Raw genomic sequence first — 57671 nt, forward strand, 5'->3', positions numbered from 1 at the left:
CCGCTCATTATTCAGCCTTAGCTATATCTACAAGTTCTTTAAACCCTTGTGGATCGTTTATTGCCATTTCAGAAAGCATTTTTCTATTGATATTTACTCCAGCTTTCTTAAGACCTGAAATAAATTTAGAATAGCTCATTCCATGAAGTCTTGTAGCTGCATTGATTCTTGTAATCCATAGTTTTCTGAAATCTCTTTTTCTTTGTTTTCTACCAATATAAGCATAGCTTAAAGATTTCATTACAGCTTGGTTAGCTGGTCTAAATAATTTAGATTTAGCTCCGAAATAACCCTTAGCTTGTTTTAATATATTTTTATGTCTTTTTTTAGCATTTACTGCTCTTTTTACTCTAGCCATCTTTTAACCCCCTTATGGAATCATGTGATCAATTCTCTTTTGATCACCCTTGCTAACAAGAGAAGATTTTCTAAGTTTTCTTAATCTCTTTGCAGTTTTCTTTCCAGTTAAATGTCCTTTATAAGCAAAAAATCTCTTAATTTTGCCACTGCCAGTTCTTTTAAACCTTTTAGCAGAAGCTCTGTGAGTCTTCATCTTTCCCATAAAATCCTCCTTTTATTCATCCTTGGCAGACAAAAACATAATCATATTTTTGCCTTCCATTTTAGGTTTTTTGTCCACAACTCCATACTCAGAAACCAATTCCACGAATTTATCAAGAACTTCTCTACCGATATCAGTATGACCCATTTCTCTACCTCTAAACCTTACGGCAACCTTAACTCTGTCGCCAGATTTCAAGAAGTCAATAGCTCTGTTGGCTTTTGTGTTTAAATCATGAGTTTCAATATTTGGAGTAAGTCTTAACTCCTTAATATTTATGACTTTTTGTTTCTTCTTTGCCTCTTTTTCTTTTTTAATTAGCTCATACCTATATTTGCCATAGTCCATAATTTTACAAACTGGTGGCTTGGCATTAGGAGCAACATTTACAAGGTCAAGTTTACTTGCCTCTGCCATGTCTAAAGCACGATCAACATTAACCACTCCAACTTGATTTCCTTTTTCATCAACTAATCGCACTTCTTTATCTCTGATTTCTTCATTAATTTGAAGTTCTTTAATTTCTAAGCACCTCCATAAAAAAATGCGGACACGCAAAAGGTCCGCAAATAAATTACTAATTTACAAATAACCTTAAACCTTTGGCGTAAGGTGAGAAGCGGACTTCTTCTTAAATTCTTTTCTATTATAATATATACTTTTTAATCTGTCAAGTTATTTACTTACATGTTCTTCATATTTTACAAGTATAATATTTAATAAAATACCAACTAAGGCTGCAAGGGATAATCCACTTAAAGAAACTTGGTTTGTTATTTTTATCTGTAAATTTAAGCCAAGATGAGAGCCTAAACCTATAATCAAGATACTTGCAATAATTATAATATTTTTTAAATTCATTTGTGTGTGAGAATTTTTTAATGTCTTAAATCCAACAAGGGCTATCATTGAAAATAACACAACAGAAATTCCGCCCATAACCGCTTGAGGAATAGAAGATAAAAATCCTCCAATTTTCCCTACAAAGGAAAGTATTATGGCAAATATAGCTGCAAGCCTCAAAATTGATGGATCATAATTTTTTGTAATTGCTAAAACTCCTGTATTTTCTCCATAAGTGGTGTTAGCTGGTCCTCCTATAAATCCTGCAAACATTGTTGCAAGTCCATCTCCTAAAAGTGTTCTGTTAAGACCAGGGTCTTTAATAAAATTCTTTCCTACAACTTGAGAATTTGTTGTTATATCTCCTAAGTGTTCCATAAATACTGCCATGACAACAGGACAAATTGTTATTATAGCAGAAATAGAAAATGCTGGTAGTTGAAATTTAGGAACTGCTACTATTGAAGCTTGACTTATAAGGCTAGTATCAACAACATTTAAACACAAGGATAATATATAACCAATTATTACTGAAATTATAATGGAAAGTTGTTTAATAAATCCTTTGGCAAAGTTTGAAAGAATCAAGCAAGTTGAGAAAGTTACTGCTGATAAAATAATATTTGTTTTTGCCATATTTAAAGCTGTCGGCAAGAGATTTAATCCTATAACTATAACCATTGGACCAACAATTTGTGAAGGGAAAAATTTTAAAATCTTTCCTACACCAATTCTATTAATTATAAATGAAATAAAAACATATATAAGACCTGCACAAATTATGCCACCTTGAGCATACTCTAAACCCTCTGTTTTTCCTATCAACTGAATTACCGGTATAAAAGCAAAAGATGAGCCTAAAAAAACAGGTACCTTATTTTTTGTACAAAAGTGAAAAATAAGAGTACCTGCTCCTGCAGCAAATATTGCAGTTGAAACATCAAAACCGGTAAGAATTGGAACTAAAACTGTTGCCCCAAACATCGCTATTAAATGTTGAAGACCTAAAACAATTTTTTTCATTGCTTGTAAAACTTTTCTATCGTCTTTAACAATCACTTTATCCATAATTCCTCCTTAAAATTAATAAAATACATCAAGACATTTTTATTAATTTTACTCTTGTGTTTTTAAAATGTCAATCTTTATTTTATTAACTTAAGTTCAAGACCTATGGTAGTTTTATCTTTGTTAGAATCTTTTACAAAAACTTTACCATTGTGAAGGTTAATAATTTTATCAACTAAACATAAGCCCAGCCCTGAACCTGACACAGATGAAGATTTATTGACTCTAAAAAATGCTTTGAAAATTTTATCCCTAAATTCTTTGGGAATTTCTATGCCGTTATCACTTATTTCAATATTAATTTTATCTTTATCCCTCTTAAGTTTAATTTTTATATAACCATCTTCTCTATTATATTTTATTGCATTTTCTATAAGATTAAAAAATACCCTATAAATTAATATATCACTTCCTAAAATTATTCCCCCATCACCTTCAATTTCCATTGAAATATTTTTTTCATCTGCTAGATAAGATAAATCTTCCATTACTTCTTCAATTAAAGGATATAAATCAATTTTTTCATTTCTTTTTATTGTAGAAATTTCACTCATTTGTAATAAAACTTTAGTCAGCTTGCTAAGTCTATCTAACTGATTTTCAAAAGTTTTGGAATTTTTTTCAAATTCCATAAAAGTCATATCTTTATTTTTTTTAATTAGGTCTAGTTGTGTTTGCATTAATGCCAAAGGGGTCCTTAGTTCATGAGCCGCATTAGCTGTGAACTGCCCTTGCTCTTCAAAAGAATCTTCTAACCTTTTTAACATATTATTAAAAGAATGGCTTAGATTTCTAAACTCTAAAACCTCATCCTCGCTAACTAAGGAATCTGTTATATTTGACATTTCTATTTCCTCAATTTTTTTAGAAAATTCCTTCAAAGGCTTTAGGGATTTTCCTGAAACATAGTAGGCAACAAATCCTGATATACAGGTCACAATAAAGGTTGCAATCCATCCCCTATAAGAAAAAGATACTTTTCTTTTGTCTATTTCATGATTAATTTCATCGGAAAAATCATCAAGCTTATCAGATGGAATCGAAATATATAATTTTTCTTCATTATATTTAGAAAAATCACTCACAAAACCTCCTATAGAATCCATATATAAAATACCTTGAAAATAAGACATTAAATTTATACATATACATGAAAATGCTATTAATATAGAAGTCATAATGGTAATTCTCCATTGTAAAGATAATTTTTTCATTTATTATTCTTCCTCCAACTGATAACCCAAACCAACTCTATTTATTATGGGGTCATATTTAAGTGCTTTTTTTAATTTTTTTCTAAGCGCTGAAATATGAACCCTTATGGAATTAGAAAATAGATCAACGCTAGAATCCCAAACATGATCTATTAATTCCTCTTGACTGATAGGGCGTCCCCTGTTTAATAAAAGATATTCCAAAATTCCTAACTCTTTTCTTGTTAATGAAATTTCCTTATCATCAATTTTAACAATCCTTTTTTTGCTATCAAAACTTAGATTTTTATAGCTTAGCATCTGATTATTGGTGATAAAATTTCTCCTTGTAAGACTCCTAATTCTTGCCTCTAGCTCATCTAAATGAAAAGGTTTAGAAAGATAGTCATTAGCTCCCTTGTCAAGTCCTTCAACCTTATCTTTAATCTGACTTCTTGCCGACAAAATAATAATTTTTGTATCTTGGTTAAAAGTTCTAAATTCCTCAAGAATTTCCATTCCATCAATTTCCGGCAAATTAAGATCAAGCACAATTAAATCATAATTTTCTACATCTAAAAGCTCCATGGCTTCATTTCCATTGTTAGCAATATCCACTTCATATCCAGATTCTTTCAAGCTCTTTGCTATCATTTGACATAAATCTTTTTCATCTTCAACTATTAATATGCGCATATTCGCCTCCAATATATAAATAATTAAAAAAAATTAATTTCTTAACACAAATTTTATATAGGATATTGTAACATATACATATGATTTACAGAAAGGGTGATAAAAATAAAGAACAAATTAAAAAGTAAGCTACAGTTTATATTTCTAATAATTTCTGTACTTATGATTGCGACTGGTGTATATAGAAATGAAGTACAAACTGTTCTTTCAAAAGCAATAAGAATATGTTTGGAATGTGTGGGTATAGGTTAATGAAAGTTTCAAAAATTTTCTCAAAATTTAGAACATATTGGCAATTTCTTGCCAGCATCCTAACAAATATACATTTACCTAATTTTATTAAGGGAGATATTTATAAAGGTAAGGGAAAAATGGCATGTGTTCCAGGACTTAACTGCTATTCATGCCCAGGAGCTAGTGGATCATGTCCAATTGGTTCTTTTCAAGCTGTCATAGGCTCTTCAAAATTTAAATTTACCTATTATATAAGTGGATTTTTAATTTTAATGGGAGTTTTGTTTGGTAGATTTATTTGTGGTTTTATGTGTCCTTTTGGTTTTTTCCAAGACCTGCTATATAAAATTCCAAGCAAAAAATTTTCCACTAAAAAATTAAAACCCCTAAAATACTTGAAATATCTTATCTTTTTATTTATGGTATTTCTTCTACCTCTTTTAATAACAAATGAGATAGGTATGGGTAATCCATTTTTTTGCAAATATCTCTGCCCTCAAGGAGTTTTAGAAGGTGCGATTCCGCTTTCTATTGTAAATCCAAGTATAAGAGCAGCTCTTGGTAAATTATTTACATGGAAATTATTTGTATTATTAACCTTTACACTTTCAAGTATATTTGTTTACAGACCTTTTTGTAAATTTATATGCCCACTTGGTGCTTTTTATGGTCTATTTAATAAGCTTTCTTTCTTGCAAATGAAAGTAAACTTTGATAAATGTATAGGATGTAAAAAATGCTACAAAGCATGTAAAATGGATGTAGATGTATGTAAAGATCCAAACCATAACGAATGTATCAGATGTGGGGTATGTATAAATGTCTGTCCCGTAGAAGCTATTGAATTTAGATATGGTTTTGGCAATGGAAAAGAATATTTAAAAGACAAAAATAATAACAAAGGAGTACATTATGAAAATTAAAAAAATAGTTAGTCTTGCACTTTTATCCATGATGGTTTTTTTCATGGTAGCTTGTAACAAAGATAATTCAAATAATAATGAAGCAAATGTGCAAACTAAAGAAGAAACAAGACTTGATAAAGATCAAGAAAAAAATATGCAAGAAAAGAAAAAAGAGCTTGACGCTAAAATGGAAGAACAAAATAAAATTTTTGAAAAAGATAAAGAACTTTGGGACAAGTTATTCCTCAAAGCTGATAAGTCTAAAGTTGGCGAAAATAAAGATATGCCTTATGAGGACTTTTTAACTCAATTGTTAGAAGAAAATAAGAGTGATTTTACAGATGAAGAAGTAAAAACATTAGAAGAAGGAATAAGTAAAATCAAAGTATTAGCAAAAGATATTCAAAGATTAAATAATGAATATCAAAGCCTTCAATCAAAGAAAATGCCTGATAGAAATGCTGAAACTTTCCCAAGCTTTACTGGAAAAGATTTTGACGGAAATGATGTAGATTCTACACTTATAGAAAATTCTAAATTTACAGTAATGAACTTCTGGTTCAATGGATGTGCTCCATGCGTTGGAGAAATCGGCGATTTAAACAAATTAAATGAAAAGCTAAAAGAAAAAGGCGGTCAAGTTATAGGTGTAAACACTGAAGCCCTTGATGGCAATAAAACTACTATTGAGGAAGCAAAAAAAATATTAGAAACTAAAGGTGGAAAATATAAAAATATTTACTTTGACTCCTCATCAGAAGCTGGTAAATATGCACTTACAGTTACAGGCTTCCCTACAACAATTGTTCTTGACCCTTATGGAAAAATAATGGGAAATCCAATATTAGGACCAATAACTGCTAATGATAATGAAAAACTATTGATGGAACAAATAAATAAAGTATTAGATGCTGATTCCAGCACTCCTATATAATAATTAGGGAGCTATATAATATAGCTCCCACTTTTATTGTCTTATTTTAAAAAAAGTATTTTAATCTTACTTAATTATAGTAAGATCCTTATCATAAGAATTTAAAACCTTACAACCATCTTCAGTTACAATAACTAAATCTTCAATTCTAACTCCAATTTCTCCAGGAAGATATATGCCAGGTTCTACAGAAAAAATATTTCCCACTTCCATTAGCCTATCATTAGTAAAAGAAACATCACCTTTTTCATGAGTTTCAAGTCCTATAAAGTGTCCTGTTCTATGAGTGAAATATTTTCCATATCCAGCTTTTTCTATTACATCTCTTGCAGCCTTATCTACATCAGAAACAGGTCTTCCAGCTTTAACTGCAGCAATTCCTGCTAAATTTGCAGCTAAGACTGTATTATATACTTCTTTTGCCTTAGGGCTTACTGACTTATAAAAAAATGTTCTTGTCATATCTGAGCAATAATCATCTAAAATACATCCCATATCAACAACTATAGAATCACCATCTTTAGGTAAAGATTCATCAGTAGTGTGGTGAGGATCAGCTCCATTAGCCCCGTAAGCAACTATTGGGTCAAAAGAAAATTCAGATGAACCTAAAGCTTTATAAGATTCCTTTAAAAATAAAGCCATATCTTTTTCGCTTATTCCTTCTTTTAGCTTATCCTTCATCATTTTCATTGCCATATCATTTACTTGAGATGACTTAATCATCTTGTTGATTTCTTCTTCATCTTTAATTGCTCTTAAATCATCTATAAGATCAGATGCTAGAATAAATTTGCAATCACTTCTTTCCATTAGAGGTAACAAAAATTTTGCACATAAATTTTTATCCACTCCAACATTTCCCTTTATATCTTCTAAAACAAGAGAAAGTGGATCATCTGTATCTTGATACCATTTCAATATTGGTCCAAATTCTTCAGTTGGGAATAATTTATTTACATATAAAATCACCCTACCATCAGAAGATACGTTAAGCATTACAAGTCTTTCTTCTGGATGGTACCATTTTTTACAAAAATAATAAATTGCATAAGTATCCGTTATAAGGATATTATTGATATTATTTTCTTTAAGCTTATTAATTAATCTTTCAATTCTATTATTCATAATAACCTCCTTTTAATTTCTTTCATAGGGCTTGCCATCAGCAGATGGTGCTTTTGAACCTTTAACAAATAATACAAGAACCACAAGAGTTAAGATGTAGGGAATCATTGAAAGTAAATTAGTATCTATCTGAATTCCTATAGATCCTAAGAAAATTGAAAGTCCTTGTGCAGCTCCAAATAATAGACAAGCAAGTAGAGCCCCTTGTGGTCTCCAACCTCCAAAAATTACGGCTGCAAGAGCAATAAAACCTTGACCTGAAATTAAGGTTTCTCTGAAGTTTGATACAACAGCCAAAGACATTGCTCCTCCTCCAAGTCCAGCCAAAAATCCTGAAGTTAAAACAGCTATATATTTAATAAGATAGGCATTAACACCCAAAGTTTCTGCTGCTCTTGGATGTTCTCCAACAGCTCTTATCCTAAGCCCTAGTTTTGTTTTATATAAAACGAACCAACTTATAAAAACTAAGGCAAATGCAATATAAACTATAACGTATTGAGAAAAAATAATATCTAAATACTTTAATATTGGATAGCGCCCTATTCTTTCTGAAGTGAAAATACCTTTAAAAACCATAGGTAATTTATTTTGATAGGGTATAGCCTTACTCATGGCAGCTCCATCAAAAAATAATCTGCATAGATATAAAGCAAGTCCTGGTCCCAAAAGATTTATAGCTATACCTGAAACCACATGGTCGGCTGCTAAATTTACAGTAGCAACTGCATGAATTAAACTTAGTGCCATGCCTCCAAGTCCTGCGCACAAAAATGCAAGCCAGGGATTTCCACTATAAAAACCAACTGTAGCCCCAACAATAGCCCCAATAGACATCATACCTTCAAGGCCAATGTTTACTACCCCTCCATTTTCACTGATAACTCCACCTAAGGCTGTATAAATTAAAGGTGCAGAATATAAAAGTGTAATAGATAAAATATTTGCTAAATTAAGTAAAAAATCATTCATTTTTTTCTACCTCCTTTTGAGGTTTATTCATAACTTTGGAATTATTTTTAAATTTTTGTTTTAAAATATCAAAAAGTTTAGGCATTGAAATAAATATAATAATAATTCCTATGACAATCTTTACTACTTCTGAATAAGTTCCAATAGTTGTAAGCTTTGCTCCACCATAATTAAGTCCAGAAAAAAGTAGGGCTGCTGGAATTACCCCCAAGGGAGCATTACCGGCAATAAGTGCAACAGCCATTCCGTCAAAACCATAATTTTCCATAGAAGCAAGCTTTCCAATGTGATGATTAACACCTAATACCATAATAGCACCTGCAAGACCAGCTAAAGCTCCTGAAATTGCCATTGATTTTATAATAGATGATTTAATATTTATACCTGCATACTCAGCAGCATCAGCATTGAAACCAACACTTTTAAGCTCATAGCCCAGAGTAGTTTTCTTTAAAATATACCAAATAATTAAGGCACAAATTATAGCTATAATGATTCCCCAGTTAACAGGAGGATTTAATACATCCCTTAAAATTTTATTATGTGATAAAAATGCACGTCCAGCTTGAGATTTTTTCCATTCGCCCAAAAACCTAATACTAGCACTAGCTTTAATAGTATATGAATTATCAGATTCTATACTTCTTAAAGACGGAAAAGTTAAAGAATAATTCAAAAGATAAAATCCAATCCAGTTAAGCATAATAGATGAAATAACTTCATTTACATTGTGGTTAGATTTTAAATATCCAACAATTGCTCCCCACAAGCTTCCGCAAAGTGTTCCCACAATAAGGGCAACTATTGCATGAAGAACAGGTGGAAGATTTAACAAAAGTCCGCTAACTAAGGCTCCTATCGAACCAACAATAAATTGACCTTCAGCCCCAATATTAAATAGACCCGTTTGAAAAGCAAAGGCAACTGAAAGACCTGTTAAAATATAAGGTACAGACCTTACAATAACCCAAGAAACATATTTAGGTTTGCCAAAAGCTCCCAAAAAAATTACCTTATAAGCTTTTATAGGATTAATATTATTAATGATAAGAATTAAAGAACCTATAAGGACACCAAAAATTATTGCAATAATAGTATAAGTAAATCTTTTATTGATTTTCATTTTTACCCCCAGCCATATAAAGTCCTAATTCTTTCTCATCAGTATCTTCTCTATTGAAAGTTCCAACAATTTTTCCACCATAAATAACAGAAATCTTATCAGATAATGCCAAAATTTCATCAAGTTCAAAAGAAACAAGTAAAACAGCCTTACCCTTATCTCTTTGTTCCACCAAAAACTTTCTAATAAACTCTATAGCCCCAACATCAAGACCTCTGGTTGGTTGTGCTGCGATAAGTACACTCGGATCATTTGATATTTCACGGGCAAGAATAACTTTTTGTTGATTACCCCCTGATAGATCTCCAACTGCATAATTAATATCTCTAGGTCTTACATCAAACTTTTCCGACAAATTATTTGCATATTCTTTGATTTTTTTAAAATTCAAAATACCTTTATTTGAAAATTCATCCTTGTAATAATTTTCCAAAACATAATTTTCTGCTACAGAAAAATCAAGGACAAGCCCCCTTCTATGCCTATCTTCAGGAATATTATTTAAACCATGTTCTTGAATTTCTCTTGGCTTTTTATTAGTTATATCCTTATTATCTAAAATAATTTTTCCTTTTTCTACTTTTCTAAGTCCAGTTAAAGCTTCCAAAAATTCGCTCTGTCCATTTCCATCAACACCAGCAATTCCAAGAATCTCTCCATAGTGAAGGGATAAATTAAGACCATTAACCTTATAAACACCACGAGCATCTTTAACGTGCAAGTCTTCAATTTTTAAAACTTCTGAACCAGGCAATTGGGGTGATTTTTCAACATCTAAGACCACAGCCCTACCGACCATCATATCGGCAAGTTCTTCTTCACTGACATCACAAACATCAACGGTTTTAATTTTTTTGCCACGTCTAATGATTGTACATCTGTCAGCCATCTCCTTAATTTCCTTAAGTTTGTGAGTTATAAGTATAATAGATTTTCCAGAATTTTTAAGATTATTAATAATTCCAACAAGTTCTTCAATTTCCTGTGGAGTCAAAACTGCAGTAGGTTCGTCAAAAATTAATATGTCTGCTCCCCTGTAAAGAACCTTCAAAATTTCCACTCTCTGTTGAGTACCAACAGTTACATCCTGAATTTTTGCATCAGGATCAATGGAAAAACCATATTTTTCTGAAAGATTAACAACATCTTTGCGAGCCTTTTTCATATCCAAGCATATACCTTTAGAAGGCTCCATTCCCAAAACAATATTTTCCACAATATTGAAAGGCTGAATCAGCATAAAATGTTGGTGAACCATTCCAAGTCCTTTTTTTATTGCATCATTAGGGTCTTTAAATTTTACCTCTTCACCGTTAATAAAAATTTGTCCATCTGTGGGCTGAAAAAGACCATATAGCATATTCATAAGGGTGGACTTTCCGGCACCATTTTCGCCTAAAAGTGCGTGGACTTCTCCTTTTCTTATATCTAAATTAATCCCATCATTAGCAGTAAAATCACCAAATTTTTTTGTGATGTTACGCATCTCAACAACAAGATTTTGCCCTTTATTATCCAAAATAAATTCTCCTTTACTATAATACCTAAATTATATCAAAAAAAATTAAATAGTAAAACTTTAAAGCAAAAATTACTAAATTATAATAAAAACTCTTTTATTCAAAAACATAAAAAAAATCGTCAGGAAAAAATCCCAACGATTAATAATAATATTCAATTAAAATACCCTTGTTGCATTTACATATCTGCTAGAATAATAATCTTCAGACAGTGAACTTTCAATAACTTTTCCAGCACCTGAAGATGCGTGAATAAATCTTCCGCCACCAATGTATATACCAACATGGCTTACACCTGAACCGGTAGTGTTAAAGAAAATTAAATCTCCTTCAATCAAATCGCTTCTATCAACTTGCTTACCAAAGCCAGACTGCTCACTTGATGATCTTGGAAGTTTAATTCCTAACTCATCCTTATAAATAGCATATACTAAACCTGAACAATCAAATCCACCATCTCCAGTAGAACCGTAAACATAAGTTGAACCCATCTTATCATATGCAGAAGCTATGATCTTACTTGCAGTAGGTGAAATATTTTCTGAACTCTTGTATTTAAAGTCAGTAAAATCTTGACTGTTGTCTTTAGAGGCTTGTTTTGCAATCTTTTCAATTTCTTTAAAATCATTGTCCATAGCAAGCATAATATTTTTTGCTTCATCTTTTGCTTGGACATTGTTACTCTTCTTGCCACTTTCAAGTGAAAGTTTTTCAGCTTCTAAAGTATATTTCTTTCCATTATCATCTTTAATAATGAAATCTCCATCGTTATAGTCAACAACACTAACACTTTCGCCAGCTTTAAGTTTTAACTTACCATTATTACTCTTGGCAACAGCGTTACTTTTGACCTTAACTTCAGTTTTATTTTCTCTCTTATCCGCTACTTTTTCTACAACAGATTTAGAAACATCGCCTACAGTACCATCATTTAATTTTATTGTAACTGTATCTTTATTGTTTTTAACTTCTATAGCATATTCCCCAATAAATAAGTTTCTTACAACTTTACCATCTTTTTTGATTGGTGAGCTCTTAACAACTTTATATGTAGGAATATTAACTTCCTTTACTAAAATCTTATCTTCAGGGATAGTAACTTTAGCCTTTCCCTTCTTAACAATATAAGAATTCCCTGTCTTTTCTACTATATTAACTTGTTCACCTATAGCAAAAGAAATTTCATTTCCACTGTATGTTCTTTGAACATGTTCATTTATGAAAACTCCTGTATCTTTTAAACCTACTATAGATACTGCACAAAGAGCAACTAAGCCCATTGGCAACTTATTCTTAATAGACCACAAAATTAAACAACTCCTATACCTAAGATTAATATATTTAGAGTATAGCAAAGAAGTTACAAAAAAGCAACAAAAAGTTACAAAATTGTTAAGAAATTTTTAACATTTTTGTAACTTTATTACAAGCAAGTCTATAAGCTGCGTTCTGTTTTGTCAACTATCTATCTTATTCCACTGTTGCCAGAGGACTTTAGCGACCTACCTTACGGCAGATACGAGCAGCATCTGTTTTTCCTATTTGGTCTTGCTCCAGATGGGGTTTACATGGCATTATTATCACTAATAATCCGGTGAGCTCTTACCTCGCCTTTCCACCCTTACCAATAATGGCGGTATATTTCTGTTGCACTAGCCTTGGGGTCGCCCCCACTTGTCGTTAACAAGCATCTTTGCTCTGTGGAGCGCAGACTTTCCTCACATTTTGTGCAGTTGACCAACTTACTTACATCCATTTTAACAAAATTTTTTTATAAATTCAACATCAAAACATCTCATAGGAAGAATCATCTTTTATATAAATATTAAGTTCAGAAAATTTTTCTAAAAGCTTCTCTTTTATTCTTGGAAGAATTAATTTTTCACTGTGAAAATGTCCTATATCCATAGCTATAATATTATTTTCATAGGCAAATTGACCATCATGATATTTGATATCTCCTGAAATAAAAAGATGACTGCCGTTTTTTATTGCCTCATCCATATAGGAAGACCCAGCACCACCGCATAGAGAAACTCTTTTTATCTTTTTATCTTTACCATAAGTCCTGATATTTTTAATATTTAACTTATCCCTAAAGTCCTTTAAGATTTCTTCAAGACTTTTTTCCTCTTTTAGTTCGCCCACAATTCCAATAGGTAAACCATCGTCAATGGCTAAGCTTTCTTGGTTCTTTAAATCTAAAAATCTAGCCAAAGAAAAGTTTACCCCATCACTAACCACATCAAGGGTTGTATGACCACTGTAAACAGAAATTTTATTATTAATTAAAGATAAAATTAAATCTCCCCTGTAGCTTCCTTCGATTATATTTTTTTCACCACCAAAAAATAAGGGATGATGACTTATTATAGCTTGGCAATTATTATTTTTTGCCATTTCTAAACTCTTATCATCAACATCAAGGCACAAGAATATATTAGAAATATATGTATCAAAATATATTTGCATACCTGAATTATCCCAACTCATCATATACTCTTTCTTTGCCCACATATCCATAAAATCAAAAATCTCTTTACTTTTGTACTTCATCTAATATCTCCTTTAACTCAATATTTTCCTCTCTGAGTTTATCCTTTTTATAAATGCTTCTTGTGCTTGAACCTTCAATATTTTCAATAATAAAAATATTATAATTTATCAGATATTTTAAAAATTCAATAAGGTCCTTATCTTTTCTATTCCTCAAAAGCTTTGAAACCTTCAAATCAATATCTCTATATTCTTCTTTGATTGCCTTATAATTTGCCACTATTATATGGAAAAATTTATTATCTTCAAAAACAATTTTTTCATCAAGTATTTTAAAACCCTTATCATATAAAAACTTTCTGAGATAATCCACCTGTTGCATAGGTTGTAAAATCAGTTTTTCTGCTTGTCTTGCCTTTTCAAAATCCCTATCTAAAATTTTAGAGATTAAAATTCCTCCCATACCTGCAATGATTATCTGATCAACTGGTGGAATTTTTTCAAGACCGTTGCAAACAATATGTTCGATTTTCCCCTTATTTCCCCTAAGCTCTGAAAATTCTATGGCTTTATTTAATGAATTTAAGGAAATGTCAGTTGCTATTATTTTTCTATTAATATCTTCCTCATATAGAAAATTTGGCACAAATCCATGATCTGTGCCTATATCTGCAATTATTTTATTTTTATCACAAAAATTTACAATTGCTCTTAATCGCTTTGATAACTTAATCATTCTAAGAAGTCCTTTAATTTCTTGCTTCTTGATGGATGACGAAGCTTTCTAATAGCCTTAGCTTCAATTTGTCTTATTCTTTCACGAGTAACTGCAAACTCTTTACCAACTTCCTCTAAAGTTCTCGCTCTTCCGTCATCTAAACCGAATCTCAAAGTTAAAACTTTCTTTTCTCTATCAGTCAATGTTTCCAAAACCGTAGAAAGTTGTTCCCTTAGTAGGGTAAAAGTTGCCGCATCTTGTGGAGATAAAATTTCTTCATCAGGTATAAAATCGCCTAAGTGAGAATCTTCTTCTTCTCCTATTGGTGTTTCTAAAGAAACGGGTTCCTGAGCAATTTTTTGAATTTCTCTAACCTTTTCAACATCAATACTCATTTCTTTGGCAATTTCTTCAGGAAGTGGATCTCTTCCTAATTCTTGAACCAATTGTCTCTGAACTCTTACAAGTTTATTAATTGTTTCAACCATATGAACAGGAATTCTTATTGTTCTAGCTTGGTCAGCTATAGCTCTTGTTATAGCTTGTCTTATCCACCATGTTGCATAAGTTGAAAATTTAAATCCCTTAGTGTAGTCAAACTTATCGACAGCTTTCATTAGGCCTAGATTTCCTTCTTGAATTAAATCAAGAAAACTCATTCCCCTGCCCACATATCTTTTGGCAATAGAAACTACTAAACGAAGATTAGCTTCTGCAAGTTCTTTCTTTGCAGAGTTATCACCATTTTCCATTCTCTTGGCAATTTCCACTTCCTCATCTCCAGTTAAAAGAGGAATTTTTCCAATTTCTTTCAGATACATTCTGACAGGATCATCAACACTTATTCCCTTGGGAACAGATAAGTCTTCTTTTTCTACGTCAATTTCTTCCTTAAAATCCTTATCTCTTTCATCATTTAGTAATTCAATTCCATCATTTTCAAAATCCTTATAGATAGAGTCAATTTCTTGTGAATCCATAGGAATATCTTCTAAGGCAAAGGATATTTCGTCATAAGTGAGATGTCCCTTTTCCTTACCTTCTTTTTTTAAGTTATTAATAGTGGTATCTTTATTACCTGTTTGTTTTTTCTCACTCATCTTTTACACCCTCATTTATATCATTTAATTCTAAATTTATTGTTCGCAAATCATTTATCACTTTTTCAAAAATCTCCTTATCTTTTGAATTTGACTTAGCTATTGAATCAAGTTGATTCAAAAGATTTTCTTTTTCTTGCAAAAGCCAAGACCTTTTTAAAGTTAATAAATAATCAGAAATTATTTTATTCCCTTCCGGTTCATCAACAATCAAAGATATTATTTCCTTATATGTTTCAGAACTTACAAGACCCTTATTTATTAAATCTTTAAAAAAATCATCTTTTTCTATTTTTTTGTCATAATAATTTTCCAATTCTTCAAAAATTATTCTAATTTCTACTGAAGAAAATAAAGTAAGTTCAACTTTTGATTTAATATAATCGTAAAAATCATGACCAGCTAAACAATAGGCTATAAGACCCTTTTGAGCCTTTATGTTACCCGATTGAAGCTTTCCTTTAGGCTTTATTATTTTTTTGGGTTTATCAAATTTCTTTTTAGGCCTGTTTTTATTTATAAGGCTTATATAAGAATTTAAAGATATGGTAGAAATACCATAAGTCTTACAAAAATTCTTCATATACACATCTCTTTCAATTGGATTTTTGATTGAAGATAAAATTTTTCCTGCCTCCATAGTAAATTTAGATAAACCATCTGAGCTTGACAGATTAAATTTTCCCTTTAAATTATCAATCTTAAAATCCAAAAAAGATTTACCATTAGCCACTTGACCTTCAAAGCTAATTTTGCCATATTTTTTTATATATTCATCAGGATCAAGACCCTCAGCAAGAGAAATAATCTTTGGGCTTATCCCCTCAGAAAGCATAATATCAATGGCACGAACTGTTGCGTTTATTCCTGCACTGTCACCATCATAGCAGATATAAATATCCTTGGCATACCTTTTTATAAGCCCTGCCTGAGCTTGAGTTAGAGATGTCCCAAGACTTGCTACGCTATAATTTATACCACTATTATATAGTGAAATAACATCCATGTATCCTTCAACTAAAATAATTTTATCTCGAGAAGCTTCCTTAGAAATAAGGTTTAAGTTAAATAAATTGCTCCCCTTATGAAAAATTAAATTCTCGGAAGAATTTAGGTATTTTGGTTTCTCATCTCCTAAAACTCTTCCACCAAAAGCAATAACACGACCCTTGGTATCTATAATTGGAAACATTATTCTATTTCTAAATCTGTCATAAGTTTTACCCTTGGAAGATGAAAGTAAATTAATCTCTACAAGTTCTTCCTCCTTGTATCCCAAAGATAAAAGATGATTTTTTAAATTATCCCAACTATCATTTGCAAAGCCTAGACCATATTTATTGATAACAGCAGGTGAAATTTCTCTCTTTCTCAGGTAATTCATACCCAATTTTGATTTTTTTAAATTATTATAAAAAAATAAGGCAGCTTGTCTATTGATTTCGTAAAATCTCTGAGCTTTGTCCTTTAATTCCTTATCTTTTTTAGAATAATGCGCCTGCCTAAGTTCAATATTATATTTGTCTGCTAAAAACTTAATAGCCTCACGAAAGCCAAACCCTTCCCTTTTCATAACAAAACTTATTACATCTCCGCCTTCACCACAACCGAAACACTTAAAAATTCCCTTTGATGGTGAAAGGCTAAAAGATGGAGTTTTCTCATTATGAAAAGGACAAAGTCCAATATAATTGGCTCCGCTTCTTTTCAAATTAACATATTGAGATATAAGTTCATAAATATCAACCTTATCCCTAATTTCTTCCAATAAGTTATCATCAATTATAAAACTCATTTCTACTCCAATTTTTAGGTAAAAATAAATTTTTCCATTCCCTCACTGCAAAAGTATCAGTCATTCCAGCAATATAATCTGTAATAATATCTTCCTTACTATGGTCAATGCCCTCATATAATGCCAAATGTTTTTTATCTAGTATATCAAAATTATTCATATAATAATCAAATAAATCCGTCAGAAGTCTTGTAATCTTCTTATCTTCACTTTTTACAGTTGGGTTAAAATATACCTTATCAAACATGAATTTTCTCAAATCCATGGTAGCTCTATAAATTTCTTCTTCCATTTCTACAATTGGTTTGCCAAAAGACTTTTTAATAATTGAAGAAATCATTGTATTTATTCTCTTTGAGTGGCTGTATCCCAAAACATCAAGTATATCCTTGGGTAAATCTTCTTTTTTAATTATTCCAGCCCTAATAGCATCATCAATATCGTGATTAATATAGGCAATTCTGTCAGCAAATTTAATAATAGTGCCTTCAAGAGTCGAAGCCTTGTTATCGCCTTGATGATTTAAAATACCATCACGAACTTCAAAGGTCAAATTAAGACCTATCCTTTTTTCAGAAGATTCTAAAAAATCAACAACTCTTAGAGATTGCTTGTAATGTTTAAAACCCTTTGGATTTAATTTGTCTAAAATTTCTTCGCCGAAATGTCCAAAAGGCGTATGTCCAAGGTCATGACCAAGACCAATAGCCTCAACTAAATCTTCATTCAATCCCAAAGCCCTTGCAATAGTCCTACCTATCTGAGCAACTTCAAGAGTATGGGTTAACCTTGTTCTGTAATGATCACCTTCAGGAGCTATGAATACTTGAGTTTTGTGTTTTAATCTTCTAAAAGATTTTGAATGAATAATTCTATCTCTATCCCTTTGAAAATCTGTCCTTATATTACATTTTTCTTCAAAAACTTGCCTACCCTTAGAGTCCTTAGCCAAAGTAGCGTAAGGTTTTAAAATTTTTTCTTCAAGTTCTTCATATACTTCTCTAGTGTTCATTTTTACCTCAATTCAAGTTTTTTAAGCCTTTCAATAATAATTTCTGCTGTTTCTTCTATAGCCTTATGGGAAACATCAATCACAAAACATCCCAATTCGTCCATAACCTGTTTAGAATAATCAATTTCATCTTTAATTCTATCAATATTTGCATACTTTGCACCACTAGCAAGACCTAAACTTTTTAATCTTTCTTCTCTTATAGAAATTAGTTTGTTTGGATTAGCAATAAGACCTATAACTCTGTTTACATCTTTTTCATAAACTTCCTTAGGAACAGGAACTTCAGGCACCAAAGGCACATTTGCAACCTTATATAATTTGTTAGCAAGATACATAGAAAGTGGTGTCTTAGAAGTTCTAGAAATTCCAACAAGACAAATATCAGCTTTTCTTACTCCTCTTGGGTCTTTGCCATCATCATATTTAACAGCAAACTCAATAGCCTCAACTTTTTTAAAATAATTTTGGTCAAGTCTTCTTATAAGACCAGGTTCACGAAGTGGAGGATAACCTAAAATATTTTCTAACTGATTCATAGGTTGACCCATAACATCAACAGTATAAAGACCAAGTTCCTTAGATTTTTCCTCAATAAAATTACGAGTTTCTAAAACCACGTTGGTATATACAATCAGTGAATTTTTTATTTTTGCAGCTTCCTCTAAAAGAGGTTTTATTTGCTCGATGGAGTTGTGGTATGGATATCTCCTAATTTGATAATTTTCAGATTCAAATTGACGTACACTTGATGTGGCAATAAGTTCACCTGTTTCACCAATAGAATCTGAAATAACATATATGACTAAAGTATTCTCTAAATCTTTCATAAATCTCCTTAAATTATTTCGCCCTTACACATTTCCACAAACATTCTGTTAACATTAGTTTTTGTGAATCTTCCAACAACTGTTAAAATTCCATTTTCCTCTTCGACAACAGGAAGGGAATCGACTCCTCTCTCATCAATAAGTCTTGCTCCCTCAAAAGCAGTATCCAAAGGACCTATGGTAACCAAATTAGGCATCCTTGTCATAACAAGACTTATAGGAGTATTATGAATATCCATACCGCCTATAGTAGTTCTTATCAAATCTTTTCTTGAAACGACACCTGTTAAATTTCTATTGTTTGTGATAAAAACTGAAGAAACATCTTCTAAGAAAAGTCCAACAATAACATCATAAACACTCGCCGTTTCTTCCATAACAAAGGGAACAGACATATAATCTTCTATTTTAAGTTCCTTAATATGGTCTACCACAAGAGATAACTCAGAGCGACCCGTATAAAAATAGCCAACATTTGGTCTGGCTCCCAAAATATTTATCATAGTTAAAACTGCTAAATCAGGTCTGATAGTAGCCCTAGAAACCCCGAGGCTTGTGGCTATTTCATCTCCAGTAATGGGAGCTTTCTCTTTAACTATTTGAATTATTTTAAGTTGTCTCTTACTTAAATCCAAATCATCACACCCCTAATCGAGGACAATTTTTTCTATTGCAAAAATTCTTGAAACAACATTTTCTACCCTATTGATAAGGGCAAGTCTGTTATCTCTAATAGAAGTATCCTTATCCATTACCATAACCTTGTCAAAAAATTCATCAATATATGGAGTCAATGAATCACAAAGGTTCAAATAATCATAAAATTTATTAGCGTTGTTATAGGCTTCAAGTTCAGCCTTGATATTTTCAATTTGACTAAATAATTTCTTTTCAGCATCTTCCTTGAAAAGCTCAGCATCAACTTCTTTAAATTCAGAAACTTTAGAAGTCAAGTTGTAAATTCTCTCAAAAGAATCAACAAACTTAGACCTGTCATTTTCCTTAAACCACCTATCAACTTGAGGTGCCTTTTTAAAGATAATATGAATTTTATCTTCACTTTCTAAAATTGCATCAATAACATCATATCTATAATCTAAATCTTCAAGCATAACCTTAATTCTTTGCTTGAAAAATTCCTTAAGATTTTTCATAACAGCTTCATAATTTAAGGTAAGTCCCATTTTATTAACATACTCATAAAGAGCTTGAGATAAAATAGAATCAAGATTAAGTTCCCAGTTGTTATTTCTAATTATATTAATAAGACCAATTGCACTACGTCTTAATCCAAAGGGGTCAAGAGATCCAGTTGGGACTTTGTCAATAGCAAAAAGTCCTGAAATTGTATCTATCTTATCGGCAATAGAATAAATAGAACCTACAGTAGTTTTTGGAAGATCATCCCCCTTAAACCTCGGTAAATATTGCTCATAAATTGCAGAATTTACAATATCTTTTTCACCGGAAAGTTTTGCATAAATAGATCCCATAATTCCTTGAAGTTCTGTAAATTCAACAACCATATGAGTAGTCAAATCAGCCTTAGAAAGATATGCAGTTCTTTTTAAGGACTCAAGTGTTTCATCAGCAACTTCCAAATTCTTTCCTATTTCTAATGCAATAGCTTCATTACGTTCTTCTTTTTCTCTCATGTTTCCAAGCTTATCTAAGAAATTTACACCACTTAGGGCATCAACATAATCTTCAAGAGGTTTAGAAATATCTTCTTCATAGAAGAACTTAGCATCAGAAAGTCTAGCTCCTAAGACCTTTTCATTTCCCTTTATTACAACATCTTCATAATCATGATTTCCATTTCTTATAGTAATAAAATATGGAAGAAGTTCACCCTTATCATCATAAATAGGAGTGTAACGCAGATGGTCAATCATAGTAGTTGTGATAACTTCCTTGGGCAAAATTAAAAATTCTTTTTTTATAGTTCCCTTTATGGGAGTTGGATATTCAACAATATAAACAAGTTCCTCTAAAAGATCTTTATTTTCTTTTATTTCTCCACCAAGGGATCTGGCAATTTTTTTAGATTCAAACCTTATAATTTCTTCTCTTCTATTTTGGTCTAAAATTACAAAATTTTCTTCTAAAAGTTTTGCATAGTTATCAACATTATCAATAACAATATTATCAGACCCTAAAAATCTGTGGCCACGAGTAATATTTGAAACTGGGATACCTTCAAAAGGAAATTCTACAACTTCATCATTAAGAATAGAAACAATCCATCTTATAGGTCTTGGAAATTTAATATTTTTTCCACCCCATTTCATGTTACGAGGTAGATTAATATGATAAATCATATCAGGAATAATATTTTTTAAAACTTCTTTAGCATCAAGACCCCTCTTTTTAATGATGGCAAAAACATATTTGTTGCCCTTAACTTCCCTTTGTTCTAGATCCTTTAGGCTTATATTTTGAGATTTCATAAAGCCTTCTAGTGGTTTTGTGGGATTACCATCTTCATCAAAAGAAATTTTTACAGAAGGACCTTTAACTTCCTTATTAATATCATCTTGCCTATCAAAAATTCCATTTATATATAGAGAAAGCCTTCTAGGAGTAGCATAAACTTCTAATGAATCATACTTGAGGTCATTTTCATTAAGTGATTTTTCAATTTTTTCTCTAATTTGTTCCATGGCAAGATTTACAAATCTTGATGGTAATTCTTCTACTCCTATTTCTAAAAGATACCTATTCATTAGAAACTCCTTTCAAAAGCGGATAACCCATTTCTTTTCTTTGTATTAAATATGCTTCAGCTACAAGTTTTGCTAAATTACGCACCCTTCCAATATAAGTAGTTCTTTCAGAAACAGAAATTGCTCCTCTTGCGTCTAATAAATTAAAAGTATGTGAGCATTTTAAAGTATAGTCATAGGCATCAAGCACAATTCCCTCATCAATAACTCTCATGGCTTCTTTTTCATAAACATCAAATAAATTTCTTAGAAGTTTGACATCACTTACCTCAAAAGCATATTTGGAATGTTCATATTCAGCAACTTTAAAAACATCTCCATAAGTTATTTTATCGTTATACTTTATATCATAAACAGAATCCACATCTTGTAAATACATGGCAATTCTTTCAAGACCATAAGTAAGCTCTGCACTTTCAAGATCGAGATTAACTCCTCCCACTTGTTGAAAATAAGTAAATTGAGTTATTTCCATCCCGTCAAGCCAAACTTCCCAACCAAGACCCCAAGCTCCAAGAGTTGGAGATTCCCAGTTATCTTCCACAAATCTTATATCATGTTTTTTTGGATCAATACCAATAGTAACAAGCGAATCAAGATAAAGCTCTTGAACATTTGCAGGAGATGGCTTTAAAATAACTTGCATTTGATGGTGTTGATATAATCTGTTAGGATTTTCACCATAACGTCCATCAGCAGGTCTTCTTGAAGGCTCAACATAACAAACCTTCCATTCTTCAGGACCTAAAGCGCGAAGAAAAGTTTGAGGATTCATAGTACCTGCTCCCTTTTCAATATCGTAAGGCTGCATGATAATACAACCCTTGTCACTCCAATATTTTTGTAAATTAATAATTAATTCCTGGAAATTCATATATTCCTCCTATTATAAGAATTTAAGTGAGTTAAAATCACCAATTTCCAAATTATATTTTAAATATTTAGTCAAAATAAAAAATAAATACTTTTTTCTTCCTTCATCATAGATAAAGTCCTTATCTAATGAAGTATATAATAAATTGCGTAAGTAGTAAATATCTTCCTTAAAAATACTGTAAGAAGTGTAGGAATTTTTCGTAACAACACCACTTTCAAGGGAGAAAAAATTATTTTCAAAAACACTAAGAATCGGTCTGTATCCCATAAAAGACATAAACTTTAAAATAAAAGCCATGGTTTTAGCTAAGGGATCTTTGCTAGAGCATAAAATTCTTAAAATCTTTGACAAAAGGCGGTAAATATTATTTAAGCTAGAAGATTGCAAAGTTGATTTCTCTACAATTTCTAAAATAAGAGAGGCATAGCAAAGATTGGTAAAATTATTTCTCAGTTCATAGTTTGAATTTATAAGCCTACCACTTTTTATATAGTAAAAATTTCTGCCAGGTCTAAACAAATATAGACCCTCAACAAAAACCTGACTTAAACTTAAAATCGAAGACTTAGGACTGCATGAGCCCTTAGCCATTATAGAAATATTACCAAGCTCTTTAGTAAAAATTTTTAAAATCTTAGAGCTTTCACCATGTTTTCTTTCATAAATAACAATACCTTCAATAAAATCACTATTTATAGCCAAAACCCCTTACCTTATTATCATTATCTCGCCAATTTTTAGAAACCTTGACCCAAAGTTTCAAATTAACCTTAGAATCAAGCATATTTTCAAGTTCACGTCTTGCAGAAGTGCCTATTTTTTTAAGCATAGACCCGCCCTTGCCAATTACAATAGCCTTGTGGGAATCTCTTTCCACATAAATTACTGCATCTATATCATAAATCTCTTTATCTGATCTCATTTTAAATTTTTCAATACCAACGGCAAGACCGTGAGGAACTTCCTCCTGCAAAAATCTTAAACCTTTTTCTCTTATAATCTCTTCTGCTAAAAATTTCTCGCTCTTATCAGTAACATAGTCTTCTGGGTAAAACATAGGTCCTGGACTTAAATTTTCTTTAATAACCTCAATGTATTCATCAACACCATCATTTTTCATGGCAGAAATAGGAATAATATGAGAAAAAATACCAATTTTATCATAAGCTTCAATTATAGGAAAAAGCTCCTCTTTTGCAATTAAATCAATCTTATTTATTAATAAAATAATTTTTTTATCCTTTAATTTTTTAAGAGTATCAATAATACTTGAATCAAGATTACCAATTTTTTTTGAAGTATCTACAATATAAGTAATTATATCGGCTTCAGACAAGGAACTTAAAGATTCATTAAGCATGAAATTCCCAAGCTTATTTTTAGGTTTTTGAATGCCCGGCGTATCTAAAAAAACTATCTGGCAATCCTTATCTGTATATATAAAAGAAATCTTTTCCCTTGTAGTCTGAGCCTTATTGGAAATAGCAGAAATTTTTTGCCCTATAAGGGAATTTAACATAGTAGACTTGCCTACATTAGCCCTACCAACAATAGAAACATAACCTGATTTAAATTCTTTCATTTGTCCTCCAAGTCCTCTGGTCCAAAAGCAAAAGGTAAAATCTCATCCATTGTGTGAACCCTATAATCTGTTAGGGAATTTGCAACAATAATCCTTGGATTTTTAGAAAATTCTTTTATAACCTGTCTGCAAACCCCACAAGGATAAGTATAGTGTGAATCTCCAACAACAGCAATTTTTTTAATCTCTCTTTTTCCATCGCTTACTGCCTTAAAAATAGCAGTCCTTTCCGCACAGTTAGTAGGAGTTAAAGACGCATTTTCAATATTTCCTCCACAATAAACGCTCCCATCTTCCATTTCAACAGCAGCTCCCACATTATAATGAGAATAGGGAGTATAAGTCATAGTATCCCTAGCCTTAATAGCAAGTTCAATTAATTTTTTATCATCCATTATCCAATCACCTTAAAAATAAAAATAGCCACACAAATTCCCAAAATCGACCCACTAATTACTTGACCCATTGTGTGAATCTTTCCTTCAACCCTAGACTCACCAACAAGAAGAGCCAAACCGAAAGAAGCAGTAGTAACAAGAGAATTTTCAGCTACCATAGAAATAATAGTTGCAGCACAAAAAGCAATTGCACAATGACCGCTAACTGCCCCACCTTGAAAATATGTGCCGCCATTTTTTTTAGCTAAAAGAAATTTGCCACCAATGGTGAGAGCGACAACCAAAAATAAACAGACAAAAGCCAAATGATTGTCAGAATTTTTTATTTTAAAAAGAAATAAATCGCCAACAGAAGCAAACTTTTCATAAAAAATAAGATATGCACAAACAATAGCATTAATAGCCGTAATAAGAACTGCACCAGCAGAAACATCCTTAACATATTTTGCTATAGGATTGTAGTCTTGTACCACAAGATCGACAGTCCTTTCAATAGCAGTGTTGACCATCTCTGCAAAAACCACAAGAATTATAGAAAAAAGAATAATCATAAATTCAATAGAAGAAATATTAAAAAACAAGGAAAAAATCACCACTAAAAGAGCCGTCAAATAGTGGAACTTCATATTTTTTTCAGTTTTAAGAACAGAAACAATACCTTGGATAGCATAGTTAAATGAAGAAATAAAATTAAAATTTTTCAAAATATCACCTATAGATTTTAAGTTTATCCATAATTTCCTTCTCTTTAGCCCTCATGATAATCCTATCTTCCTCTTCAATGTGATCATAACCCAAAAGATGAAGGGTTGAGTGAACACAAAGATAAGATAGCTCACGTCTGTTGGAATGACCAAACTCTTTTGCCTGTGACAAAACCCTTGCCATATTAATTACAATATCGCCAAGAATAATTTTATCCTCATACTCCTCATCCATAGGAAAAGAAAGTACATCAGTAACCTTATCAACATTTCTGTAATCTCTATTTAGATTTTTAATCTCATTGTCATCAACAAAAGAAACACTAACATAATATTCTTTATCAATATTACAAAGTTCAAGACTAGCTTCAACGGACATCTTAATAATATCTAAATCCTCATCGGAAATAGGAAGTACATCCTGTCTATTTTCAAAATCAATCATCTATTTTTTTCTTTCCTTATCAAATTTATCATAAGCCGCAATAATTCGAGCCACAAGAGGATGACGAACAATATCATTCTTGGTCAAATAAGTGATGCCTATCCCCTTAACACCATCAAGAATCTTAAGAACAGTTTTAAGCCCTGAAGATTTGCCACGAGGAAGGTCAATTTGAGTAATATCACCAGTAATAATAGCCCTAGAACCAAAACCAAGTCTTGTTAAAAACATCTTCATCTGCTCGTTAGTAGTGTTTTGCGCCTCATCAAGAATAACAAAAGCATTATCCAAAGTCCTACCTCTCATGTAAGCAAGAGGAGCAACTTCAATCAGACCCTTTTCCACATATGATTGGTAAGTATCGCCACCCAAAATATCAAAAAGAGCGTCATAAAGAGGTCTTAAATAAGGATCAACTTTATTTTGTAAATCTCCAGGCAAAAAACCCAAATTTTCACCAGCTTCAACAGCAGGTCTTGTCAAAATAATCCTATTAATTTCCTTAGCCTTAAAAGCACGAACGGCAAAAGCCATAGCAAGATAAGTCTTGCCAGTACCGGCAGGCCCTATGCCAAAAGTAATATCATTAGAAAAAATAGTTTCAATGTATCTTTTTTGACCCAAAGTTTTAGCCTTGATGGGCTTACCCATAGACGTGTAAACCAAAGTATCATTTAAAAGCTCGGAAATAGATCTGGATTCATTTTTTTTAATAAGCTCAATAGAATAACGAACATCACTAAGAGTTAGACTATCCTGTTTTTTTAAAATTTCCAATAAATTATAAATTAAAAGTTCAGCATTTTCAACGCACTCTTGACTTCCGCTAATCTCAATCTTGCCAAGTCTGTCACGAACTTTAACATCAAAAGACTCCTCAATAAGTTTAATATTTTCATCTAATTTGCCAAAAAGAAGAGCCTCAGAATTAGAATTATTAATTTCAATAGACCTTATAATATTTCCCAAAAAATACCTCCCAAATTACTTAAATAATACCATAAAAGAGGATTTTTTTCCATATATATGATTTAGGGTAAAATTAAACTCATATTCTAAATAAAATAAATTTTTGTTGACATAAATAAACACTTGTTCTATAATTCTACATGAGGCCTCAATAAAAAGGAGGAAATTATCGCGATAAATTTTTAAATATGAAATTAGAAAGGAAAACAAAAGAAAAAGACAAAGAAAAACAAATACAAGAAGAAAAAGAGGAATACGAAAAATTAAACGAACAGGTTAAACTAGCAATACTCGGTGATGGAAAAGCAAAATTAAAAGTAGTAGAAATGCTAAGTCCCCTAATAAAATATTCAATAAAAAGGTACTGCCCCATCTATGAAGAATACCAAGACCTTTACCAAGATTCAGTTTTAATAGTCCTAAACTGTTTAGAAAACTTCGACCAAAAAAGGTCCTTCCCCAAATATGTCAAGTCATATTTGAGATATTTCCTACTAGATACCTTCAGATATTTGTCACAAAAACCCGACATGGACTCAAAATACAAAGAAGGAGAAGATATATTAGAAAAAATAGAAGATAATATAAACATCGAAAAAGAATATGAAAGAAAATTAGAAAACATTGCTCTTACAAAAGCCATAAAAGAATTGCCACCAAGACAAAGACAAATAATAGTCCTATACTATTTAGAAAATATGAGTATAAAAGAAATAGGTCAAAAAATGGCAATATCAAAATGGACAGTAGTATCAGCCAAGAAAAAAGCACTAAAGAAACTAAGGAGTAAAATAAATGATAATAGATAAAAGACTAATAAAATATAACTATCAAAACAGACAAGGAAATCTCATAAAATATATAGTGGTTCATGACACAGCAAACACAAACATATCAGCCGATGCCATAAACCATTACAGATACTTTGCAGGAGGCAACAGAAAAGCATCAGCCCATTATTTTGTAGACGATAAAAGAGTAGTAGAAATAATAGAAGACGCTTACGCATCATGGCACTGCGGAGATGGAAGAGGAAAATATGGAATAACAAACAATAACTCAATAGGAGTAGAAATCTGCGTAAATTCAGACGGAAATTACAAAAAAGCCGTAGAAAATACCCTATCACTGGTAAGAGAACTTATGAAAACATACAATATCCCCATAAAAAATGTAGTCAGACACTTTGACGCATCAAGAAAAATCTGCCCACGCTCCATGTCAGAAAATAATTGGGCAAAATGGTGGGAATTTAAGGCAAAACTATAAACCTTAAATACATATAAAACTGGGACTAAACAATAGTCCTTATTTTTTTTATTTTTTAAGGGACTGTCCCTTTTCTTACCTTAGTCTTAATTCCCTTAAATTTTTTTTAAAATTGAGTAACAACTTTTTCTTATTTTTCATATATATAATACAGGAGGTGAAAACAATGGCAAAGGTCAATGTTTCAAGAAAATTAAAAACTAAGTTAAACGCAGGTTTGGGAAAGAATGGCAAAGAAAGCTATAAGACAATTTCCCTTGACAGAGTAGAAGAAAATGTCTCTACCGAAAATGCCTTAAAAGTTGGCGAGTTTATTGGAAAAATTGTCGACAAAAAGGTTAAGTCTGTAACTAAAGTTAGTGAAGAAGAAATCACAAGTGAACTATAAGAAAGGAGAATTAAATGAGTAAATCTTTAAGACTTGAATTTGAAGATCAAGAAGAAAACAAGGCGACTATATCCATAAGTGAGCCAAAAGATAGTTTAACTAAAGCGGAAGCCAAAGAATTTGGAGATTTTTTAGTTAGCAACTCAATTGTCAGGGGCAAAAAAGCCAAATTAAATAAGTTTGATAAAGCTTTTATAGTCACTCGTACAGAAGTTGAATTAGTTTAAGGACTAAAACATGATGGATGAACTTTTACAAAATATTGCCAACATTGGCTTTCCAATAGCTTTGTCGGCATATCTTTTGGTAAGGCTTGAAAGCAGAATGGAGGAGCTTAAAACCTCCATAATTAATCTCACAAAAGCGGTGGAAGAATTTTCCATTAAAAGGGATTAATTTTTTTACATAATTTTGGACTGGCGAAGGTTTCTTTGCTGGTCTTTTTTTGTTGCAGGAGAAAAGAAAAAAGGAAAGTAAAGAAAAAAGAAAAGGGACAGTCCCAAGTCGTAAAATTCAACAATCAGCCTTCGCTTCGCTTGGCTTCTTGTGAATTTCTGACATGAGACCTGCCACAAAATCAAAGATTTTGGGCTAGGGCTTCAAGGGACTATACCTGTTAAACTCCCCCGATTAAAAGAAAAATAAAAAAATCAAAAAGCTTTTAATCTGCTTCGTTCTTTATTTTTTCCCAAACTTCTTTAAATAGTTTAGTGAAACTTATTTCTACCTTACTTCTTAATTCTTCGTAATTCTTTATATATTCATAATATGTATATTTCTTTACCTCATGAGTTTCTATTGACTCTATTTCAATTATCCCCTCTTTTATTAAAATATATTTTTCTAATTCTTTTGCAAAAATATATTTATTGTAGTTTTTTATTGCATCAAGTGCTTCTTTATCATCTTTATCATCTTTATCATCTTCATGGTTAATGTTAAAAATTATCTTGTAATAAAGTTCTGTAACTTTATCCTCATCCTCTCTTTTTATTTCTCCATTTCTTGTGAGTTTTAAGTATTCTGATAAATTATATTGTAACCTATGTAGCCACTTTATTCTCTCTTTGGTGACAATTTCTTTAAAGGACTTTTTTCTGTTGATGTTAAAGCCTTCAAAAACTCCTGCTGCTGTTATAAGGGCAGGTAATATTATCTTAAGGTTAGAAAGAAAATAATAAGTCCTTGTGTCTTCTTTGCAAGAAAGGAAAAGATAAATAAGAAGCAAAAGGAGAACGAAAAAGCAAAAAAAATGTCTTAGGATGGATGAATTTTTTATGCAATTATTGACTTTTTTGGGGACAGTCCCAAAGGGACAGTCCCCTTTGTTTGGGTTGTCTTTGGTGTTTTTAAAATTATCTTGGCTCATGTTAGCATCTCCTTAAGCTAATTATAACAAATAAAGTTTTTGTGAGAAAGAAAAAAGGGAAAAAGAAATGTAAAGAAAAAAAGTTAAAAAAGGTACAGTCCTCGATTGAAGGGGGTCTGTCCTTAGTCGTAAAATTCAACAATCAGCCTTCGCTTCGCTTGGCTTCTTGTGAATTTCTGACATGAGACCTGCCACAAAATCAAAGATTTTGGGCTAGGGCTTCAAGGGACAGTCCACAATTGACTGCAAGATAAAAATTAAATGAAAAGGGACAGTCCCAACAGGGACAGTCCCTAATACATACAGTTGCCAGTCCCTAATGCATATGTAAAAAGAAAAACTCAAGGTTTCCCTTGAGTTTTATCTTTAAATTAGCTTGAACTAATTATTTTAAAGTTACATTTACTGTTGCAGTTTGTGGAGAAGTTACTCCAGAAACTGTAGTTTCAACAGTAACAGTTACTGGTACTGTTGTTCCTGCAACTGTTCCAATATCAGCAGTTGTTAATGCTTTGATTGTAACATTAGCTGGTAATTTAGTTATTGTTGCAAGTTTTTCATTTACTGCATTAAGAATATTAGCATTTTGAATAGCTGAATTAGCATCTTTTTTAGCTTCAGGTGCTAAAGCTCCAATTGCTGCTTTTAATGTTGCAATTTCTGTATTCTTATCTGCAGCAGCTTTTTCTGCTTTCTTATCAGCAATAGCCTTTAAAGAAGCTTTCTTATATGTGCCATCAGTTAATTTAGCAACAGCTTCTTCAGCTTCCTTAACTGCTTGTTCAGTAATAGCAGCACCTGCTTGTCCATTTAATGTTGCTAATTTTGCAACAGCAGCATTATAAAGAGTTTCGTAAGCATTTAATTCTTTGCCTAATGTTTCTTGCTTAGCTAAATCTTCAACTTTGTCAATTAAAGTTTCAACATCTGCTTTATTAATTGTAGCAGGATCATCTTTATATTGATTTAATTTATATCTAGCATTTTTTTCTGCTTGAGTCATATCAGAATTAACTTCAGCTACTTCAACTGGCTTATTAGTAGCATTATATCTGAAGTCATAAGCAGTTTGAACACCCTTATCAGTGTAAACATAATCTACTTTGAAAGCAAACATATCTGCTTTTCTAGCAAATGTAGCTAATTTTTCAGCAACAGCTTTATTTACTCTGAATAATGTTGGACCGCTCATAGCATCAGCATCTAATAGATCTCTTTCAACGTCAATAACAACATTTGAATACAAACCGTCAACTGGTCTAACTTCAATAATTTTACCAACTCTTTGTTTTGCGTTAACCATTGGAAGAACGCCTTTGATAGATCCTTCAAGAGCTGTATCTTTTGGTAAGATAGAAATTATTTCAGCTACGTTATTAGCTTTATCTGTTTTGTGATTTTCAACTCTAAATTGAATTACAGAACCATTTTCTAACTTATTAAGTTTAGTGAAGATATCTGCATCTCTAATATCAAGAGTTGTATAGTCATTATATCTGTCAACGATTCTTAATTCATCATCGTTTGCATATACAACTTTAACTACTGGATATTTTACAACATCTGAGTGGTCAATCTTGATAGTAGCTTCTTGATTTGATCTCCAACCTAATACTTCGATTACATCATAAAGATCTCCATCATAATTGAATGGGAATCCGAATGTATTCATAGCATTATCTCTTTCAAATCTCTTACCATCAGTATTTTCAACTGTAGTAATGTAATTTGATCTAGTAGTGTTTATTACTCTGTAAAGATCTCCACCTTGTTCTTTAGAAACAACGTTAAATACTATAACCTTAGCAGTGTGTTTTTCAGTTCCAACTCTAAGTTCTCCGTATGTTGGGTTAAGGCTTGAATTGTCATAACCTGCATATACGTTTGGAATTCTGTATCCATTGTAATTTTGGAATCCGATTAAAGAAAGAGCTTCGTTAATTCCAGAAACCTTCTTCATAATATTGTTGTATGGGTTAGCTACATAAACTTCAGTGCTGTCTTTAATAGCTAAATCAATACCAGTGTTATTTGAGAAGTGGAATTTAATAGTCTTTGCAGAAGTTTTGTCAGAATTGAAAGCAATTGTTACATAAGATTTTAAATCCCTTGTATCTTTATCCTTTAGTGTGCCAATAGCTTTATAATTATAAGTTTCTGCAGTGTTTTCAGCAACACCCTTCCAAACATCGTTAGGTGCTTTTGTACCTTCAAGAGAATTTACTGCCAATTGTTCTGGATCACCAAGTACAAGAATGTGAGTTACTTCGTTCTTGTCATTAACTAAAACTCTTACTAGAGAACCTAAATAATAGTTTTGGTTTTGCATTAATCTAACAAGTACAACATTGCTTCTCTTTTCAAGACTGTTTACAAATACTGTTTTTTCAGTAATTTTGTATTCTTTAGAAGTATCTTGGTTTAGTTGTAATTTGTTATTATTTAAATCAGAAAGGATTCCTCTAACTTCGTTATTTGGAACTTGTTTGAATTCTTTCATAGCAAATAATGCATTATAAACCATTGTGAAAGCGTCAGCTCTTGTTGCGAATGCGTTAGAATCTTCGATTTTTACATCTTCTAAGATTCCAAGTTCTTTAGCCCATAGTAACCAACTTGTTGCCCATTTAGCATTTTTAACCATATCTTCTGTTAAATCTTTTTTAACTAGAACAACTAACATTTTTGCAAGTTCTGCATATGTTACGTTTTGATCTGGTTTGAAAGATTTGTCAGGATATCCTGCTAGCATTGCAATTTTGTTAGCATCTGATGGTCTAGTAGTACCAACAGAGATAACTCCGTTTGCCCAGTGTTTAGTGTCAACATCTGTGTAAAGTTTCATTGCACCTTGTAGTGAATTAGCTAATTCTTCATTACCGTTAGCTAATACTAAAAGTCTTGTGATTTCAGCTCTAGTGATATTTTTGTCATATCCCATAGAACCATCTTCGTAACCTTTAACAAATTTCTTGTCAACGATGTATTGGATTTTGTTATCTTTTCCAACTACTTTTTCGACTTTTTCGCCAGCTTTTGGAGCTTCTTTTTTAGTTTCTTCAACTTTAGCATCCTTTTTTGCTGGTTCTTCTGTTTTTTCGGCTGCGAAGACACTTGTGAATGTTCCAAGTACCATAACTAGTGCTAGTACTAAGGAAATTACTTTTTTGTTCATAGTCTTGCGACCTCCTTAAAAAAATTTTTGTAGACTCTACAAAAGTCTTGTTTCGGATAAACCGAACAGAGGTGCAATTAAACGTCCTTGCGAATATTTAATTGTCATTTTCCTCTTTACAAATACTATTATACACTAAATTTTGTAAAGTAAAGTTACGTTTATATTACAAAAATTTGATGTATGAAACATTTAAGAAATATTTTTAATATTTATAAGTGCTTTTGTATTTGTTATATGAATTATAGCAGATTGAATTTATAAATGTCAATTTTTTATTAGCTATTGAACTTATTAGTAAAGTAAGTTGGGGTTCTTTGTATTTATTTTTTATATGATATATGGGAGTTTTCTTGAAGTGTAGGGATTTTTTTAAATTTATATGAATTTTTTATTTTTGTTATTTTTTAATTCTTATAAATTTTATGTAAAGAACTTGAAAATTATAAATTATGATGATATAATGAGTAAGGTCATGGCGACATAGCCAAGTGGTAAGGCACGGGTCTGCAACACCCTTACCGCCGGTTCAAATCCGGCTGTCGCCTCCATCTTTTTGCTTAGTTTTTACTAAGCTTTTTTTTTGCTTTTCTTGACTTTTTTCTTATTTACTTTATTTCATAAAAAAAGAGCCTTGAAGGCTCTTTATCTCTATTAATTTTCCTATATGTTTTTATAAATAGTTTTGTTGCATGTTTAGATAAAAGTGATTTTTAGATCTATTAGACCTATGTTTCTTATAATTTAGATTATTTTGGTGCAGGAAAGGGGACTTGAACCCCCACGCAAAATTGCACATGCTTCTGAGACATGCCTGTCTGCCAATTCCAGCATTCCTACCCTTTTTACATTAAAATGATATGATAATTTTTTATTATTGTCAAATTTTTATAAGCTATTTTTTATTTTTTATTTTAGTTTTTCAACATAAAAAAATTTACACTGTTAAAATCTCATCTTCAAATGAGCTTTGACAATGTAAATTTTTATGTTTTTTTTTACTTTTCTTTAGTATTTATTTGTATTGCTTTATTATATATTTCTTCTAGGTCTTTTAAGTCAAGCTTATAGTCTTTGTTGCAGAAGTAACAATTTATGCTTGCTTTTTTGTCTTCTTCTATTATTTCTTTTATTTCTTTTGGACCTATTGATATAAGGGCATCTTTTACCTTTTCTAGGGAGCAATTGCATTTGTAGGAAATTTCTTTTTTCTCTAATATTTTTACATCAAAACCTTGGCTTATTTTTTCTAAGAGATCGTAAGCGTCATAGCCTTGTGCCACGAGGTGGCTGATTGATTTTAATGTTTTTAGGTTTTCTTCTAGTTTTCTTATCTCTTCCTCTCCTGCTCCTGGCATCATCTGAATTATAAAACCTGCTGATGCTTTTATTGTTATATCTTTATCGACTAAAACTCCAAGACCGACCGCTGATGGTACTTGGTCTGATTTTAAGAAATAATTGGCAAGGTCTTCTCCTATTTCTCCTGAAATAAGGGGAACTGTGCCGTGATAAGGTTCTTTTAATCCATTATCTATTGTTATTGTCAATAGACCCTTTCCCACTAATCCCCCTACGTCAAGTTTTCCTGTTTTTTTATTTAGGGGTAAATCTTCTTGGGGGTTTGCTATGAAGGCTTTGATATATCCGTCATTTTTTCCTGTTACTATGATATTTTTTGCTGGACCATCTGATTTTATATTAAAAGTTATGGTGTCTTTTGGGTTTTTTAGCCACGATGCCATAATCGCTGTTGCTGTTAGACTTCGTCCAAGTGCTGCTGATGCTGTGGGGCTTGTCTTGTGAATTTTTCTTGCCTCTTCCACTAGATCTGTTGTTATTGCAAGGGCAAATCTAACTTTTTCTTCTTTATCTATTGCCTTTAAAATGTATCCCATTTAACCTCTTTTCTTTACTACATAGACTAATCTGTCTGCTTTTTCTATTTGTTTTGAATTTTTATAGTCTTTATATATTTCTATTGATTTAAAACCGACTTGTTCTAGTAATGATTTTACTTTTTTGATCGGGTATGCTCTTTCTAAGTGTTCTTCATAAAATCTTCTGTATAAATCTTCTTTTTCTTCTACAAAAAAGTTGACACAGTAGTGGTTTATGCTTTTATTTTCATCGAAGTAATTTTCCCATGAGTAAAATATGTCATCTATCTCATCTACATATGCCCTATCCATCTTTAAAAATTTTTCTTTGGTGTTCATATCAAATATGAAAATTCCATTATCTTCTAGGGCTTGGTAGACACATTTAAAAGATGAAAGCAAGTCTTCTTCTTTTAATAGATAATTGTATGAGTCGCAAAGACATAGGACTGCATCATATTTATTTAGGGTTTTAAAATTTATCATATCTGCCTTGAAGAAAAATACATTTTTTACCTTATTTTGAGCTATACTCAACATATTTTCAGATATGTCAAAGGCATGAAGGTGGTATTTTTCCCCTAAGATTTTTGTAAAATTACCAGTTCCTGTTGCCATCTCCAATACTTTTATTTGCCTATCTCCTAAGATATTAAATAAAAATTCTGAATTTTCTTTGTAGGGAAAATCATACATTAATTTATCGTAGACTTGGGCAAATTCATTATAAATCATTTTTTTCAAGCTCTTCTAAGATTTTGGTCAAAACTTCTGATGAATTTTCATGAAATACAATGTCTGCATGGTGATCATAGGGTGTTGGGCTTTGGTTTATTATGATTAAATTGTCTGCATATCTTGGGAGCATATTTACTGGTGATACTGTAAGGGATGTACCGACTACTATTAGGGTATCTGTGTCTTCCATCTCATCTATTGCATCTTCAAAATCTTTGGGCATCATATCTCCAAACATTACAACATTTGGTCTTAAAGTTCCTCCGCAGGTGCATTTGGGAGGAATTTGTCCTTGGTCTACTTTTTCTTTTAATAATTCAAAGGGATAAGTTTTGCCACAGTCCATACAGTGGATGCCACGAGTTTCTCCATGAACTTCATATATGTTTGAGCTTTGTGCCTTGTAGTGAAGGTTGTCTATATTTTGAGTTATTATTCCCTTTATCAGTCCCATTTTTTCCATCTTGGCAAGGGCAAGGTGACCTTTGTTTGGTTTTTTACTGTTTAGGTCGAGAAGAATTTTGTAACCTTCCTTATAAAATTTTTCAGGCTCATTTAATAGCCTATCTTTTGACAAGCTCCTTACGGGATCCATATCTTTATAGTATCCGTTTTTGCCTCTGAAATCGGGTATGCCTGAATCGGTTGAAATTCCTGCCCCTGTTAGTGCCATAACTTTTGATGAATTTTTTATCAATTGGCACGCTTGTTTTATCTTATCCATTAGTCCTCCTTAAAAAACAATGTAATAGTATATTATATATAAAATTACAAGACCTAATATTGGTACAAAATTAAATAAATCTATGCCTTCAACTTGCCTGTAAACCAAACGACCTTCTTTATTTTTCAAACTTTCTTTTTTGAAATGTTTAAACAAAAACTTAAGTAATATTGATGATATTATTGATATCAGAATTAAAAGAATTATGATAAATAGTTGAAGTGAGCCGATTTCTCTTGCGATTTTTGTCTGCCATAGGAGTTTGAAAAAGTCATCTCCCACATATCTTGAAAATAAAACTGCTATAACATTATTTGTAAAGTGAGCAATAATTGCTGCATATATAGAGTTTGTCAAATTCAAAATATTTGCAAAAAGTATGGCTAGCAAAAGTGGTGCCATAAAGTTTTGTATGTCGAAGTGGAAGAGGGCAAAAACAAGTGATGACATAAGGATTGCAAATTTTGAACCGAATATCTCATAGGCATTCATCACTGTTGCTCTGAAAAATACTTCTTCACAAATGGCTGGAACTATACAATAAAATATAAGGTAGTTATACATAGATGTATCTAGGGTTATAAGCTGATGAGTACTGTTTTTAAATTCCATTACACTAGAAAATAAGGACATGAAAAGTCCATTTAGAAGTAAAATAATGGGATAGGCTAGTATAACTATTGTTATCGTAAAGAAAATATCTTTGAGAGAAATTTTATTTAATCTCAAGATTGATCTTGTGTAACCTGTCCTTGCAATTAAAAGTGCTGGTAGGAGTACAATCAATAGTTCTGTAATAAGCTGACCAAAAAAATCATATTTTTTCTGTATGTCGAAACCTATTGTCAGAAAAACAATGGCTAGTATTAAAATTAGGGTGTTTACCGAAAGTACATTCAGATACTTTTTCTTATATTTTCTTATTTTTTCACTCATAGCAGTATATATATGGTATGTTTCTGTAGTATTTGCCGTAATTTAGTCCGTATCCAACTATAAATAAGTCATCTATTACAAAGCCGACATAATCTGATTTTATATCAACTTTTCTTCTTGATGGCTTGTCTAAAAGTGTAACTGTTTTTATTGATAGTGGATTTTTTTCTCTCAGATGGTTTTGGACATAATTCATTGTGTATCCCGAATCTAAAATATCATCTATTATTAATATATTTCTGCCACTAACTTGGGAACGAACATCTGAAATTATATCTACAATACCTGCTGATTTTTCTTCATCTCCATAGGATGAAGTTGTGATAAAGTCTATCTCAATTTTTTTGTCTGTGTAGTTACTAATCTCTCTTATAAGGTCGGCAGCAAAAATAAATGAGCCTCTTAAAAGGGAAATTGCAAGCAAGTCCTCTCCTTCTATATCCTTGGCTATATCTTTGGCAAGGCTTTGGACTTTTTCTTTTATATCTTGTTGTGTAAAAAGAATTCTCTTGTTATTTTTCATATATCCTCCATTTCTTATATTATAACAAATGAATAGATAATTTCCATTAACTAATTGCCTTGGGTAGTTATTTTATATATAATTGGAATTAAGGGAAGGTGATGATGGGTGTTAGACAAAGATATAGCAAAAAATAAGCTTATTATTTTGTATATTATAGATAATTTTAATCATGAGTTGGAAGAAAGTGAACTGAATTTTTTGGTTCTTAATATGGAACTGTTCAACTATTTTTACTTTAAAGAATGTCTTTGTGATATGGAAACTTTTGGTCTTATTTTATTTGATGATAATAAAAAATATTATATTTCAGACCTCGGTAAAAATACCCTTGATACCTTTATAAAGGAAATTCCTCAAGATTTCTTGGATAAGCTTAACGCTTACAGAGATGATTTTACTAAGTATTTGAGGGATAAAAATTCTTTAAAGATAAATATTTTTAAGGAAGATGATTCTTATTATTGTAAACTTGCCATTAATGATGGAGATATATGTGTTATGAATTTGAAAATTGAAGTTGCAAATAAAGATATGGCAAATATTATTTCTGAAAATTTTAAGAATAATCCACAGATAATTTATAAAAAAATTCTTGGGATTTTGATGATGGACAATTAAAGCTGATAAAGGATAAGGGACAGTCCCAAGAGGGACAGTCCCTGATTTTTGTGTTTCGTTGAGGGGGCCTGTCCTTTAGGACTGTCCCCCGTAACAAGAAGCCAAGCGAAGCGAAGGCTGATTGTTGAATTTTACGACTAGGACTGTCCCCCGATTTAAAATAACTGGACTGTCGAAATTCAAAAAATTTAAAAAAAGGGACAGTCCTTTATTTTGGTGTTTGATGATGGAGGAATAATAATTGATAAAGAAAAAGGGACAGTCCCTTCATCACCTTATTAAATATAAAAAAAAGGAGAAGTTTTGGTCTTCTCCTTATTTTTATGCTTTCATTAACCTTAGTGAATTAAATATACACAGTAGTGATACTCCCACGTCTGCAAAGATTGCAAGAAACATTGTTGCAACACCTAATGCACCTAAAATCAAGATAATTATTTTTAAAATCAAGGCTAGTCCAATATTTTCGTAAACAATTCTTTTTGTCATCAGGGATATTTTTATAGTTTCTACTACTTTTGATATTTGGTCTTTTAGTAATACTACATCTGATGATTCTATGGCTATATCTGAACCTGAACCCATCGAAATTCCAACATCTGCTCTTGTTAAAACTGGGGCATCATTTGTTCCGTCACCTATAAAGGCAACTTTTCCTTGGGAGTTTTCCATAATATTTTCTAATTTTGAAACCTTATCAAGGGGCAACAGATCGCCGTAGAAAGTATCTATACCGACACTTTTTGCAACATCTCTTACTATTTCTTTTTTATCTCCTGATAAAATAACTGGTTTTATACCTAAGTTTTTTAAGTCTTTTATATCTTTTTCTACTCCATCTTTTACTTTATCACGAAGACTTATTATGCCCAAAAGTTTCTTATCTCTTATGACATATACATGAACTGCTAGGGGCAAATCAAATTTTTCTTCTAGGGTGATTTCAAATTCTTTGAGAAGTTTTAAATTTCCGACTAAAAATTCTTTGCCATTGTAGGTGTAGCAGATTCCCTTTCCATCAATATTTTTTAAATTTTCAGGTTTGGGTAAATTTTCTTCCATTCCTGCTATTGCTCTTGCTATGGGATGGGTTGAATATTGTTCGCCTATTGCTGCAAATTTTATTACATCTTCTTTACTTTCTTCTATGGCTAAAACTTGAAAAACTTCAAATTTTGCTTGTGTGATTGTTCCAGTCTTGTCAAAGACTACAGTTTTAACATCTGTTAGGGCTTCAACAAAGTTTCCTCCCTTAACAAATATAGCTTTTCTTGAAAGTGAACCGATTCCAGCAAATATTCCTAAAGGAACGGAGATAACTAAGGCACAGGGGCAAGATATTACTAAAAATATACATGAGCGATAGATAGCTTCTTTTATGGTATAGTCTGTTATTATGGGCAAAAGCAAGGCTAAGAAAAGGGCAATAAAAACTACTATGGGTGTATAATACTTGGCAAATCTTGTAATAAATTTTTCTACTCCTGCTTTTTTTGAGGAGGCATTTTCGACCATATCAAGAATTTTGCCTATAGTTCCCTTTGCGTATTCTTTGGTAACTTTAATTTCTAGCAGACCGTTAATATTTAAAACTCCTGAAAGAATTTCATCATCGACTTCAACATTTACTGGGACTGATTCTCCTGTTATATTTGATGTATCTAACTGTGATGAGCCTGAAACTACAATCCCATCTAGGGGGATTTTTTCTCCAGGTTTTATGACTATAACTTGACCTATTTTAACTTCTTCAGGGTTTACTTTTTTTGTGCCATGGGTAGTTTTTAAGTTTGCATAGGCTGGTTTTAATTGCAAGGCTGCACTTATATTTGACCTTGAACTTTCTACTGCCATATCTTGTAAAAATTCTCCAAAATTATAAAATAGCATTACCGAAATGGCTTCTGTGTAGGCACCTGTAAAAAATGCTGCAATAGATGCAATAGCCACCAAAAAATTTTCATCAAAAAATGATGAGATTTTCTTGTCTAGGGTGAAAACTTCTTTTAAAACATCTTTTGCTACAAATAGGTACAAGGCTAGATACAAAAATACTTTTATTTGTGATGAAACTAAGAAATGAACCCCTAATAAAGTCACAAGTTCAAGTAAAAATATTAAAATTGTTTTTTTGATATCTCTCTTTTCATCATCATCTGTTATATTTTCCACTACCCTTACCCCGTCTTCAATAGAATCACATAGATTTTGAATTTCCTCTTTTAAATCAAAATTATTTTTTATAAAACTCTCAATCTCCAATTTTTGATTAGAAAAATTAAAGGTTGATGATTTGATGTAAGCTTGGGAATTTATTTTATCTTCTATCTTCTTTGCACATACTGGGCAATTTAGACCTTTCAAATAAAAAATATTTTTTTGAGAAGAATTTTTCATTATATTTTTAGTCATTTTTTTCTCCTTTTATTATTTGATTACTTGTTCATATGTTACTATATTCATTATAGCATATGCTCATTTCTTGTCAATAGTTTTATAAAATAAAAATTATAAAATTAAATTAAAGACAAATAAAAAAATAAGCGTCAAAAAGTGACGCTTATAAAAATATAAATTTTATTTTATCAGTTCAATGATATTATTAATCTTGTAATCGGCTTTTGCTGACTCTTCTTTTTTCCCGTATCCGTAGCTTGCAAAAATTGCCTTCAAATTATTTGCCTTTGCTCCTTCAATATCGTGAAACCTATCTCCCACTACTATTATTTCTTTTGCCATATCATCCATTAAGATTTTTATTATTTGTCCCTTATCAATATAATCAAAAGTTTGGGCAGGAATTAGTTTTTTAAAATATTTTTTTATACCATATATTTCACAAGCAAGGTTTAAATATCTGTTGCTACAATTTGAAAGCAGATACAGATCATATCCTTTTTCTTTTAAGGTTTTTAAAACTTCTTCTGTCCCTTCATAGAGTGAGCCTTTTTTTGCCAGCATATTTTCTTCCATAGACTGACCTACAAGGCTTATCAAGGGAGCGACCATTTCTTTTGTGGCATTGGGATAAATTATTTTCCAGGCATCTTCAGCACTATAGCCTAATAATTTTCCTGAAAAATTATCATCAACTTCAAATTTATCAATATACCCCTTATCTTGAAGAATTTTTACTGCTTTTGCAAGGGCTGGAGTATAAATTTTTGTGGTTTGGTGAAGAGTTCCGTCAAAATCAAAAATTATAGATTTAACATTTTCTAGCATATTTCATCAAATAAATTTGCCATTTCAATTGCTGTTATTGCAGCATCAAAGCCCTTATTTCCTGATTTTACTCCTGCTCTTTCGATAGCTTGTTCAAGATTTTCTGTTGTTAGAACTCCAAAGATTATTGGAAGTCCTGTTTCTAAACTTGCTTGAGCTATTCCCTTAGCCACTTCTCCTGCTACATATTCAAAGTGAGATGTTGCTCCTCTTATTACTGCTCCAAGACAAATGACTGCATCATATTTTTTAGAAAGGGCAAACTTTTTTGCAGCTAATGGAATTTCAAAAGCTCCTGGTACCCATGCAATTTCAATTTCTTCTTCCTTAACACCATGTCTTTTTAAGGCATCAATTGCTCCTGATAAGAGTTTTGATCCGATAAATTCATTAAATCTTCCTACAATTATTGCGTACTTTTTTCCTTGTGAATATAAATTTGCACTATATGTTTTCATTTTTACCTCCAAATATTTTATATAATTATTTTGTAAATTCTTCTAATAGGTGATGCATCTTCTTTGCTTTGGTTTCCAAATAAAACTCATCATATTCTGTTGACTTAATTTCTATGGGAACTCTATTTTTTATTTCCATTCCAAATTCTTGTAACTTATAAATTTTGTCTGGATTATTTGTCAATAACCTTAGTTCCTTGGCTCCCAATTCTCTTAATATTTGCGCTCCTACACTGTAATCTCTTGCATCTTCAGGAAAACCTAGGGCTAGATTTGCTTCAACTGTATCCATACCTTTATCTTGAAGGGCATATGCTTTAATCTTATTGACAAGACCTATGCCACGTCCTTCTTGACGCATATATAAAAGTATGCCACGTCCTTCTTTTTCAATTTGCATCATAGCAGTTTGCAGTTGTCTGCCACAGTCGCAACGTGCAGAATGAAAAGCATCCCCTGTCAAGCATTCTGAGTGAACTCTTGTGAGAAGATTTTTTCCATCTCCAATTTCTCCTTTTACAAGGGCTATATGGTGTTCACCATTTATGGTATTTACAAAGGCATGAGCAGTAAAGTTTCCAAATTCTGTGGGTAGCTTTGCAACTGCCACATCTTTAACTATTTTTTCATGTCTTTTTCTGTAATGAATCAGCTCGTCAACTGTAGTAATTTTCATGCCAAGTTTTTGGGCAAGGTCAAAAATTTCTTTACCTCTCATCATGTGACCGTCATCAGCCATAATTTCGCAGCAAAGACCACATTGTTTTAAACCTGCAATTTTAAGCAAATCTACTGTGGCTTCAGTGTGGCCTCCTCTTACAAATACTCCACCTTCTTTTGCTACTAATGGAAACATATGGCCTGGTCTTCTAAAATCTTCGGCACTAGAATTTTCATCAATAACTTTTTTTGCAGTTATAGATCTTTCATAAGCTGAAATACCTGTTGTTGTATCAACATGGTCTATAGAAACTGTGAAGGCTGTTGAGTGGTTGTCGGTATTTTCTGTTACCATCTGTTTTAAGTCAAGCCTTCTTGCGATTTCATCTGACATAGGCATACAAATTAAACCCTTGGCAAGACTTGCCATGGTATTTATATTTTCACCACTAGCAAACTCGGCTGCACAAATCATATCTCCTTCATTTTCCCTGTTGGGATTATCAGTAACTATTACTATTTCCCCATTTTTTAGGGCTTCGGTAACTTCTTCAATAGAATTTATTTGCATTTTAACCTCCTAATAAAATCCATTTTCTTTTAGAAAATTCATATCTATCTTTTCTTTATCTTCACTTTTATTTAAATATTTAAAAATATATTTGCCAATAATATCAGTTTCAACATTTACCAAGTCGCCCACTTTTTTTGATTTTAAATTTGTGTTATTAATGGTTGTGGGTATTATTGAAACTTTAAAATAAGTATCAGTAACTTGAGAAACTGTTAGGCTTATGCCATCAATTGCAATTGATCCTTTATAGACAACTTCTTTCAAAGAATCCTCGTTTATACTGATTTTATATTCTACAAAATTATCAATATTTTTTATTTCAATAATTTTTCCAAGGCTATCAACGTGACCTTGAACTATATGACCGTCAAGCCTTTTGTCTAAGGATAATGCTCTTTCAAGATTTACAGCATCTCCTTTTTTTATATCTTTAAAAGTTGTTTTATTTAAGGATTCTTTCATGATATCAGCTACAAAATAATCATTAGAAAGATCAGTAACAGTTAGGCAAACTCCATTTGTTGCTATGGAATCTCCTAATTTTGTACCCTTAAGGACAAGTGAAGCTGATACATTTATTTTATAAAGATTTTTTTCCTTTGAAATTGAATTAACTTTTCCAACTTCTTCTATAATTCCTGTAAAAATATTATTCCTCCTTATCTACATAGGCATTAATTAAAATATCCTGTCCCATCTTTTCGACTTGAAAATCTTTTATTTTTATTGCATCCTTCATAAGAGTAATGCCCTCTCCTGCAACGGGACTAAGACCACTTCCGCCAATAATTTTTGGACCTATAAAAAATATTAGTCTATCAACTAAATTTTCCCTTAACATAGAATAGTTTAGATTTCCTCCTCCCTCTAAGAGAACAGAGCATATGTCGAAATCTTTTAACTTAGAAAATAAATCTAACAAATCTACACGTCCATCTTTTTTCTTGCAAACAAGAATATGAACATTTGCCATTTCTTTTAACTTGTTATACTTTTCTGTGTCATAGCCTTCTGTACAAGCAATTATTGTTGGAGCATCAGATGATGATAAAAGTTTAGCATCAAGAGGAATTCTAAGTTTTGAATCCACAAGAATTTTTGTGGGGTTTTTATAGTTACCATAAATTCTCACATTAAGGGAAGGGTCATCTTTAAGAACAGTTCCAATACCTACCATTATTGCATTATTTTCTGCCCTAAGCTTGTGAACATAATCTCTTGAAATCTGAGAAGAAATCCATTTGCTATCCCCTGTAACTGATGCAATTTTGCCGTCTAGTGTCATGGCAGATTTCATAGTAACAAAAGGTCTTTGGGTTTTAATGAAGTGGAAAAATTCTTCATTTAATTTTAAGCCTTCCTCTTCCATAATCCCTTCAACAACTTCTATTCCAGCATCCTCTAAAGTTTTTATGCCCTTGCCTGAAACTTTTTTATTGGGGTCAACATTAGCGATTACAACTTTTTTTATTTTATTTTCAATAATTGCCTTGGTGCAAGGTGGCTGTTTGCCATAGTGGCAACATGGTTCTAAATTTACGTATAAAGTAGAACCTTCAAGGGACTCGCCATTTTTTTTGGCATCTTCTATTGCCATAGTTTCGGCGTGAAGATCACCAAACTTTTTATGGTAGCCTCGTCCGATAATTCTATCATCATTAACAATTACACACCCTACCATAGGATTAGTAAGTGTAAAGCCCTTGCCCTTTTCGGCAAGCTCCATAGCCAAGGACATATAAGACCTATAATCCACAAATTCTAACATAATTTCTCCTTATATAAAAAAAATAAGCCCACAAGGGGCTTAAAAATTCGCACGCAAAACGCATAATTTTTCTCTCATCCAGACTATACTGTCGGTATTGGAATTTCACCAATTCAGCCAAAAAGCTCGCGGACTTTACCGCCGGTGAGGAATTGCACCTCGCCCCGAAAAACTAATGTATTAATTTATATATAGATATTAACACTAAGTATAAATAATTGTCAAGGCTTTAAGGACTAATTAAGTATAGATTTTGTAAATTTAATTCTTGAAAAAAATTTTTTAATTTAGTATAATACTTTAAGAAACATTTACAAAATTATATAAATTTTTTGTAAAAATTTGTTGACATATTAAGATTGGTCTTGTAAAATATTAAAGGTAGCCAACTTGAATATACTTTCTTGGAGAAATACTCAAGAGGCTGAAGAGGCTCCCCTGCTAAGGGAGTAGGTCCCGATAGGGGCGCGAGGGTTCAAATCCCTCTTTCTCCGCCAATGGTGAGGGCCTTTAGCTCAGTTGGTTAGAGCGCCCGGCTCATAACCGGTAGGTCCTGGGTTCAAGTCCCCGAAGGCCCACCATTATAAGTTGCCAATTTAATATTGACAACTGTTTTGCCCAGATAGCTCAGTCGGTAGAGCAGAGGACTGAAAATCCTCGTGTCGCTGGTTCGATTCCGGCTTTGGGCACCAATATTAAACCTGTAAGATATTCTCTTACAGGTTTTTTTATGCTATCTTTTATTTATTTTTAATTATAAGGCTAGATATAAGATTTTACAAAGAGTCTTTTATACTTGTGATTTTCTTTACATATAATAAAACTAAATCATATATTTTATTATATGTAAATACAGATATCTAAATTGCATTTACCATATTAAATATTGGTAGGGCAATTGATAAAACTATAAAACCTATTATTATTGATAAAATTATTATGAGTATTGGACCTAGAAGTTCTAAAAATCTCTTATTATAATTTTCTGTTTCTTCTTCGTAATAGTCGATAAAATTTTTAAATATTTCCTTAAAACTTGAAGTTTCCTCTCCTACTCTTACCATGGATATAAATATTTTGGGAAATATATTCATATCTCTAAGACTTTGCCAGTAAGCTCTACCTTTTTTTAAATTTACAGATACTTTTCCTAATTCTTTTTTTATAAGTATATTTGCCTCCATTTTACAAAGGGTTTGTGTTGCTTCATCTATTGTGAGGCCTGCTGATAAGATTGTATAAATTGTAAAAGAAAATCTCAGTGTATAAATTCTTTTATAGTAGGCTGATTTTAATAATATTTTATCTTTTATCTTGGGATTTTTCTTTAGATATATTATAAAGAAAAAAGAGATAGCTAAAAATATAAAACTTATTATAATAAAATTTTCCCTCAATATTTTTGAAAATCCTATTAGGAGTCTTGTCATCAAGGGTAAACTCTCTCCTGCTTGGTCATAAATATCTGCAAATGTTGGAATTACATTTAACATCAAAAAATTCACAACTAGGGCTGAAACTATAATTAATATTATTGGATATGTCAGAGTGGAATAAATATTTTTTCTCAATTTTTCCTCTCTTTTGTAGAAGGATGCCAATTTTCTAAAGACTTGTTCTAAGTTTGATGAGTTCTCTCCTACATCCACTAGACTTACTATAAAATCTGTAAATTTTTTGGATTGAGCCATAGCCTGACTTAAAGATATACCACTGTGCAAGTCTTGTGAAATTTTTAAGAGTATATTTCTTTTTTTCTCATTAAAATTATCGGCTACAATCTTTAAAGCTTCTTCTAAGACTATACCCGATTTTAAGATTAGAGCTAGTTGAGTAAATAAAAAATAATAATCTCTGTTTTTAAATTTTATATTTAGGCTTATGCCTTTATTTTTTTCTATATCCTCTTCAAGGCTTATGGGTCTATAACCTTGACTTTTTAAGTTTGTTAAGGCTTCTTGGTAATTTTTTGCACTTATCTTACCTTTTTTTATTTCTTTCCCATGAAGGACTTTATAGGTAAAATTCATATCTCACCTATTGTATTTATATTTCTATAATATTCTTCCATAGATGTTTGACCATTTTCTACCAGTGATAAAATTTCTGAAGCTAAAGTTTTCATTCCTTGGCTTATTGCATAATTTTTTATTTTTACTATGGATTTTTTCTCGCTTATCATTTCTTTTAAAGTTTCATCTACTATCATTATTTCAAATACTGCAATTCTACCCTTGTATCCTCCATTACACTTGGGACAGCCCCTTTTTTTATAAATTTCCTTGCCTTTAAAAAAAGGATTATTAGATATTTCTTTTTCCTTACAATGGGGGCAGAGTTTTCTTATTAGTCTTTGGGATATAACTCCTATTAAACCTGCTGAAACAAGATAGGGTTCTATACCCATATCAATTAGTCTACCTACAACTGCTGGTGAATTTTCTGTATGTATTGTTGAAAAAACTGTATGGCCTGAAATTGATGCAGAAATTGCAATATGGGCTGTTTCTTTATTTCTTATCTCCCCTATCATAATTTTATCGGGATCCATTCTAAGAATTGATTTTAAACCTCTCTCAAAGCTTAGCCCTGTATTTTCATTTACTTCTATCTGATTTATTCCAGCAATTTTATATTCAATGGGGTCTTCTATAGTCATTATATTTATTTGTGAATTTTGAATATATTTTAAAATTGTATATAGGGTTGAAGTTTTTCCTGAAGATGTTGGACCACTTATAAGAACTAGACCTTGTGGTTGACTTATGACTTTCAAAATATTTTTTAAATTTTCTCCACTAAGACCTATTCCCTCTGGGCTGTAATCCACCCTTCCCACATCAAGAATTCTAAAAACAATTTTTTCGCCGTAGGCTGTGGGACTTGTTGCAACTCTTATATCAATATTTCTGCCCCTAAAATTAAATGAAAATCTGCCATCTTGTGGCAGTCTTTTTTCTGCAATATCAAGTTTTGCCATAACTTTTATTCTAGTTATTAAATAGGGATAAAGATTTTTTGGAAATTTAGAAAGCTCATGCAGACTTCCATCTATTCTAACTCTGACAAGTACTGAGTCTTCAAGATTTTCTATATGAATATCAGAAGCATCTTTTTCTATTGAAAAATTTAAAATATAATTTAAAACTTTAGCCACTGGTGATTCTTTAGACTCATCTTCTAAGTCATCAATACCTATATCTTCACTATATAAGTTTTTTATCTGATCTAGAATTTTATCATCTAGCTTTTTTTCAAATAAGCTTTCTATTTCCTTAATAATTATATCTTTAGACTTTTTTATAAATTCTATATCCTTTTCTGTAAGCTCTTTTATATTGTAATTTAGAAGTTCGTCATCATTTGCAGAATATAGAATAATTTTCTTTTTGTCCTCATAGATTGGTACTATAAAATTTTTACGGCAGTATTTCTCATTTAAAATTTCTAATAAAGCTTGGCTAACTTTATTCATCTTTGGACTCATTTTTAACATAGGAGCAAGTGGCATTTGAACATCTTATAGTTTTGCCTTTTCTATTTGCTACTTCCACTAAAATAGTGCCACACTTGGGGCAAAATTCATCAACTGGTTTATTCCATGACACAAAATCACACTTTGGATAATTTGTGCATCCGAAAAATTTTCTTCCCTTTTTAGACATTTTTATGGCTATATCTCCATCCTTACATTTAGGACATTTGACGCCAATTTTTTCTACATAGGGTTTTGCATTTCTACATTCAGGAAAACCTGGACAAGCCAAAAATTTTCCAAATCTGCCCATCTTTACCACCATATGTCTGCCACATTTTTCACATATGACATCTGTTACGGGATCAGAAATTTGAACTTTTTCTATATTTTCGTATGCCTTATCTAAAGCTATTTTTAATTTATCATAAAAAACTCTAACTAATTCTTTCCAATTAAGATTGCCATTTGCAACCTTATCTAAGTCTGATTCCATTTTTGCTGTAAATTCCTTATTAACTAGATCTTCGAAATTTTCGCACAAAATTTTATTTACTGTCAGACCAAGTTCTGTAGGAATTAATTTTTTATCTTCATTTACAACATAGTATCTTGTTTGAAGGGTTGAAATTGTCGGTGAATATGTTGAAGGTCTGCCGATTCCTAAGTCTTCTAAAGTTTTTATTAATGATGCTTCGTTATATCTTGGAGGAGCTTGGGTAAAGTGTTGGTCTTTAATAAGTTCTTTTAACTTTAACTTATCCCCTACTTTCATCTGTGGAATAACTTCATCTTTTTTATTGTCATAGGCATAGACTTTTAAAAATCCGTCGAATTTTAATATTGAACCTGTCAATTTGAAGGATTCATTATTTGAAATTATTTCTATGTTGTTTGTTGCAAAGCTAGCTTGTTTCATAAGTGATGCTACAAATCTCTTCCAAATAAGTTCATATAATTTAAACTGGTCTTTATTTAGAGAATCCTTGATTAAATATGGGGTCTTTCTCACATCTGTTGGTCTTATACATTCGTGAGCATCTTGCACATTTTCAGATTTTTTCTTAGCTTTTCTAGCCCTACCAACATAATCCTTGCCATAATTTTCTTCTATAAAATCTAGGGTCATATTTACGGCTTGGTCAGAAATTCTTGTGGAGTCGGTTCTCATATAAGTTATCAAACCTACAAGACCCTCTTCCGGCAGTTTTACACCTTCATAAAGTGATTGGGCAACTTGCATAGTTTTTCTAATTGTAAAATTTATCTTTCTTGATGCTTCTTGTTGCATGGTTGATGTTGTAAAGGGGCCTGCTGGATTTCTTGATCTCTTGCCTTCTTTTACATCTTTAACTGTGAAATTTTCTTTGTCTATATTTTTTATAATCTTATCAACATCGGCTTCAGTTTTTAAGTCAGCCTTTTCAAGTTTATTATTTTTATAAGTTCCTTGATAATTTGCCAGGACTTTTTTTCTATTGAATCTTAAATCTGCATCTAAGGTCCAATATTCCTCGCTTATGAAATTATTTATCTCTTCTTCCCTATCGCAGATAATTTTTAAAACTGCTGACTGAACACGACCTGCTGAAAGTCCAGCTTTAACTTTCTTCCAAAGTAAAGGTGAAATTTTATAGCCGGCAAGCCTGTCAAGTTCTCGTCTAGCTTGCTGAGCATCAACAAGAGCCATGTCAATTTTTCTTGGTTTTTTTATAGATGATTTTACTGTATCTTTTGTAATTTCATTGAAAGTTACCCTATTTTCATCATCTTCATCCATTCCTAAAATATGCGCCAAATGCCAAGAGATAGCTTCTCCTTCCCTATCAGGGTCAGTTGCCAAAAGGACATTTGTTGCTTTTTTTGCTTCACTTTTTAATTCTTTAATTATTTCTCCCTTACCCCTAATATTTATATATTGGGGTTCAAAGTCTTTATCTATATCAATACCAATCTTACTTTTTGGCAAATCTCTTACATGACCAACGGATGCCATGACCTTATAATTAGAGCCAAGCATTTTTTTGATTGTCTTTGCCTTAGTAGGAGATTCCACAATAACTAAGTTTTTTGCCAAAATTTCAACTCCTTTAAATAATTCTATATTCTGTCAAAGAAATTTTTTCTATCGCTGATTTTAATTCTAATTTTGTTAACAAACTATTTATATAAATTACATCAAAATTTGATTTATTGCAAATTTCTTCTATGGTAATACTTCCATCTTCCATTAAATTTAAAATCAAATTTTCATCTTCTGATAAATTCTTTATTATATGTTTTTCCTCTTCTTTTTTTATAATTGATGGATAAAATGGTAAAATATCCTCGATTTGTAAAAGAGGTGTTGCTCCATCTCTAATCAGAAGATTTGTACCCTTTGAATAAATTGAATTAATATTTCCCGGTATGGCAAAAACTTCTTTTCCTTGTTCTGCGGCAAGTCTTGCTGTTATTAGTGAGCCACTTTTTTCTTTAGCTTCCACTACTATTACACCCTCACTTAATCCTGATATTATTCTATTTCTCTGTGGAAATGTAAATTTCGTTGCTTTCATTCCGAAGGGATATTCTGAAACTATTGTAGCCTTGTCTAATAAATTCATATATAAATTTGTGTTTGCCTTTGGATAAATTATGTCGATGCCATTACCTAATACTGCTATTGCCTTCATATTTTTTTCTAAGGCTCTTTTGTGGGATAGGGCATCTATTCCATATGCCATGCCTGAAACAATGGTAAAATTATAAGAGGACAATTCGTCTACAAATTTATTTACTGCATAAATCCCATAGGAAGTGTGCTTTCTTGCCCCCACTATTGCTATATTATTTTCTAATTTTATATCTTTACCCCTTATATAGAGAATAGCTGGTGGGTCTTCAATTCTTCTCAAAGAAGATGGATAATTTTCATCTAAAATTGTTGATATTTTTACCTGCAATTTCTGAGATTTATTTAATGTATTTTCTAGTATTTCCTCATATTTACAATAAAATTTCTTAATTTTATCAAAAGTTACTTTTTTCAAAAGAGGCTTATACTGGTTTTCTTCTAAATTAAGAAATTCATTCAAAGCTAAATCCTTCTCAATTGAAAAATCTAAAATTTTAATTATATTTGATGAAGAAAGACCTATGGAGCTTAAAAATATTATCGCATTTCTATCCATCAGTTACCCCAAAATTTTGAATCAATAGATCTATATTGGATACTTTCTAAAAGATGGTCTTCCTTTATTTGAGCTGAATTATCCATATCAGCTATGGTTCTTGATATTTTTAAAATTTTATTATAAGTTCTTGCAGACATATTATATTTATTAAAGGCAATTTCCATTAATTTTTTGGATTGCTCATCAAGCTTGCAATATTTTTTTAAATCTTTATCAGGAATTTGTGAATTAAAACTGTAAGCCTTATCCTTGAACCTTTCTTTTTGTATATCTCTCGCATTTTGGACTTGATCTCTCATCTGTTCAGAAGAAAGTGGAATTTTTTCTGTAGATATTTCCTTATAATCAACTTCTGACACCTCCATGTGAAGATCAATCCTATCTAAAAGAGGATGGGAAATTTTTGATAAGTATCTTTGAATTTGATATGCACTACAAGTACACTCATGCTTTTTAGAATGACTATAACCACAGGGACATGGGTTCATAGCTACTATTAATTGAAAATCTGAAGGAAATGTTACAGTTCCATTGGCTCTTGCAATATTTATTATTTTTGCTTCCATGGGTTGCCTTAAAACTTCCAAGACATTTTTTGAAAATTCTGGTAATTCATCTAAAAATAATACTCCCTTGTGGGCTAAAGAAATTTCTCCAGGTCTTGGATATGTACCTCCACCTATTAAGGCTACTGCTGATGCGGTATGATGTGGACTTCTAAAGGGTGGTGTGGAAATTAGAGCATTTTCTTTTAATAGTCCAGCTACTGAATATATTTTTGTTACTTCTATTGCTTCTTCAAAATCAAGCTGTGGCAATATTGTTGGAAATCTTTTTGCTGCCATGGTTTTTCCACTTCCTGGTGAGCCGATGAATAGACAGTTTGCCTTTGATGCTGCAGCAATTGTCAGTAATCTTTTTAAATTTTCTTGACCTTTTATATCTGAAAAATCATTGTCATATTCTACCTTGGTATTTGAAATTTGTCCGACTGCTCTTTCAAGGCTTATATTTCCCCTTAAAAATTCAACTACATCTTTTAAATTTTTTACTGGATAAATTTCAACATCTCTTACAAGGGCTGCCTCTCTTCTGTTATCATAAGGCACAATGAATTTTCTAAAGCCTTTTTCTCTCATGGATATTATCATGGGCAAGGCTCCTGATATTGGATATATTTTTCCATCAAGGGCTAGTTCTCCCAAAAAAACAAAATCATCAGGCGATTTTTCTATAAGTCCATCTGATAATAAAATTCCCACAGCTATGGCTAAATCAATTTGTGATCCATCTTTTCTAAGGTTTGCTGGTGCAAGATTTATGGTAATTTTTTTATTGGGAAAATCATAAGCTGAATTATTTATGGCTGATTTAACTCTTTCTATAGATTCTTTTATGGCAGTATCTGGAAGACCTACAAGGCTTACCTTTGGTAATGACCTTGAAAGGTCTGTTTCTACATCAACTTCATAACCATTTAATCCAAAAAGAGTACAAGTTTTAACACGAGAATACATTATTCCTCCTCAATTTTTTCATATCTTTCACTCATAAAATTATCTGTTTTAGTTATTATATTATTTTGACACAAGTCTTTGAGATTATTTAAAAAATCATCATAAGAATAAGTTGTATCCGACTCTTTATTTACTTCTTCTAATATATTTAAAATTGAAACTGTAGAAAAAGGAAGTTTGTCTTCAATGACTTTATAAAATTCATTCAAATTGTCTACTTTATTTTGACTCAATTCATCAAAGGGATTTAAGGTGTGAGGACTTTTTGTGTAAGCTGCCCTTACACGAACAAAAGATGAGCGTCCTCTTTCGGATGATGATATAAAAACATCTCCCGTTTGAAGATAAGGTAATCTTTTTGATTCTTCAATTCTTAAGTCAGTTTCTTCTTTTATTGTATCTATATCAGATGCCCTTACAGTTCTAAAAATCATTTTTGTGTTTAATTGAGCTGTTATTGTTTCATCAAGAAGGGTCGGTCTTTGAGTGGCTAAGATTAAAAATACCCCATATTTTCTACCCTCTTGAGAAATTTCTCTTAATATAGATTTCGATGCACTTTCATAACCTTTTGGAGCAAAGTTATGAGCTTCGTCTGTTACTATGACAAAGGGTGGGAAAAATTTTGCATCAGTATTTTCCCTATAAATTTCATCCCTATATTCCTTTCTCATATAATATAATTTTGCTAAAAGATATGTTGAAAATACATTTATAATTTTTGTTGAACCTTGTAGGACAACTAACTTACCATTTTTTATAAGTTCAAAAATTATATCTATATTGTAGGAAAAAATGCCTTGACCATAGAGAGAATTTAATCTCCATAAAACTCCTCTTGTTGAGGCTGGATTTGTTAAATTTCCATATTTTTCATAATTATCTCTAAGCATTTCAAGCCTTTGAATCTCTGTTAGATCTGTTGCGGCTCCTATTTTGCCATTAATTTTATTTAATCCTCCAAGCTCTTCAGCTTCTATTAGCATCTCCAGCTTATCTTTAAAGGAATAATAGCTTGCTCCTTTATTTAATATTACATCAATTACATTATTCATTGAGTCTGTAAGGGGTGAAACAGAATTTAAAAGATTTTTTAAATCACCCTTATTTAAATCTTGAAATTTTATACCTACATCAAGACCAATTTGCAGACATTTAAATTTATCATTAAAATCTTTTGTAGAAATTTCAGAGTTTGTAGAAAAATCCATTTCAAAGTGAGGATCCAAAACTATAGTAGGAATCTTTTTTTCCATAATTTCCTCTAAAATTACCCTTAGTCCGAAAGATTTACCAGAACCTGAACCACCAAAAATTCCTATATGAGGATATTGGTGCATGGCTCTATAATTAAATAAATACGGAATATCTTTTTGCTTTACAAATTCATCCTTATCATAGGTGAATAATAAATCCCTATATTCCTCATCCATATCTTTTGTTAAGTCATCAGTATTTTTTATTACTCCGAGAACCATTGCATCTTTAGTATGAATGTTTAAAAGTATATTTTTTATTTCTTCAAAAGTTGGGATTCTTACATCAGAGCCTGTTATAGGTGCGTATAAAACTTCTTCAAAAAATCTTAGCTTTCCTACATAAACTGTTTCATTGTTGATGTCATAACCCATTGACTTAAGAGAAGATAAAACTCCAGCATCGACAAAATCTCCTCCCATGTCAAGAGGAATAAATCTGTTATAGGTTTTTGCCTCAACAATTTCTCCTATTAGAGAGCCTTGGACTGGATCTTGCACTACTAAAAATTCATTATTTCTAAAATTTTTTTCCTTTGAACCTATATATACTTCTTGAGTAGTTGTAATTCCTAATACTTTCATAAATCCCCCTAAAGTGTCCTTTTATCTCTTTCTGAAACAAAAAATCTTTCATACAAATCTCTATCTAGATAAGATTCTAAACTAGCCTTTATTAATTCATCAGTTATTCTAACGTCTTTATCCACAATATCAAGCCACAAGGGAATACCCCTGCTATTTACTGGAGTTAGACTGTAAACAAGTCTTGAAACAAATCTTAAATAATTTTCTTGAACATCTAAGATATCAATTCCAACAACTCCTGGAAAGTTTGAAGTTCTTATAAATGCAGAAGAAAATCCTTCGCCCAATCCCTTTTCTATATATTTTTTATTGACTTCGTTCTTAATTAGGAGTGCCTGACCAATTTTGAACCTGTTAAAGAGAAGTTCTCTATCATAAATAGACCTATCAAGGCTCAAAGCTCTTGCTAAAATTCCAGTTTTTATATCTTTTATTACTCCAAAAAGAATTATATTTTGTTTTTGGCAAATTTCTCTTAAGTCTTTAAAATGCTCGGGGCAATTAATTTTATATCTGATAAATCCCCCATCCATCATAAGCACTTGTGGTTTTCTTTTTTTTATATATTCAAGAGCAGACTCAATTTCTATTGTTGCAAGAAGTTTTTCTCTTTTTTCTTCAATTTCAAAGCTATCGTTTAGGGTTGGAGTATATATATCTGAAACATAAACCTCTTCATATTTTGTAGATTTGGCTAGACCTTGAAACATTTCTATATAGTGAGGATAGGCTCCTCCACACCTATTTACAGAACCGTCAACTCCCACTAAATCATCAATTTTTTCCAGCTCTTTTTGACTTAATTTTTCAAAATTTTCAATTTCTCCAACATTTTCTTCTAAAGATTTAAGAAATTCTTCGTTAGATATGGAAAAATATTTCTTGTATTTATTTCTAAGATTTGAATTTATTGTTTTTATTTTTTCTTCAAACTGGTTAAAATCAAGCATCTATATTCAAACTCTCCTTGTAAACCACATTTTTTGATATATTATACTCTTGTGCTATCTCTTTTACTGCTTGGGACTTCTTTTGCCCATTATTTATTCTTTCAATTAATAGTTCTTTAATATCAGGCATTTCTTCTTTTTGGGTATTGCCCTCAACGACAATGACAAACTCACCCTTTAAAGTTAAATTTGAATTTAATATATCTTCAACCTTACCACGAAGAGTTTCTTCATAAATTTTTGTAAGCTCCCTGGAAACAGAAATTTCTCTGTTACCTAAAATTTCTCTCATATCCTTCAAAAACTCAATGATTCTGTGGGGAGATTCATAAAAAATTAAGGTAGCCCTTATATTTTTCAAATTTTCAAATTCTTTTTTTCTAGATGAGGACTTAGGATTGGTGAAACCGTAAAAATAAAAGTTATCGTTAGCAAGTCCTGAAATAACAAGAGCGCTCAGGGCTGCGTTAGGTCCCGGTAAAACTCTAAAGTCCAAATTTTTTTCAATTAATTTTTTTATTAAGACATGCCCTGGATCAGAAATTCCCGGCATTCCTGCATCTGTCACAAGACCAATATCAAGTCCATTTTCTAAGGATTCTATAATTTCAAGACTTGCTTTTGCTTCATTAAATTTATGGTAGGTCTTTAGTTTTTTATTTATGTCATAGTGATTGAGAAGTTTAATAGTAACTCTTGTATCTTCAGCATAAATTATATCGACACTTCTTAAAACTTCAAGAGTTCTTAGAGTGATATCTCCTAAATTGCCAATGGGTGTTGGGCAAAAATATATCATAAAAGCACCTCGTTATTATAAACCTTAAGCATTTGTTCGCTGTAATAGTCAGATTCGTGAACTATAAATTCCCTATAAAAATTGCCAAACTTGGCATCTTTTCGGCATCTCAAAATAAAATGAAGTGCCGGCTTTTCTAAATTAGGTTTTACTGCAATCATATCTTTAACCTTTAACTTGTAAAGGTTTAAATAATAAATCAGTTCACTTATCCTGTTAGAAGGAAATATTATTGTAAAATCTCCCCTTGCCTTTAAAAGTTTTGAAACTATCTCAATAAAATTTCTTATATCCGTTGAATGCCTTGCTTTTTCCATATTACTTTTAGGTTCAAAACAGTTAAAATAAGGAGGGTTAAATAAGATTTGGTCAAAGTAATTATTAGGAAAATAATTCCCTAAATTTAAAATATCATCCTGTATAAGTCTTATTTTGTCCTCCAAATAATTTTCTTTTAATGCAATTTTAAAAAGTTCCAAAGACTCATTATTGTAATCAATAGCATAAAGCTCTTTAAATCTATCGACTATCCTTAAGGATATAATACCATTACCACATCCTAAATCTAATGCTCTTTGTCCCATCTTGACAAAGGAAGAGAGAATAAGGGAGTCACTTGTATATTTAAAATTATTTTCGTCTTGAACTATTATATAATTTGTTCCAGGAACTTTATCTCTTTGCATTATTATCTCTTATCCTCTAAAATATTTTTTACAAAATTATACTTTTCATTAATACTATCAATTTCTGTGCCATTAATCTTATCAGA

Annotated in this window: 58 protein-coding genes, 5 tRNA genes, 1 other RNA gene and 1 riboswitch (1 of these 65 running past the window's edge); of the genes, 13 read left to right on the top strand and 51 right to left on the bottom strand. The window is 31.3% G+C overall.

Annotated elements, in window-relative coordinates; genetic code table 11:
• Positions 1-7: 7 nt before the first annotated feature.
• The 6 genes from rplT to HMPREF9131_RS02730 form a co-directional block, all read right to left on the bottom strand.
• Positions 8-358 (bottom strand): 50S ribosomal protein L20, encoded by a 351-nt coding sequence (gene rplT, locus HMPREF9131_RS02705; RefSeq protein WP_009345268.1) that lies wholly within the window; start codon positions 356-358, stop codon positions 8-10.
• Positions 359-370: 12 nt separating this feature from the next.
• Positions 371-562, bottom strand: coding sequence for a 50S ribosomal protein L35 (gene rpmI, locus HMPREF9131_RS02710; RefSeq protein WP_004824787.1), 192 nt, complete (start codon positions 560-562; stop codon positions 371-373).
• 12 nt (positions 563-574) lie between these two features.
• A complete protein-coding gene (gene infC, locus HMPREF9131_RS02715) occupies positions 575-1120 on the bottom strand; it encodes a translation initiation factor IF-3 (protein ID WP_004824859.1) in 546 nt (181 codons plus the stop codon).
• 117 nt (positions 1121-1237) lie between these two features.
• Positions 1238-2473, bottom strand: a complete 1236-nt coding sequence (locus HMPREF9131_RS02720) for a uracil-xanthine permease family protein (protein ID WP_009345270.1) — start codon at positions 2471-2473, stop codon at positions 1238-1240.
• A gap of 77 nt (positions 2474-2550) precedes the next feature.
• Positions 2551-3687 (bottom strand): HAMP domain-containing sensor histidine kinase, encoded by a 1137-nt coding sequence (locus HMPREF9131_RS02725; protein WP_009345287.1) that lies wholly within the window; start codon positions 3685-3687, stop codon positions 2551-2553.
• A 3-nt stretch (positions 3688-3690) separates the two neighbouring features.
• Complete coding sequence (locus HMPREF9131_RS02730) at positions 3691-4362, bottom strand: response regulator transcription factor (RefSeq protein WP_009345277.1); 672 nt, start codon at positions 4360-4362, stop codon at positions 3691-3693.
• 138 nt (positions 4363-4500) lie between these two features.
• On the opposite strand from HMPREF9131_RS02730, the gene HMPREF9131_RS08865 reads away from it, so the two are divergent.
• Genes HMPREF9131_RS08865 through HMPREF9131_RS02740 form a run of 3 tightly spaced genes read left to right on the top strand, consistent with a single transcriptional unit; the run spans position 4501 to position 6435 of the window.
• Entirely contained in the window at positions 4501-4614 is a 114-nt protein-coding gene (locus HMPREF9131_RS08865) for a CD1871A family CXXC motif-containing protein (RefSeq protein ID WP_369744394.1), read from the top strand.
• Positions 4614-5519: a 4Fe-4S binding protein gene (locus HMPREF9131_RS02735; protein WP_156780669.1), complete on the top strand. Its 906-nt coding sequence runs from the start codon at positions 4614-4616 to the stop codon at positions 5517-5519. The genes HMPREF9131_RS08865 and HMPREF9131_RS02735 overlap by 1 nt, the downstream gene beginning before the upstream one ends.
• The gene (locus HMPREF9131_RS02740; RefSeq protein ID WP_009345273.1) at positions 5509-6435 is read left to right on the top strand and encodes a TlpA disulfide reductase family protein; all 927 of its coding nucleotides are present in this window, start codon (positions 5509-5511) and stop codon (positions 6433-6435) included. The genes HMPREF9131_RS02735 and HMPREF9131_RS02740 overlap by 11 nt, the downstream gene beginning before the upstream one ends.
• Before the next feature lie 66 nt (positions 6436-6501).
• On the opposite strand, the gene HMPREF9131_RS02745 is transcribed toward HMPREF9131_RS02740, so the two are convergent.
• The 21 genes from HMPREF9131_RS02745 to HMPREF9131_RS02840 form a co-directional block, all read right to left on the bottom strand.
• Positions 6502-7563: a Xaa-Pro peptidase family protein gene (locus HMPREF9131_RS02745; protein WP_009345271.1), complete on the bottom strand. Its 1062-nt coding sequence runs from the start codon at positions 7561-7563 to the stop codon at positions 6502-6504.
• Positions 7564-7575: 12 nt separating this feature from the next.
• Positions 7576-8535 (bottom strand): ABC transporter permease, encoded by a 960-nt coding sequence (locus HMPREF9131_RS02750; protein ID WP_004824868.1) that lies wholly within the window; start codon positions 8533-8535, stop codon positions 7576-7578.
• Entirely contained in the window at positions 8528-9658 is a 1131-nt protein-coding gene (locus tag HMPREF9131_RS02755) for an ABC transporter permease (RefSeq protein ID WP_009345279.1), read from the bottom strand. The genes HMPREF9131_RS02750 and HMPREF9131_RS02755 overlap by 8 nt, the downstream gene beginning before the upstream one ends.
• The gene (locus HMPREF9131_RS02760; protein WP_009345267.1) at positions 9645-11177 is read right to left on the bottom strand and encodes an ABC transporter ATP-binding protein; all 1533 of its coding nucleotides are present in this window, start codon (positions 11175-11177) and stop codon (positions 9645-9647) included. Before HMPREF9131_RS02760 ends, HMPREF9131_RS02755 begins: the two co-directional genes overlap by 14 nt.
• A 159-nt stretch (positions 11178-11336) precedes the next feature.
• Complete coding sequence (locus tag HMPREF9131_RS02765; protein ID WP_009345276.1) at positions 11337-12485, bottom strand: C40 family peptidase; 1149 nt, start codon at positions 12483-12485, stop codon at positions 11337-11339.
• Between the two features lie 115 nt (positions 12486-12600).
• Positions 12601-12927, bottom strand: an RNA gene (gene rnpB, locus HMPREF9131_RS08140) — RNase P RNA component class A.
• 36 nt (positions 12928-12963) lie between these two features.
• Positions 12964-13734, bottom strand: coding sequence for a Nif3-like dinuclear metal center hexameric protein (locus HMPREF9131_RS02770; protein ID WP_009345252.1), 771 nt, complete (start codon positions 13732-13734; stop codon positions 12964-12966).
• Positions 13718-14410, bottom strand: coding sequence for a class I SAM-dependent methyltransferase (locus HMPREF9131_RS02775; RefSeq protein ID WP_009345275.1), 693 nt, complete (start codon positions 14408-14410; stop codon positions 13718-13720). Before HMPREF9131_RS02775 ends, HMPREF9131_RS02770 begins: the two co-directional genes overlap by 17 nt.
• A complete protein-coding gene (gene rpoD, locus HMPREF9131_RS02780) occupies positions 14407-15492 on the bottom strand; it encodes an RNA polymerase sigma factor RpoD (RefSeq protein WP_009345272.1) in 1086 nt (361 codons plus the stop codon). The genes HMPREF9131_RS02775 and rpoD overlap by 4 nt, the downstream gene beginning before the upstream one ends.
• Positions 15485-17287 carry a DNA primase gene (dnaG, locus tag HMPREF9131_RS02785; protein ID WP_009345269.1) on the bottom strand — a complete coding sequence of 601 codons (1803 nt, stop codon included), beginning with the start codon at positions 17285-17287 and terminating at the stop codon, positions 15485-15487. Before dnaG ends, rpoD begins: the two co-directional genes overlap by 8 nt.
• On the bottom strand, positions 17271-18299 hold the full coding sequence (locus HMPREF9131_RS02790; protein ID WP_009345262.1) for a deoxyguanosinetriphosphate triphosphohydrolase: 1029 nt from the start codon (positions 18297-18299) through the stop codon (positions 17271-17273). Before HMPREF9131_RS02790 ends, dnaG begins: the two co-directional genes overlap by 17 nt.
• 2 nt (positions 18300-18301) lie before the next feature.
• A complete protein-coding gene (locus tag HMPREF9131_RS02795) occupies positions 18302-19129 on the bottom strand; it encodes a pyruvate, water dikinase regulatory protein (protein WP_004824816.1) in 828 nt (275 codons plus the stop codon).
• 8 nt (positions 19130-19137) lie between these two features.
• Positions 19138-19764, bottom strand: a complete 627-nt coding sequence (locus tag HMPREF9131_RS02800) for a helix-turn-helix transcriptional regulator (protein WP_004824796.1) — start codon at positions 19762-19764, stop codon at positions 19138-19140.
• Positions 19765-19776: 12 nt separating this feature from the next.
• Positions 19777-21855, bottom strand: a complete 2079-nt coding sequence (gene glyS, locus HMPREF9131_RS02805; protein ID WP_009345263.1) for a glycine--tRNA ligase subunit beta — start codon at positions 21853-21855, stop codon at positions 19777-19779.
• Positions 21848-22729: a glycine--tRNA ligase subunit alpha gene (gene glyQ / locus HMPREF9131_RS02810; protein WP_004824858.1), complete on the bottom strand. Its 882-nt coding sequence runs from the start codon at positions 22727-22729 to the stop codon at positions 21848-21850. Before glyQ ends, glyS begins: the two co-directional genes overlap by 8 nt.
• 12 nt (positions 22730-22741) lie before the next feature.
• The gene (recO, locus tag HMPREF9131_RS02815) at positions 22742-23434 is read right to left on the bottom strand and encodes a DNA repair protein RecO (protein ID WP_009345278.1); all 693 of its coding nucleotides are present in this window, start codon (positions 23432-23434) and stop codon (positions 22742-22744) included.
• Entirely contained in the window at positions 23421-24314 is an 894-nt protein-coding gene (gene era, locus HMPREF9131_RS02820) for a GTPase Era (protein WP_009345291.1), read from the bottom strand. Before era ends, recO begins: the two co-directional genes overlap by 14 nt.
• Positions 24311-24709: a cytidine deaminase gene (locus HMPREF9131_RS02825; protein WP_004824865.1), complete on the bottom strand. Its 399-nt coding sequence runs from the start codon at positions 24707-24709 to the stop codon at positions 24311-24313. Before HMPREF9131_RS02825 ends, era begins: the two co-directional genes overlap by 4 nt.
• Positions 24709-25416: a diacylglycerol kinase gene (locus HMPREF9131_RS02830; protein ID WP_004824860.1), complete on the bottom strand. Its 708-nt coding sequence runs from the start codon at positions 25414-25416 to the stop codon at positions 24709-24711. Before HMPREF9131_RS02830 ends, HMPREF9131_RS02825 begins: the two co-directional genes overlap by 1 nt.
• A gap of 4 nt (positions 25417-25420) precedes the next feature.
• Entirely contained in the window at positions 25421-25861 is a 441-nt protein-coding gene (ybeY, locus tag HMPREF9131_RS02835) for an rRNA maturation RNase YbeY (RefSeq protein ID WP_009345248.1), read from the bottom strand.
• Entirely contained in the window at positions 25862-26830 is a 969-nt protein-coding gene (locus tag HMPREF9131_RS02840; protein WP_004824818.1) for a PhoH family protein, read from the bottom strand.
• A 188-nt stretch (positions 26831-27018) separates the two neighbouring features.
• On the opposite strand from HMPREF9131_RS02840, the gene HMPREF9131_RS02845 reads away from it, so the two are divergent.
• The 5 genes from HMPREF9131_RS02845 (at position 27019) to HMPREF9131_RS08205 (ending at position 28883) form a co-directional block, all read left to right on the top strand.
• Positions 27019-27639 carry a sigma-70 family RNA polymerase sigma factor gene (locus HMPREF9131_RS02845; protein WP_009345258.1) on the top strand — a complete coding sequence of 207 codons (621 nt, stop codon included), beginning with the start codon at positions 27019-27021 and terminating at the stop codon, positions 27637-27639.
• Positions 27626-28099 carry an N-acetylmuramoyl-L-alanine amidase family protein gene (locus HMPREF9131_RS02850; protein WP_009345246.1) on the top strand — a complete coding sequence of 158 codons (474 nt, stop codon included), beginning with the start codon at positions 27626-27628 and terminating at the stop codon, positions 28097-28099. The genes HMPREF9131_RS02845 and HMPREF9131_RS02850 overlap by 14 nt, the downstream gene beginning before the upstream one ends.
• Before the next feature lie 166 nt (positions 28100-28265).
• Positions 28266-28487, top strand: coding sequence for a hypothetical protein (locus tag HMPREF9131_RS02855; RefSeq protein ID WP_009345244.1), 222 nt, complete (start codon positions 28266-28268; stop codon positions 28485-28487).
• A gap of 14 nt (positions 28488-28501) precedes the next feature.
• Complete coding sequence (locus tag HMPREF9131_RS02860; RefSeq protein ID WP_009345288.1) at positions 28502-28714, top strand: DUF2922 domain-containing protein; 213 nt, start codon at positions 28502-28504, stop codon at positions 28712-28714.
• A gap of 10 nt (positions 28715-28724) precedes the next feature.
• Positions 28725-28883, top strand: coding sequence for a YvrJ family protein (locus tag HMPREF9131_RS08205; protein ID WP_019034410.1), 159 nt, complete (start codon positions 28725-28727; stop codon positions 28881-28883).
• Positions 28884-29148: 265 nt separating this feature from the next.
• On the opposite strand, the gene HMPREF9131_RS02865 is transcribed toward HMPREF9131_RS08205, so the two are convergent.
• Complete coding sequence (locus HMPREF9131_RS02865) at positions 29149-29856, bottom strand: hypothetical protein (protein ID WP_009345261.1); 708 nt, start codon at positions 29854-29856, stop codon at positions 29149-29151.
• Positions 29857-30241: 385 nt separating this feature from the next.
• A complete protein-coding gene (locus tag HMPREF9131_RS02870) occupies positions 30242-33031 on the bottom strand; it encodes an S-layer homology domain-containing protein (protein ID WP_009345255.1) in 2790 nt (929 codons plus the stop codon).
• A gap of 477 nt (positions 33032-33508) precedes the next feature.
• Between HMPREF9131_RS02870 and HMPREF9131_RS02875 the strand changes: the two genes are divergently transcribed.
• Positions 33509-33582, top strand: a tRNA-Cys gene (locus HMPREF9131_RS02875).
• A gap of 204 nt (positions 33583-33786) precedes the next feature.
• Here the strand turns inward: HMPREF9131_RS02875 and HMPREF9131_RS02880 are convergent.
• The 6 genes from HMPREF9131_RS02880 to hpt all read right to left on the bottom strand — a co-directional run bounded on the left by HMPREF9131_RS02880 (position 33787) and on the right by hpt (position 37832).
• Positions 33787-33871: transfer RNA gene (locus HMPREF9131_RS02880), tRNA-Leu, on the bottom strand.
• 158 nt (positions 33872-34029) lie between these two features.
• Positions 34030-34929: an Hsp33 family molecular chaperone HslO gene (gene hslO / locus HMPREF9131_RS02885; RefSeq protein WP_009345247.1), complete on the bottom strand. Its 900-nt coding sequence runs from the start codon at positions 34927-34929 to the stop codon at positions 34030-34032.
• Positions 34930-35646, bottom strand: coding sequence for a class I SAM-dependent methyltransferase (locus HMPREF9131_RS02890; protein ID WP_009345242.1), 717 nt, complete (start codon positions 35644-35646; stop codon positions 34930-34932).
• Positions 35636-36373 carry an NAD-dependent deacylase gene (locus HMPREF9131_RS02895; RefSeq protein WP_009345274.1) on the bottom strand — a complete coding sequence of 246 codons (738 nt, stop codon included), beginning with the start codon at positions 36371-36373 and terminating at the stop codon, positions 35636-35638. The genes HMPREF9131_RS02890 and HMPREF9131_RS02895 overlap by 11 nt, the downstream gene beginning before the upstream one ends.
• Positions 36374-36382: 9 nt before the next feature.
• Complete coding sequence (locus tag HMPREF9131_RS02900) at positions 36383-37309, bottom strand: CPBP family intramembrane glutamic endopeptidase (RefSeq protein ID WP_009345245.1); 927 nt, start codon at positions 37307-37309, stop codon at positions 36383-36385.
• The gene (hpt, locus tag HMPREF9131_RS02905) at positions 37302-37832 is read right to left on the bottom strand and encodes a hypoxanthine phosphoribosyltransferase (protein ID WP_009345254.1); all 531 of its coding nucleotides are present in this window, start codon (positions 37830-37832) and stop codon (positions 37302-37304) included. Before hpt ends, HMPREF9131_RS02900 begins: the two co-directional genes overlap by 8 nt.
• Before the next feature lie 108 nt (positions 37833-37940).
• On the opposite strand from hpt, the gene HMPREF9131_RS02910 reads away from it, so the two are divergent.
• Positions 37941-38453: a DUF4364 family protein gene (locus HMPREF9131_RS02910; RefSeq protein ID WP_009345249.1), complete on the top strand. Its 513-nt coding sequence runs from the start codon at positions 37941-37943 to the stop codon at positions 38451-38453.
• A gap of 321 nt (positions 38454-38774) precedes the next feature.
• Here the strand turns inward: HMPREF9131_RS02910 and HMPREF9131_RS02915 are convergent, their stop codons facing one another.
• The 6 genes from HMPREF9131_RS02915 to ribD all read right to left on the bottom strand — a co-directional run bounded on the left by HMPREF9131_RS02915 (position 38775) and on the right by ribD (position 45138).
• Positions 38775-40865: a heavy metal translocating P-type ATPase gene (locus tag HMPREF9131_RS02915; RefSeq protein WP_009345265.1), complete on the bottom strand. Its 2091-nt coding sequence runs from the start codon at positions 40863-40865 to the stop codon at positions 38775-38777.
• A 165-nt stretch (positions 40866-41030) separates the two neighbouring features.
• Positions 41031-41678: an HAD family hydrolase gene (locus HMPREF9131_RS02920; RefSeq protein WP_009345286.1), complete on the bottom strand. Its 648-nt coding sequence runs from the start codon at positions 41676-41678 to the stop codon at positions 41031-41033.
• Positions 41672-42136, bottom strand: a complete 465-nt coding sequence (gene ribE / locus HMPREF9131_RS02925) for a 6,7-dimethyl-8-ribityllumazine synthase (protein ID WP_004826355.1) — start codon at positions 42134-42136, stop codon at positions 41672-41674. The genes HMPREF9131_RS02920 and ribE overlap by 7 nt, the downstream gene beginning before the upstream one ends.
• A 25-nt stretch (positions 42137-42161) precedes the next feature.
• On the bottom strand, positions 42162-43367 hold the full coding sequence (locus HMPREF9131_RS02930; RefSeq protein ID WP_004826286.1) for a bifunctional 3,4-dihydroxy-2-butanone-4-phosphate synthase/GTP cyclohydrolase II: 1206 nt from the start codon (positions 43365-43367) through the stop codon (positions 42162-42164).
• A 9-nt stretch (positions 43368-43376) separates the two neighbouring features.
• Positions 43377-44033, bottom strand: a complete 657-nt coding sequence (locus HMPREF9131_RS02935; RefSeq protein ID WP_308532310.1) for a riboflavin synthase — start codon at positions 44031-44033, stop codon at positions 43377-43379.
• Positions 44020-45138 carry a bifunctional diaminohydroxyphosphoribosylaminopyrimidine deaminase/5-amino-6-(5-phosphoribosylamino)uracil reductase RibD gene (ribD, locus tag HMPREF9131_RS02940; protein ID WP_009345281.1) on the bottom strand — a complete coding sequence of 373 codons (1119 nt, stop codon included), beginning with the start codon at positions 45136-45138 and terminating at the stop codon, positions 44020-44022. Before ribD ends, HMPREF9131_RS02935 begins: the two co-directional genes overlap by 14 nt.
• Before the next feature lie 62 nt (positions 45139-45200).
• Positions 45201-45314, bottom strand: a riboswitch (FMN riboswitch).
• A 230-nt stretch (positions 45315-45544) separates the two neighbouring features.
• Between ribD and HMPREF9131_RS02945 the strand changes: the two genes are divergently transcribed.
• The 3 genes from HMPREF9131_RS02945 to HMPREF9131_RS02955 all read left to right on the top strand — a co-directional run bounded on the left by HMPREF9131_RS02945 (position 45545) and on the right by HMPREF9131_RS02955 (position 45830).
• A tRNA-Ser gene (locus tag HMPREF9131_RS02945) sits at positions 45545-45635 on the top strand.
• Between the two features lie 7 nt (positions 45636-45642).
• Positions 45643-45719 (top strand) — tRNA-Ile (locus HMPREF9131_RS02950).
• Between the two features lie 35 nt (positions 45720-45754).
• Positions 45755-45830: transfer RNA gene (locus HMPREF9131_RS02955), tRNA-Phe, on the top strand.
• A 168-nt stretch (positions 45831-45998) separates the two neighbouring features.
• Here the strand turns inward: HMPREF9131_RS02955 and HMPREF9131_RS02960 are convergent.
• The 10 genes in view from HMPREF9131_RS02960 to HMPREF9131_RS03005 are tightly spaced (at most 13 nt apart) and all read right to left on the bottom strand, a layout consistent with a single transcriptional unit that may run on beyond the window.
• Complete coding sequence (locus tag HMPREF9131_RS02960; RefSeq protein WP_009345284.1) at positions 45999-47168, bottom strand: type II secretion system F family protein; 1170 nt, start codon at positions 47166-47168, stop codon at positions 45999-46001.
• Positions 47165-48613 carry a GspE/PulE family protein gene (locus HMPREF9131_RS02965; RefSeq protein WP_009345292.1) on the bottom strand — a complete coding sequence of 483 codons (1449 nt, stop codon included), beginning with the start codon at positions 48611-48613 and terminating at the stop codon, positions 47165-47167. Before HMPREF9131_RS02965 ends, HMPREF9131_RS02960 begins: the two co-directional genes overlap by 4 nt.
• The gene (gene topA, locus HMPREF9131_RS02970; RefSeq protein WP_009345264.1) at positions 48606-50690 is read right to left on the bottom strand and encodes a type I DNA topoisomerase; all 2085 of its coding nucleotides are present in this window, start codon (positions 50688-50690) and stop codon (positions 48606-48608) included. Before topA ends, HMPREF9131_RS02965 begins: the two co-directional genes overlap by 8 nt.
• Before the next feature lie 13 nt (positions 50691-50703).
• The gene (gene dprA, locus HMPREF9131_RS02975; protein ID WP_009345260.1) at positions 50704-51786 is read right to left on the bottom strand and encodes a DNA-processing protein DprA; all 1083 of its coding nucleotides are present in this window, start codon (positions 51784-51786) and stop codon (positions 50704-50706) included.
• Entirely contained in the window at positions 51786-53306 is a 1521-nt protein-coding gene (locus HMPREF9131_RS02980; protein WP_009345253.1) for a YifB family Mg chelatase-like AAA ATPase, read from the bottom strand. The genes dprA and HMPREF9131_RS02980 overlap by 1 nt, the downstream gene beginning before the upstream one ends.
• Complete coding sequence (locus tag HMPREF9131_RS02985; RefSeq protein ID WP_009345256.1) at positions 53306-55147, bottom strand: ATP-binding protein; 1842 nt, start codon at positions 55145-55147, stop codon at positions 53306-53308. The genes HMPREF9131_RS02980 and HMPREF9131_RS02985 overlap by 1 nt, the downstream gene beginning before the upstream one ends.
• Before the next feature lie 8 nt (positions 55148-55155).
• Positions 55156-56100 (bottom strand): DNA double-strand break repair nuclease NurA, encoded by a 945-nt coding sequence (locus HMPREF9131_RS02990; protein ID WP_009345243.1) that lies wholly within the window; start codon positions 56098-56100, stop codon positions 55156-55158.
• Entirely contained in the window at positions 56093-56899 is an 807-nt protein-coding gene (rsmI, locus tag HMPREF9131_RS02995) for a 16S rRNA (cytidine(1402)-2'-O)-methyltransferase (RefSeq protein ID WP_009345289.1), read from the bottom strand. The genes HMPREF9131_RS02990 and rsmI overlap by 8 nt, the downstream gene beginning before the upstream one ends.
• Positions 56896-57585, bottom strand: a complete 690-nt coding sequence (locus HMPREF9131_RS03000) for a tRNA1(Val) (adenine(37)-N6)-methyltransferase (protein ID WP_009345282.1) — start codon at positions 57583-57585, stop codon at positions 56896-56898. The genes rsmI and HMPREF9131_RS03000 overlap by 4 nt, the downstream gene beginning before the upstream one ends.
• 2 nt (positions 57586-57587) lie before the next feature.
• A protein-coding gene (locus HMPREF9131_RS03005; protein ID WP_009345250.1) for a CapA family protein crosses the window boundary here: on the bottom strand, positions 57588-57671 show its 3' portion. 1068 nt of this gene lie beyond the right edge of the window; the window shows 84 of its 1152 coding nt (coding positions 1069-1152); its start codon lies beyond the right edge, outside the window; its stop codon occupies positions 57588-57590.

Origin of the sequence: Peptoniphilus sp. oral taxon 836 str. F0141 (assembly GCF_000179335.1) — a bacterium.
Taxonomy (GTDB): domain Bacteria; phylum Bacillota; class Clostridia; order Tissierellales; family Peptoniphilaceae; genus Peptoniphilus_A; species Peptoniphilus_A lacrimalis.

What these genes read in the sequence shown, in the direction of transcription:
- ribD (WP_009345281.1), bottom strand. Translation starts at nt 45,138, where the DNA reads ATGTTAGAATTTGTGGATTATAGGTCTTATATGTCCTTGGCTATGGAG.
- dnaG (WP_009345269.1), bottom strand. Translation starts at nt 17,287, where the DNA reads ATGAGTTTTATAATTGATGATAACTTATTGGAAGAAATTAGGGATAAG.
- HMPREF9131_RS02965 (WP_009345292.1), bottom strand. Translation starts at nt 48,613, where the DNA reads ATGAATAAAGTTAGCCAAGCTTTATTAGAAATTTTAAATGAGAAATAC.
- hpt (WP_009345254.1), bottom strand. Translation starts at nt 37,832, where the DNA reads ATGAAAAATAACAAGAGAATTCTTTTTACACAACAAGATATAAAAGAA.
- HMPREF9131_RS02745 (WP_009345271.1), bottom strand. Translation starts at nt 7,563, where the DNA reads ATGAATAATAGAATTGAAAGATTAATTAATAAGCTTAAAGAAAATAAT.
- rpoD (WP_009345272.1), bottom strand. Translation starts at nt 15,492, where the DNA reads ATGAGTGAGAAAAAACAAACAGGTAATAAAGATACCACTATTAATAAC.
- HMPREF9131_RS02920 (WP_009345286.1), bottom strand. Translation starts at nt 41,678, where the DNA reads ATGCTAGAAAATGTTAAATCTATAATTTTTGATTTTGACGGAACTCTT.
- HMPREF9131_RS02990 (WP_009345243.1), bottom strand. Translation starts at nt 56,100, where the DNA reads ATGCTTGATTTTAACCAGTTTGAAGAAAAAATAAAAACAATAAATTCA.
- glyS (WP_009345263.1), bottom strand. Translation starts at nt 21,855, where the DNA reads ATGAATAGGTATCTTTTAGAAATAGGAGTAGAAGAATTACCATCAAGA.
- HMPREF9131_RS02845 (WP_009345258.1), top strand. Translation starts at nt 27,019, where the DNA reads ATGAAATTAGAAAGGAAAACAAAAGAAAAAGACAAAGAAAAACAAATA.
- HMPREF9131_RS08205 (WP_019034410.1), top strand. Translation starts at nt 28,725, where the DNA reads ATGATGGATGAACTTTTACAAAATATTGCCAACATTGGCTTTCCAATA.
- HMPREF9131_RS02740 (WP_009345273.1), top strand. Translation starts at nt 5,509, where the DNA reads ATGAAAATTAAAAAAATAGTTAGTCTTGCACTTTTATCCATGATGGTT.
- HMPREF9131_RS02795 (WP_004824816.1), bottom strand. Translation starts at nt 19,129, where the DNA reads ATGAAAGATTTAGAGAATACTTTAGTCATATATGTTATTTCAGATTCT.
- HMPREF9131_RS02980 (WP_009345253.1), bottom strand. Translation starts at nt 53,306, where the DNA reads ATGTATTCTCGTGTTAAAACTTGTACTCTTTTTGGATTAAATGGTTAT.
- HMPREF9131_RS02750 (WP_004824868.1), bottom strand. Translation starts at nt 8,535, where the DNA reads ATGAATGATTTTTTACTTAATTTAGCAAATATTTTATCTATTACACTT.
- HMPREF9131_RS02860 (WP_009345288.1), top strand. Translation starts at nt 28,502, where the DNA reads ATGAGTAAATCTTTAAGACTTGAATTTGAAGATCAAGAAGAAAACAAG.
- HMPREF9131_RS02790 (WP_009345262.1), bottom strand. Translation starts at nt 18,299, where the DNA reads ATGAACACTAGAGAAGTATATGAAGAACTTGAAGAAAAAATTTTAAAA.
- HMPREF9131_RS02870 (WP_009345255.1), bottom strand. Translation starts at nt 33,031, where the DNA reads ATGAACAAAAAAGTAATTTCCTTAGTACTAGCACTAGTTATGGTACTT.
- HMPREF9131_RS02960 (WP_009345284.1), bottom strand. Translation starts at nt 47,168, where the DNA reads ATGAATTTTACCTATAAAGTCCTTCATGGGAAAGAAATAAAAAAAGGT.
- era (WP_009345291.1), bottom strand. Translation starts at nt 24,314, where the DNA reads ATGAAAGAATTTAAATCAGGTTATGTTTCTATTGTTGGTAGGGCTAAT.
- HMPREF9131_RS02720 (WP_009345270.1), bottom strand. Translation starts at nt 2,473, where the DNA reads ATGGATAAAGTGATTGTTAAAGACGATAGAAAAGTTTTACAAGCAATG.
- rsmI (WP_009345289.1), bottom strand. Translation starts at nt 56,899, where the DNA reads ATGATATATTTTTGCCCAACACCCATTGGCAATTTAGGAGATATCACT.
- HMPREF9131_RS02890 (WP_009345242.1), bottom strand. Translation starts at nt 35,646, where the DNA reads ATGATTTATAATGAATTTGCCCAAGTCTACGATAAATTAATGTATGAT.
- rpmI (WP_004824787.1), bottom strand. Translation starts at nt 562, where the DNA reads ATGGGAAAGATGAAGACTCACAGAGCTTCTGCTAAAAGGTTTAAAAGA.
- HMPREF9131_RS02895 (WP_009345274.1), bottom strand. Translation starts at nt 36,373, where the DNA reads ATGGATAAGATAAAACAAGCGTGCCAATTGATAAAAAATTCATCAAAA.
- HMPREF9131_RS03000 (WP_009345282.1), bottom strand. Translation starts at nt 57,585, where the DNA reads ATGCAAAGAGATAAAGTTCCTGGAACAAATTATATAATAGTTCAAGAC.
- HMPREF9131_RS02775 (WP_009345275.1), bottom strand. Translation starts at nt 14,410, where the DNA reads ATGATTAAGTTATCAAAGCGATTAAGAGCAATTGTAAATTTTTGTGAT.
- HMPREF9131_RS02855 (WP_009345244.1), top strand. Translation starts at nt 28,266, where the DNA reads ATGGCAAAGGTCAATGTTTCAAGAAAATTAAAAACTAAGTTAAACGCA.
- HMPREF9131_RS02850 (WP_009345246.1), top strand. Translation starts at nt 27,626, where the DNA reads ATGATAATAGATAAAAGACTAATAAAATATAACTATCAAAACAGACAA.
- ybeY (WP_009345248.1), bottom strand. Translation starts at nt 25,861, where the DNA reads ATGATTGATTTTGAAAATAGACAGGATGTACTTCCTATTTCCGATGAG.
- hslO (WP_009345247.1), bottom strand. Translation starts at nt 34,929, where the DNA reads ATGGGATACATTTTAAAGGCAATAGATAAAGAAGAAAAAGTTAGATTT.
- HMPREF9131_RS02770 (WP_009345252.1), bottom strand. Translation starts at nt 13,734, where the DNA reads ATGAAGTACAAAAGTAAAGAGATTTTTGATTTTATGGATATGTGGGCA.
- rplT (WP_009345268.1), bottom strand. Translation starts at nt 358, where the DNA reads ATGGCTAGAGTAAAAAGAGCAGTAAATGCTAAAAAAAGACATAAAAAT.
- HMPREF9131_RS02930 (WP_004826286.1), bottom strand. Translation starts at nt 43,367, where the DNA reads ATGCAAATAAATTCTATTGAAGAAGTTACCGAAGCCCTAAAAAATGGG.
- HMPREF9131_RS02825 (WP_004824865.1), bottom strand. Translation starts at nt 24,709, where the DNA reads ATGGATGATAAAAAATTAATTGAACTTGCTATTAAGGCTAGGGATACT.
- HMPREF9131_RS02755 (WP_009345279.1), bottom strand. Translation starts at nt 9,658, where the DNA reads ATGAAAATCAATAAAAGATTTACTTATACTATTATTGCAATAATTTTT.
- dprA (WP_009345260.1), bottom strand. Translation starts at nt 51,786, where the DNA reads ATGGATAGAAATGCGATAATATTTTTAAGCTCCATAGGTCTTTCTTCA.
- HMPREF9131_RS02735 (WP_156780669.1), top strand. Translation starts at nt 4,614, where the DNA reads ATGAAAGTTTCAAAAATTTTCTCAAAATTTAGAACATATTGGCAATTT.
- HMPREF9131_RS02865 (WP_009345261.1), bottom strand. Translation starts at nt 29,856, where the DNA reads ATGAGCCAAGATAATTTTAAAAACACCAAAGACAACCCAAACAAAGGG.
- HMPREF9131_RS02725 (WP_009345287.1), bottom strand. Translation starts at nt 3,687, where the DNA reads ATGAAAAAATTATCTTTACAATGGAGAATTACCATTATGACTTCTATA.
- HMPREF9131_RS02730 (WP_009345277.1), bottom strand. Translation starts at nt 4,362, where the DNA reads ATGCGCATATTAATAGTTGAAGATGAAAAAGATTTATGTCAAATGATA.
- ribE (WP_004826355.1), bottom strand. Translation starts at nt 42,136, where the DNA reads ATGAAAACATATAGTGCAAATTTATATTCACAAGGAAAAAAGTACGCA.
- HMPREF9131_RS02900 (WP_009345245.1), bottom strand. Translation starts at nt 37,309, where the DNA reads ATGAGTGAAAAAATAAGAAAATATAAGAAAAAGTATCTGAATGTACTT.
- HMPREF9131_RS02985 (WP_009345256.1), bottom strand. Translation starts at nt 55,147, where the DNA reads ATGAAAGTATTAGGAATTACAACTACTCAAGAAGTATATATAGGTTCA.
- glyQ (WP_004824858.1), bottom strand. Translation starts at nt 22,729, where the DNA reads ATGAATTTCCAGGAATTAATTATTAATTTACAAAAATATTGGAGTGAC.
- HMPREF9131_RS02915 (WP_009345265.1), bottom strand. Translation starts at nt 40,865, where the DNA reads ATGACTAAAAATATAATGAAAAATTCTTCTCAAAAAAATATTTTTTAT.